Source organism: Calothrix sp. CCY 0018, from assembly GCF_963920925.1.
GTDB lineage: Bacteria > Cyanobacteriota > Cyanobacteriia > Cyanobacteriales > Nostocaceae > Rivularia.
On sequence record NZ_CAWUDI010000039.1, the window covers coordinates 1 to 57,671 of the forward strand.

At 37.8% G+C, this 57,671-nt stretch carries 43 protein-coding genes and 2 pseudogenes (1 of these 45 running past the window's edge); 15 read left to right on the forward strand and 30 right to left on the reverse strand.

All coding sequences use genetic code 11. The features are described from left to right. Positions 1–51: 51 nt before the first annotated feature. The 5 genes and pseudogenes from ACM03V_RS24770 to ACM03V_RS24790 all read left to right on the forward strand — a co-directional run. A pseudogene (locus ACM03V_RS24770) lies at positions 52–243 on the forward strand (4-Cys prefix domain-containing protein); the annotation flags it as partial. Positions 244–255: 12 nt separating this feature from the next. Next, positions 256–897, forward strand: a complete 642-nt coding sequence (locus tag ACM03V_RS24775; protein ID WP_414623521.1) for a protein kinase domain-containing protein — start codon at positions 256–258, stop codon at positions 895–897. Next, complete coding sequence (locus ACM03V_RS24780; RefSeq protein ID WP_414623464.1) at positions 854–2,785, forward strand: protein kinase domain-containing protein; 1,932 nt, start codon at positions 854–856, stop codon at positions 2,783–2,785. Before ACM03V_RS24775 ends, ACM03V_RS24780 begins: the two co-directional genes overlap by 44 nt. A 122-nt stretch (positions 2,786–2,907) precedes the next feature. Then, a pseudogene (locus ACM03V_RS24785) lies at positions 2,908–2,997 on the forward strand (hypothetical protein); the annotation flags it as partial. A gap of 12 nt (positions 2,998–3,009) precedes the next feature. Beyond that, on the forward strand, positions 3,010–3,144 hold the full coding sequence (locus ACM03V_RS24790) for a WD40 repeat domain-containing protein (protein ID WP_414623465.1): 135 nt from the start codon (positions 3,010–3,012) through the stop codon (positions 3,142–3,144). A gap of 13 nt (positions 3,145–3,157) precedes the next feature. On the opposite strand, the gene ACM03V_RS24795 is transcribed toward ACM03V_RS24790, so the two are convergent. The 4 genes from ACM03V_RS24795 to ACM03V_RS24810 form a co-directional block, all read right to left on the reverse strand. After that, positions 3,158–3,349 carry a hypothetical protein gene (locus tag ACM03V_RS24795; RefSeq protein ID WP_414623466.1) on the reverse strand — a complete coding sequence of 64 codons (192 nt, stop codon included), beginning with the start codon at positions 3,347–3,349 and terminating at the stop codon, positions 3,158–3,160. Positions 3,350–3,515: 166 nt separating this feature from the next. After that, the gene (locus ACM03V_RS24800) at positions 3,516–4,355 is read right to left on the reverse strand and encodes a tetratricopeptide repeat protein (protein ID WP_414623467.1); all 840 of its coding nucleotides are present in this window, start codon (positions 4,353–4,355) and stop codon (positions 3,516–3,518) included. 149 nt (positions 4,356–4,504) lie between these two features. Further along, on the reverse strand, positions 4,505–5,422 hold the full coding sequence (locus ACM03V_RS24805; RefSeq protein WP_414623468.1) for a ribonuclease D: 918 nt from the start codon (positions 5,420–5,422) through the stop codon (positions 4,505–4,507). Positions 5,423–5,679: 257 nt separating this feature from the next. Beyond that, positions 5,680–6,195 (reverse strand): GAF domain-containing protein, encoded by a 516-nt coding sequence (locus tag ACM03V_RS24810; protein ID WP_414623469.1) that lies wholly within the window; start codon positions 6,193–6,195, stop codon positions 5,680–5,682. Between the two features lie 276 nt (positions 6,196–6,471). On the opposite strand from ACM03V_RS24810, the gene ACM03V_RS24815 reads away from it, so the two are divergent. Continuing rightward, positions 6,472–8,586, forward strand: coding sequence for a TIGR00300 family protein (locus ACM03V_RS24815; RefSeq protein WP_414623470.1), 2,115 nt, complete (start codon positions 6,472–6,474; stop codon positions 8,584–8,586). A 302-nt stretch (positions 8,587–8,888) separates the two neighbouring features. Here ACM03V_RS24815 and ACM03V_RS24820 read toward each other — a convergent pair whose 3' ends face one another. Beyond that, positions 8,889–9,665, reverse strand: coding sequence for an FkbM family methyltransferase (locus ACM03V_RS24820; RefSeq protein WP_414623471.1), 777 nt, complete (start codon positions 9,663–9,665; stop codon positions 8,889–8,891). Positions 9,666–9,982: 317 nt separating this feature from the next. Between ACM03V_RS24820 and ACM03V_RS24825 the strand changes: the two genes are divergently transcribed. Further along, positions 9,983–10,504: a DUF2085 domain-containing protein gene (locus ACM03V_RS24825; RefSeq protein ID WP_414623472.1), complete on the forward strand. Its 522-nt coding sequence runs from the start codon at positions 9,983–9,985 to the stop codon at positions 10,502–10,504. Between the two features lie 6 nt (positions 10,505–10,510). On the opposite strand, the gene ACM03V_RS24830 is transcribed toward ACM03V_RS24825, so the two are convergent. The 3 genes from ACM03V_RS24830 to ACM03V_RS24840 all read right to left on the reverse strand — a co-directional run bounded on the left by ACM03V_RS24830 (position 10,511) and on the right by ACM03V_RS24840 (position 14,884). Next, positions 10,511–11,563 (reverse strand): glycosyltransferase, encoded by a 1,053-nt coding sequence (locus tag ACM03V_RS24830; RefSeq protein WP_414623473.1) that lies wholly within the window; start codon positions 11,561–11,563, stop codon positions 10,511–10,513. A 403-nt stretch (positions 11,564–11,966) separates the two neighbouring features. Further along, on the reverse strand, positions 11,967–13,316 hold the full coding sequence (locus tag ACM03V_RS24835) for a glycosyltransferase family 4 protein (protein ID WP_414623474.1): 1,350 nt from the start codon (positions 13,314–13,316) through the stop codon (positions 11,967–11,969). Between the two features lie 227 nt (positions 13,317–13,543). Beyond that, positions 13,544–14,884, reverse strand: coding sequence for an oligosaccharide flippase family protein (locus ACM03V_RS24840; protein WP_414623475.1), 1,341 nt, complete (start codon positions 14,882–14,884; stop codon positions 13,544–13,546). Positions 14,885–15,466: 582 nt separating this feature from the next. Here ACM03V_RS24840 and ACM03V_RS24845 point away from each other — a divergent pair. Together ACM03V_RS24845 and ACM03V_RS24850 are read left to right on the forward strand one after the other, a co-directional pair. Then, positions 15,467–16,504, forward strand: a complete 1,038-nt coding sequence (locus ACM03V_RS24845; RefSeq protein WP_414623476.1) for an NAD-dependent epimerase/dehydratase family protein — start codon at positions 15,467–15,469, stop codon at positions 16,502–16,504. Positions 16,505–16,642: 138 nt separating this feature from the next. Further along, positions 16,643–17,911 (forward strand): glycosyltransferase, encoded by a 1,269-nt coding sequence (locus ACM03V_RS24850; RefSeq protein WP_414623477.1) that lies wholly within the window; start codon positions 16,643–16,645, stop codon positions 17,909–17,911. A 10-nt stretch (positions 17,912–17,921) separates the two neighbouring features. Here the strand turns inward: ACM03V_RS24850 and ACM03V_RS24855 are convergent, their stop codons facing one another. The 9 genes from ACM03V_RS24855 to ACM03V_RS24895 all read right to left on the reverse strand — a co-directional run bounded on the left by ACM03V_RS24855 (position 17,922) and on the right by ACM03V_RS24895 (position 30,720). After that, a complete protein-coding gene (locus ACM03V_RS24855) occupies positions 17,922–19,166 on the reverse strand; it encodes a Gfo/Idh/MocA family protein (RefSeq protein WP_414623478.1) in 1,245 nt (414 codons plus the stop codon). A gap of 158 nt (positions 19,167–19,324) precedes the next feature. Next, positions 19,325–20,326 (reverse strand): glycosyltransferase family 2 protein, encoded by a 1,002-nt coding sequence (locus ACM03V_RS24860; protein ID WP_414623479.1) that lies wholly within the window; start codon positions 20,324–20,326, stop codon positions 19,325–19,327. Between the two features lie 104 nt (positions 20,327–20,430). Then, positions 20,431–20,646: a hypothetical protein gene (locus ACM03V_RS24865; protein WP_414623480.1), complete on the reverse strand. Its 216-nt coding sequence runs from the start codon at positions 20,644–20,646 to the stop codon at positions 20,431–20,433. A 5-nt stretch (positions 20,647–20,651) separates the two neighbouring features. After that, positions 20,652–21,959, reverse strand: a complete 1,308-nt coding sequence (locus ACM03V_RS24870) for an O-antigen ligase family protein (protein WP_414623481.1) — start codon at positions 21,957–21,959, stop codon at positions 20,652–20,654. 53 nt (positions 21,960–22,012) lie between these two features. Next, a complete protein-coding gene (locus ACM03V_RS24875; protein WP_414623482.1) occupies positions 22,013–23,218 on the reverse strand; it encodes a glycosyltransferase family 2 protein in 1,206 nt (401 codons plus the stop codon). A gap of 171 nt (positions 23,219–23,389) precedes the next feature. Next, the gene (locus ACM03V_RS24880; RefSeq protein ID WP_414623483.1) at positions 23,390–24,016 is read right to left on the reverse strand and encodes a serine O-acetyltransferase; all 627 of its coding nucleotides are present in this window, start codon (positions 24,014–24,016) and stop codon (positions 23,390–23,392) included. 223 nt (positions 24,017–24,239) lie between these two features. Then, positions 24,240–26,423 (reverse strand): GumC family protein, encoded by a 2,184-nt coding sequence (locus tag ACM03V_RS24885; RefSeq protein WP_414623484.1) that lies wholly within the window; start codon positions 26,421–26,423, stop codon positions 24,240–24,242. Positions 26,424–26,575: 152 nt separating this feature from the next. Beyond that, a complete protein-coding gene (locus ACM03V_RS24890; protein WP_414623522.1) occupies positions 26,576–27,343 on the reverse strand; it encodes a WecB/TagA/CpsF family glycosyltransferase in 768 nt (255 codons plus the stop codon). Between the two features lie 1,607 nt (positions 27,344–28,950). After that, on the reverse strand, positions 28,951–30,720 hold the full coding sequence (locus ACM03V_RS24895) for an N-acetylmuramoyl-L-alanine amidase (protein WP_414623485.1): 1,770 nt from the start codon (positions 30,718–30,720) through the stop codon (positions 28,951–28,953). An 88-nt stretch (positions 30,721–30,808) separates the two neighbouring features. Here ACM03V_RS24895 and ACM03V_RS24900 point away from each other — a divergent pair, with 88 nt between their 5' ends. Further along, positions 30,809–32,449, forward strand: a complete 1,641-nt coding sequence (locus ACM03V_RS24900; protein WP_414623486.1) for a CTP synthase — start codon at positions 30,809–30,811, stop codon at positions 32,447–32,449. A gap of 110 nt (positions 32,450–32,559) precedes the next feature. Further along, a complete protein-coding gene (locus ACM03V_RS24905) occupies positions 32,560–32,988 on the forward strand; it encodes a hypothetical protein (protein ID WP_414623487.1) in 429 nt (142 codons plus the stop codon). A 33-nt stretch (positions 32,989–33,021) separates the two neighbouring features. Here ACM03V_RS24905 and ACM03V_RS24910 read toward each other — a convergent pair whose 3' ends face one another. The 6 genes from ACM03V_RS24910 to ACM03V_RS24935 form a co-directional block, all read right to left on the reverse strand. Further along, complete coding sequence (locus ACM03V_RS24910) at positions 33,022–33,915, reverse strand: ROK family protein (RefSeq protein WP_414623488.1); 894 nt, start codon at positions 33,913–33,915, stop codon at positions 33,022–33,024. Positions 33,916–33,989: 74 nt separating this feature from the next. After that, positions 33,990–34,187, reverse strand: coding sequence for a hypothetical protein (locus ACM03V_RS24915; RefSeq protein WP_414623489.1), 198 nt, complete (start codon positions 34,185–34,187; stop codon positions 33,990–33,992). Positions 34,188–34,319: 132 nt separating this feature from the next. Beyond that, entirely contained in the window at positions 34,320–35,207 is an 888-nt protein-coding gene (locus ACM03V_RS24920) for an ABC transporter permease (protein ID WP_414623490.1), read from the reverse strand. Between the two features lie 254 nt (positions 35,208–35,461). Next, entirely contained in the window at positions 35,462–36,826 is a 1,365-nt protein-coding gene (gene trxB / locus ACM03V_RS24925; RefSeq protein WP_414623491.1) for a thioredoxin-disulfide reductase, read from the reverse strand. Between the two features lie 266 nt (positions 36,827–37,092). Then, entirely contained in the window at positions 37,093–37,944 is an 852-nt protein-coding gene (locus ACM03V_RS24930) for an Rpn family recombination-promoting nuclease/putative transposase (protein ID WP_414623523.1), read from the reverse strand. 229 nt (positions 37,945–38,173) lie between these two features. Beyond that, a complete protein-coding gene (locus ACM03V_RS24935) occupies positions 38,174–38,803 on the reverse strand; it encodes a Uma2 family endonuclease (protein ID WP_414623492.1) in 630 nt (209 codons plus the stop codon). Between the two features lie 512 nt (positions 38,804–39,315). Between ACM03V_RS24935 and ACM03V_RS24940 the strand changes: the two genes are divergently transcribed. Together ACM03V_RS24940 and ACM03V_RS24945 are read left to right on the forward strand one after the other, a co-directional pair. Further along, positions 39,316–39,879 carry a type IV pilin-like G/H family protein gene (locus ACM03V_RS24940; protein ID WP_414623493.1) on the forward strand — a complete coding sequence of 188 codons (564 nt, stop codon included), beginning with the start codon at positions 39,316–39,318 and terminating at the stop codon, positions 39,877–39,879. Positions 39,880–39,992: 113 nt separating this feature from the next. Next, positions 39,993–42,233, forward strand: a complete 2,241-nt coding sequence (locus ACM03V_RS24945) for an O-linked N-acetylglucosamine transferase, SPINDLY family protein (RefSeq protein ID WP_414623494.1) — start codon at positions 39,993–39,995, stop codon at positions 42,231–42,233. Positions 42,234–42,367: 134 nt separating this feature from the next. Here the strand turns inward: ACM03V_RS24945 and ACM03V_RS24950 are convergent, their stop codons facing one another. From ACM03V_RS24950 to ACM03V_RS24960, 3 genes are all read right to left on the reverse strand, one after another. Further along, positions 42,368–44,674: a tetratricopeptide repeat protein gene (locus ACM03V_RS24950; RefSeq protein ID WP_414623495.1), complete on the reverse strand. Its 2,307-nt coding sequence runs from the start codon at positions 44,672–44,674 to the stop codon at positions 42,368–42,370. Between the two features lie 18 nt (positions 44,675–44,692). After that, complete coding sequence (locus ACM03V_RS24955; protein ID WP_414623496.1) at positions 44,693–48,538, reverse strand: glycosyltransferase; 3,846 nt, start codon at positions 48,536–48,538, stop codon at positions 44,693–44,695. Positions 48,539–48,614: 76 nt separating this feature from the next. Next, positions 48,615–49,028, reverse strand: a complete 414-nt coding sequence (locus ACM03V_RS24960; RefSeq protein ID WP_414623497.1) for a tetratricopeptide repeat protein — start codon at positions 49,026–49,028, stop codon at positions 48,615–48,617. A 254-nt stretch (positions 49,029–49,282) separates the two neighbouring features. Here ACM03V_RS24960 and ACM03V_RS24965 point away from each other — a divergent pair, with 254 nt between their 5' ends. Together ACM03V_RS24965 and ACM03V_RS24970 are read left to right on the forward strand one after the other, a co-directional pair. Beyond that, positions 49,283–49,423 (forward strand): hypothetical protein, encoded by a 141-nt coding sequence (locus ACM03V_RS24965; protein WP_414623498.1) that lies wholly within the window; start codon positions 49,283–49,285, stop codon positions 49,421–49,423. Between the two features lie 1,555 nt (positions 49,424–50,978). Beyond that, positions 50,979–51,197 (forward strand): DUF4327 family protein, encoded by a 219-nt coding sequence (locus tag ACM03V_RS24970; RefSeq protein ID WP_414623499.1) that lies wholly within the window; start codon positions 50,979–50,981, stop codon positions 51,195–51,197. A gap of 391 nt (positions 51,198–51,588) precedes the next feature. On the opposite strand, the gene ACM03V_RS24975 is transcribed toward ACM03V_RS24970, so the two are convergent. From ACM03V_RS24975 to ACM03V_RS24990, 4 genes are all read right to left on the reverse strand, one after another. Further along, positions 51,589–52,830 carry a protein kinase domain-containing protein gene (locus ACM03V_RS24975; RefSeq protein WP_414623500.1) on the reverse strand — a complete coding sequence of 414 codons (1,242 nt, stop codon included), beginning with the start codon at positions 52,828–52,830 and terminating at the stop codon, positions 51,589–51,591. Positions 52,831–53,341: 511 nt separating this feature from the next. Next, the gene (locus ACM03V_RS24980; RefSeq protein WP_414623524.1) at positions 53,342–55,378 is read right to left on the reverse strand and encodes a serine/threonine phosphatase; all 2,037 of its coding nucleotides are present in this window, start codon (positions 55,376–55,378) and stop codon (positions 53,342–53,344) included. A 205-nt stretch (positions 55,379–55,583) separates the two neighbouring features. Beyond that, positions 55,584–56,768 (reverse strand): RNA-guided endonuclease InsQ/TnpB family protein, encoded by a 1,185-nt coding sequence (locus tag ACM03V_RS24985; RefSeq protein WP_414623501.1) that lies wholly within the window; start codon positions 56,766–56,768, stop codon positions 55,584–55,586. A 368-nt stretch (positions 56,769–57,136) separates the two neighbouring features. Then, positions 57,137–57,671, reverse strand: the end of a protein-coding gene (locus ACM03V_RS24990; protein WP_414623502.1) for a PAS domain S-box protein. 1,148 nt of this gene lie beyond the right edge of the window; 535 of the gene's 1,683 nt are visible here — the last part of the coding sequence; the start codon falls outside the window, past its right edge; it ends in the stop codon at positions 57,137–57,139.

The following is a 57,671-nucleotide window of genomic DNA, read 5'->3' on the forward strand; positions in this document are numbered from 1 at the left end:
TTCCCTCCCAGCTTTAAAAAGACTGGGTTTCCCACGTACCGAGATTTTCTTATGAGCTATTGCCTAAATCCCCATTGCCAAAAACCGCAAAATCAAAAGAATGCTCAAGTTTGCTCAACCTGCGAAACTCAATTGCTATTAAAACAACGCTATCGTGCCATCAAAACAATCGGGCAAGGTGGTTTTGGCAGAACTTTATTAGCTGTAGATGAAAGCAAACCTTTAAAGCCACTTTGTGTCATCAAACAATTACAGATTCTAAAACGTGCTAACGTCGGTGTAGCTAGACCAGATCGTACCCCACTATATCTCGGTTTTGTTGGGAATATTTGTAAAAAAGTGCGGAATTTTATTTTTTCGATCTGGATCTCCCTCAAACAATTTATTCTTAAAATACAAGGTACTAACAAGGCTGAAAAAGCTACTGAATTATTTGAACAGGAAGCTTTAAGATTAAATGATTTAGGCAAACACAATCAAATTCCACAATTATTAGGCTACCTAACTCAAGAAAAAAGTCAATATTTAGTACAAAAATATATTGATGGACATAATTTAGCACAAATATTAGCAAAACAAGGCACTTTTAAAGAACAGCAGATTTGGGAACTATTAAATAGTTTATTACCCGTACTCGAATTTATTCATAGTCATGACGTTATCCACAGAAATATTAAACCAGAAAATATCATCCTCAGTAAAGATGGAAAGCTATTCTTAGTAAACTTTAGTGTTGCTAATGTTGTTATGGATACGGCAATATTGAAAACGGTAACTAATATCGGTAATTCCGAATTTTTTGCACCGGAACAAAATAGAGGTAAAGCGATTTACATTAAGTGCGTAACAGCTTATGAGTTACTGTCTAAATCCGCATTGTCAAAAACCCCAAAATAAAAAAAATGATAACTTTTGCGTGACTTGCGGTACTCAATTGCTCTTAAAACAACGTTATCGCGCAATCAAACCAATTGGGCAAGGTGGTTTTGGCAGAACTTTACTGGCTGTTGATGAAAGCAAACCTCTGAAACCAGTTTGCGTTATCAAACAGTTTCTTGTGCAATCACAAGTTACTGGTAATACTCAAAAAGCTGCTGAATTATTTGAACAGGAAGCCTCAAGACTTGGTAATTTAGGCAAACATAATCAAATACCTTGTTTGTTAGATTATCTAATTCAAGAAAAACATCAATATTTAGTACAGGAATATATTGATGGATATGATTTAGCGCAAATATTAAAAGAACAAGGCACTTTTAAAGAAGCGCAGATTTGGGAATTATTAAATAGTTTATTACCCGTACTCGAATTTATTCACGCTCGTGACGTTATCCACAGAGATATTAAACCAGAAAATATTATCCGCAGTCGAGATGGAAAGCTATTTTTAGTAGACTTTGGTGCTGCAAAACTTGTTACAGGAACCGCAATATTACAAACCGGAACTAGCATTGGAACTCCGGAATTTGTTGCACCAGAACAATCGAGGGGTAAAGCTAATTACAGCAGCGATTTATATAGTTTGGGAACAACCTGTATTTATTTATTAACTAGAGTTTCCCCGTTTGAATTATTTGATGTTTACGAATATACCTGGGTATGGCGACAGTATTTAGTTGATAATCCTGTTAGCGATAAACTTGGGAATATTTTAGACAAACTTATTGAAAATGCTACAAGTCGCCGCTATCAATCGGTAACTGAAGTATTAAAAGATATTAATTTTAATAATAACCAGTTGGCAATGACATCTTTTGCAGAAAGTACTGAGAAAGAACTAGTTGCTGCTGAACGTAATCGATATTCACGTTATACAGATACTAAAAAAACCGTAAATATTTCAACTCTTAAGCAATTTAGAGATTTAAAATATAATGATTCAAATTATAGTTGGAAATGTATTGACACGCTGTATAGTTACTCTTCTCCGATAAATTCTATGGCTATTAGCCCAGATGGGAGAATTCTTGTTAGTGGCAGCGATTACTACTATCCGATAAAACTATGGAACATCAAGACTAATACATTACTTGGGACTTTTGCCTGTAACTACTCAATTAATACCGTTGCTATTAGCCCCGATGGGTTAATTATTGCCGCTGGTGATTCGGCAAACAATATCCAACTTTGGCATGTAACTTCGCTTAGTAAAATCGGTGTTCTTAAAGAATATACAAGTTTTTTGGCTGGGGTTAATTGTTTGAGTTTTAGTCCCGACAGTAAGTATCTTGCCAGTGCTGGTAGCGATGAAACAGTAAGATTGTGGAATGTAAGTACGGGAGAAGAAATTCGTACTTTCAAAGGTCATAAACAATCGGTTAGCAGTGTTTCTATCAGTCCAAATGGACAAATTCTTGCTAGCGGTAGTGCTGACAGAACAGTTATAATTTGGAATTTAAGTACAGGACAAATACTCCATAAATTACATCATTATGGTATGTTTTCCGGGGTTAATTCAGTTGCTTTTAGCCCGGATGGAAACATGATTGCTACTGGTAACGACGATGATACTATCAAGTTTTGGAAAGCAAGTACCGGAGAAGAAATTTATTCCCTTCAACATCATAACGGCGGCGTTCGGAGCGTTACTTTTAGTTTAAATGGTGAGATGATTGCTAGTAGTAGTGCACGAACTATCAAGCTATGGAATCTGAATACACAACAAGAAATATGCACTTTAACCGGACATTCAGCTAAAGTTAATTCCCTTGTTTTTAGCCCCGATGGACAAACTTTATTTAGCGGTAGCGAGGATACTACTATTAAAGTTTGGCGATGTGAATAAATTATTGTAAATATTTTCGTAATAATTTGAATAATCCGGGGAATACTTAGTATATATTTCCTCAATGATTCCTAGTATGAGCTATCCAGCTTAGGAATTTAAGTAACGGGCAACAAGTTTGTATTTTTAACGCTAATTTCTCAGGTGTTAAATGCATTACCTTTAGTCCAAATGGTGAGATTATTGCTAGTAGTAGCTATGATAACGACATCAAATTATGGAACATGAATACAGAACAAGAAATATGTACTTTAAAAGGACATTCAGCTAAAGTTAATTCCCTCGCTTTTAGCCCCAATGGGCAAACTTTATATAGCGCTAGTGACGATAAGACGATTAAAATTTGGCGATATGAATGATTTTATATACTCCTCAATCTCCCCACGAAAGCCACTCTCGCGCAGCTTTTTCCGCAGCTTCGGGAGTATAGTAAAGTTTCCTTTCACCGAAAACTTCTCCACCAGAACTTATTATTCTAAATTGCCATTCCATTACTTCAGTGTGAAAAACCAATAATGTCAGACTTTCAAAACCAACAACTAGATGAACGGTTGTTTTGTTCATAATAAGGAAATGGGAATTTGGCAAGATATTGCAATTCTTTCACTTACAGACTTTTTATACACCCCAGCACAAAAATTATCAAGTTATTTCTATACTTTGTATCAATTATCAATTACCAATTACCAATTACCAATCTTTTCCCTGATAACTGTTCATTGATAATTGATTATTGAATTTCCTTCACATTTTCCATAACCTGCTTGTATAGCTGCTGGTTATTTTGTTCTTGAAAAATCTCTGCTGCTCGCTGTAAGTCTGCTAAACCAGCATCTTTATCTCCTAACTCAACGCGAGTATTTCCTCGGTTATTATAAGCAGCACCAAAGTTGGGATTGAGGCGAATGGCTTCGTCGTAATCGGAAACCGCACCCTCTTTGTCTCCTTGAGCGGCGCGAGCATTTCCGCGATTGTTATAAGCAACTGCGTAGTTAGAATTGAGGCGAATGGCTTCCGTGTAATCCGCTATTGCTTCGTTTCTATTTCCATCTGCGGCGCGAGCATTTCCACGATTATTATATGCTTCAGCGTAATTGGGATTTAATTCAATAGCTCGATCGTAGTCTTTGATTGCACCGCTTGCATCACCTTGAGCGGCACGAGCATTACCACGATTATTGTAAGCTTGGGCATTATCGGGACTAATGCGTAATGCTTGATTATAGTCGGCGATCGCACCTTGTCTGTCTCCGGTGTCAAACTGTACCAATCCACGCCCGTTAAAAGCTTCAACGTATTCAGGATCGAGACTTAAGGCTTTTGTATATGAGGCGATCGCACCTTGAGTATCACCCTGAATGTGCTTATACTGCCCCTGAGCGTAAAATTCCTTTGCAGTGGATGGATTAGCTGCTGGGCTTGCTACAGGGCTAACTCCGATTTCAGTCACCAATACGTCTTTATCGTTGCTGCAAGAAACAGTTACAGTTGCGATAAATCCACTCAACAAGGCTACACTAAATGGTTTGGAAACTCCTGTCAAATTTTGCTTAAACAACCACTGTTTCATAATTCACTTTTTATCAATACACCCACAATTTTGACATTCCTCCACCAATAAATTCATTTTTCTTAACTTTTTATAGATAGTAGCTCCTTTCGAGCTATATTGACTATTTTTGCATGGTTCGAGAGCCAAATTTGTTTACATTTTACCTTTTATTCAACACTATCTTCTTGTTTAGAAATCAATCTAATCGTGTTAGTTTTTGATACATCTACAGCAAGTTGCTGTAGGTTATCCCCTAAGTTCTTTTGAATATCCTTAGTTAGGGTAATATCAAAATCTAAATCTATATTTTTAGTTTCAATCAACCGTACCAGTTCGGAAAATGGCACTTTAGTTGTTGTGCGTTCGTAGCTATTAAGTTTAAAATGCGGGGTTTCAGATAAATCTTGAGCCTGCATTGCCAGTTTTATCCGTTCTTGCAAATGCTCAAACTCGGATTTTAATAATTTCCACTGTTGTTCTAATTCAACATATTTTGCACCAAGCAAACTTAAATCTTCTCTTGCAGCATTAAAGTTTGTATTTTGAGTTATTTCTAACAAACGCGAATGAACTTGAGCAAGAATAATGCAGTCAAGATAAGCATATTCGATTTGTTCTTCACTTAAAGGTCGAATTCCCCAATCGCTGCTTTGTTGCTGCTTGTCAATATTTTGAAAATGACAAAGTTCTATTGCTAAAGTTTTTAATTGATAGTTAGGTAGAGGTAAAATATAGTAAGGAATTTGTTTCGCCATTTCTAAAGTACAGGTGAAATTTTTAGCTTTCTTTTTACCCAAAAACCTTAAATCGTACTTGGCATTATGAAACACTTTCTCTATAGAAGAATTTATCATGATTTGGTCTATAAACTCGGCAACAATTTCTGGTTGTTCGAGTACATCCAAAATATAGATACTTTCTCCGGTTAAATCCGTACCATCATCCAAAACTTGAATCAGCGATAGTTTAGGATTGCGAGTATCGTAATCGGCAACTTCTGTATCTAGCCAAAGAGTTTTTGTATTATTTTTAATATACTTAACAATCAGAGAACGAATTTGATCTGCGGATTTTAGGTAAGGCATTGAGCAATATTCCCTAACAAAAATTGGGCAAAAGTAACCAGGTTACAATTTCCCAACTTAACATTTTGTATGTAATTTATTTGTAGTGCCGTATCTGTTTACTCTCAGCAATTAGTATAAATTTATTTTTGATGAATCAACCTATACAAAAATTTTGGCTTTAACGAAGAATTGTAAAATAGGTAGCTAAGTATATTATTTCTTAAAATTATCTAAATACTTTTATTAACCAATGCCCAATCCCCTATTCCCAAAATCTAAGAATTACGAATCGAATCCGACTGAGCTAAATTTCTAGCTTCTTTCTCCATCATTTTTATATCTGATGGAGTCCAGAAACGAGGCGTTTGACAATGATGAGCTATTAATAAACCCCATAAACCCTTACCAGTTAAAATAGGTGTAACTAAATTAGCGCGAACCTGCAAACTACGTAAAAAATCGCGGTGACAATCAGCAATAGGTTCTGACTCGATATCCGGAATTGCTCGTATTCTTCCCTGTAAATACAATTCGGCATAACCATCATTAAAACAGTCATCGGGGCCAGTAGAACCAAGAATAGACCATTTATCCGAACTCAAAGACTCAAAAGTGACTTGCCCATCCCACTGAGAATAAAAGTGATACAAAACGACGCGATCGACATCAAATGTATCTCGCAGACGGGATGTAGTTTCCGTAATTAAACTATCCCGTTTTATTGTTTCCGTTAACCGATTAAGTAGCTTTTTTAGACCACTGTCAAAACTTGGATTAGAATTCTCTGTCACCTTTCCAATATTACAGTTGAGTAATAATTATCTTCAATAATGTTATGTTATCAACCACATTATTAAATCAGTTTTTAGCTAATATTCTTTTAATCTTAGAAATTTATCTAATAAAAGGGGAATTGGGAATAAGGCATTGGGCATTGGTAATTGATAACTCCTAACTCCTAACTCCTAACTAATTCCCCCCATCTCCCCATCTCCCCATCCCACTCCCTCCGAGGTAATAGAATAAACAAGGAACGTTGCATCTATACTCCAGATGGGTACTTACTTATGAAAACTTCTGAAATCCGCTTTTTGATGTGTGCCCCGGAACATTATGATGTCGATTATGTGATTAATCCTTGGATGGAAGGAAATATTCACAAGTCATCTCAAGAGCGTGCAGTGCAACAGTGGCAAAAACTGCATAATGTACTTAAACAACACGCAATTGTTAATTTGGTAAAACCCCATAAAGGTGTTCCCGATATGGTTTTTACCGCTAATGCTGGTTTGGTTTTGGATGATAATGTGGTTTTGAGTCGCTTTTTACATAAAGAGCGTCAAAAAGAGGAGCCTTATTTCAAAGCATGGTTTGAAGAAAATGGCTTTAATGTTTATGAATTGCCCAAAGATTTACCTTTTGAAGGTGCGGGTGATGCACTTTTAGATCGAGAAGGGCGCTGGTTATGGGCTGGTTACGGTTTTCGCTCGGAGTTAGATTCTCATCCTTATCTGGCAAAATGGTTGGATATTGAGGTATTATCTTTACGGCTAACCGACGAACGTTTTTATCATCTCGATACTTGCTTTTGCCCTTTAGCTAACGGCTATTTACTTTACTATCCCGGCGCTTTTGACTCTTATTCCAACCGCTTGATTGAAATGCGTGTCGTACCAGAAAAGCGCATTGCTATAGAAGAAGCCGATGCTGTGAATTTCGCTTGCAATACAGTGAATGTGGAAAGCATTGTGGTAATGAATAAAGCTTCCGATTCGCTGAAGAAACGTTTGGCGAAAGTTGCTTTCGAGGTGATTGAAACTCCACTAACCGAATTTTTGAAAGCGGGTGGTGCGGCAAAATGCTTAACATTGCGAGTAAACGAACCCGTATTAGAAGATGTACACGCTATTTCTCAGGTAGAAAGTAAAGTTGTCCGTATGGAAGGACATTTACTCGATTCCGGTTTGATTAACCGCGCTTTGGATTTAATTATAGACAATGGTGGAAGTTTCAAAGTCCAAAATTTCCTTTTGGGGGAACAGCGTCAAAGTACTTCTGCTGCTGAGGTGAAAGTTTCCGCACCTTCTCACGAAGTTATGGAAAGCATCGTATCTCATCTAATTGACTTGGGTGCGATGAACTTACCCGAAGACGAACGAGATGCTAAACTCGAACTCGTGATTCAAAATGGAGTCGCACCAGATGACTTTTACGTTAGTACCATTTATCCTACCGAAGTTCGCATCGATGGCGCATGGGTAAAAGTGGATGCCCAACGTATGGATGGCGCGATCGCAATTACCGAAACTCCCGAAGGTATTAATGCTCGGTGTAAAATACTCCGCGATTTACAAGCAGGAGAAAAGGTAATTGTTGACGTACAAGGTATCCGCACCATTCGCAAACCAGAATCGCGAGAAAAACGCAACACCGAAGAATTCAGCTTTATGTCATCTGGAGTTTCGAGCGAACGTCGCGTAGAATTAATTGTCGAACAAGTTGCCTGGGAATTGCGTAAAATCCGCGATACGGGCGGTAAAGTTATTGTCACGGCGGGGCCAGTTGTAATACATACTGGTGGTGCCCAACATTTATCACAGTTGGTCAGAGAAGGTTACGTACAGGCATTGCTGGGTGGAAACGCGATCGCAGTTCATGACATCGAGCAATCAATCATGGGAACATCTTTGGGTGTAGACATGAAGCGAGGTGTTTCAGTACGCGGGGGACACCGCCATCACCTCAAAGCCATCAACAGCGTTCGTCGTCACGGAAGCATTGCCAAAGCCGTACAGGCAGGAATGATTCAAAAAGGCGTGATGTACGAATGCGTAAAAAATAACATACCCTTCGCCCTTGCAGGTTCCATTCGAGATGATGGCCCCCTACCCGATACTCAAATGGATTTAATCAAAGCACAGGAAGAATACGCGGAATTACTTAAAGGAGCAGATATGATATTGATGCTCTCAACCATGCTGCATTCCATAGGAGTAGGTAACATGACACCTGCGGGAGTCAAAATGGTATGCGTCGATATCAATCCAGCCGTAGTAACAAAATTAAGCGATCGAGGTTCCGTAGAATCAGTTGGTGTAGTTACAGATGTAGGATTATTCCTCAGCTTGTTAGTACAGCAACTAGATAAATTAACAAGCCCCTATACCGTACAAGCTGGTTAATCATTTTAACTAATGTAGAGACGCGAAACCCTTGCGTTTTTTAGATCCCCCTAAATCCCCCGCTTGGGGGACTTAACCCCCCTTTTTTAAGGGGGGAAGGGGGGATAATCCGAGAATTGCCCTAAAAACGATACTTCTTAAACATCCTCTAAGAAAAAGGAAGACTTAACCCCCCTTTTTTAAGGGGGGAAGGGGGGATAATCCGAGAATTGCCCTAAAAACGATACTTCTTAAACATCCTCTAAGAAAAAAACTAACGCGCTTCCCTATTCCCTGCCGAAAGAAAATGTTGGCACGGGTACTTATTGATAAACTGCCAGAAAATTAAAAGCTTGAAATGGATATTCCATTGATTTGACAAATCGTTCGTAACTAAGTGGTTCATTTTGTGCAAGCCAGTCTTTAATTAAAAACAAAGAATAACCATGAGCATGGAAGAAGTCGTAAATCTCAGATTGAGAAACATTATGAGCTTTTAAACCAGATTGAGCGCATTCAAAAAGAATAGCTGGATGACAGCGCTTCAACGTACTCTCACCACCTTTTAGTGCTGCTAATTCACCCCCTTCTACATCAATCTTGATAAATCCTATAGATAAATCAGGTGGAACAATTTCATCTAATCTGACACAATTTATTTTGATAATCTTAACATTTTGCTTGCCATTGGTAAAACCATGAAGCTGTAATCCGCTGTAACCAGAACGATGAGACTGCAAATAAAAGTCTACTTCACCATTAATCTCACCCAAGGCAGCTTGGATTATTTCTACATTTTGAAACTTACGCTTTAACCAATTATATTTGTAGGGAATGGGTTCAATCGCAATATGTTTACCATGAGGTGAGAGTTTTTCGATCAGATTAAGTACCGAACCCAAATGAGCTCCAATATCAATGCAATTCATTGAACTATTGATAATTTTAGTCATCGCCAATTCAGATCGGGCAGACTCGACATAAAGCTCTTGTAGTTCGGGATATTTTCTACGTTTTAAACTTCTCGTAAAATCGCGCAACTTAACAGCAGGCTTTTCTAAAGGGGTGCCAATTAGCTGATGAACAAGGTATTCTTTCATTTGCATAGTTAAAGCCTAAATCTATTTTTTTATACGGTAGCAAATTAATCATTAATAAATTATTAAACTTATGGTGGTGACGATTGAATTCCGCTTAGCTTAAGTCTAAATGGCTGCTAATAAAATAGTTCGTCTGCTCCTAGTTTTATTCTATGATGCGTTGGAGTCGCAAAAATCAATGCCATAATTTATTCTTATGACATAGGCGTAAGCGCCAATCCTAATAGATAATTATAGTTATTAACTGTAGATCAAATCGAAACTCATAACTTCAAATAAAAATCTCAGAAACCACCGTTCAGAACAGCTTTCATTAAATGCAACTAACAATCCACAATAAGCAACTACAAATCAACCCCGTAAGTTTTATTGCCGATTTTCTCCTAACAGGAATGGTTATTGGGCCAATTGTCGCTCCTTTCCTGGCTGCATCTGGGTTGCCAATTTTACCAACTATTGCAAACATCATTTACTTTATGGGTCATCATGTTTGCCCGCAACCTCAGATGGGACTTGAGTTAGCACCACCCGCCCTTATGGCTGTATGTATGCGCTGTTACGGAACCGTAATGGGTTTATTTACTACTCGGTTACTGTATATTACTGATAAAGGAAAAGCTTTTTACTGGCTGCATCAATACGGTTGGAATGGTGCGGCGTTTTCAACTGTATTAATGATGGCTTATCCCTTGGAAATGGCAGCACAAATTTTGGGTTGGTGGAGTTTTCACAATTTGATAGTCGCACCGTTTGGGTTAATTACGGGTTTGGCTTGGGGATTATTCACAATGCCGATTTTACACGCTCCGCAAAAAGCGAAATCTTCCATTCAAATATAAAACTGATTAAACGTTAATCAATTGTTCCACCAAAGCGTTGACATAGACATGGTGATTGTACCGTTCATGTACCAGCCGATAACCTTTTTCAGCTAAAGCTTCTCTATGTTTAGAACTTTTTAACAGACTGTTAATTGCTTGACGTAAACCGTCAGAATCACCGGGATTTACGCCCCATACCGCTTTTGCATCGATTAATTCTTGAATAATTCCTGAAGAGCGAGTAATGATGACTGGCTTTCGACAAGCAAGCGCTTCAAACAAAGTAGATAAACCGGCTTGAAAATTGTTTTTATAAAGGATAATTGCAACAATGTCAGCATCGCTGTAAAGCTGCACTAAAGAATTCCAATCATAGTAGTCATAAGACATATTTGCAGGAATAACCTTGGGGAAAGTCTGCGAATTTACACTTTGAACTGGAGACGCAGCAGAAATTTTCACATCGACATCGAGAGATTTAGTTGCTCGTGCAAGAGTTCGATAATCCCGTTGTTCCAAACCTCCACTCACAATTAATGGACGCGATTTATGTAGTGAAGCGGGTTTTGCCATGAAGAAGGATATATCTGTAGGCTGATAAGGAAATAGACAGATGCGGTTTTCGGATAAATCTAGATAATTACGCAGAAAATCGGCTTGTTGTGGACTTGCTGTCATGAATAGATCGACACGTTTTCCGATCTCAAACAACTTCAAAGCTAAACGTCCTTGCGGTCTATTAAGATTATGGATAAATAAAACTACTTTCGGTCCCTTTTCTCTTCCTCCGCAAAGTGCAGCAATCGGTAAACCTACTTGTTCATCGGTACAAAATATTACGTCATTCTTTGTAAGAGTACTAGATACTTTATATGCTAAAGCCCAGTATTGATACAGTTCGAGAATTTTTGCAGGCACTAAATGTATTAGTGAAAAATCTTGGCTTGGTTGATTGATTTTTGCCTTTAATAGCCGACTAACGTCCAACATTGTATGGGCGGGGCATTTACCAATCTGAGCATCTCGATTGATATCTTCCAAATCAACACAAGTGCTGAGAGCTAAATGATATGCCATTATAGATTTTCTATTCTTTTCAAGAATTTATTATATCATTTTTATACTTTTGTCCGTTATTTAACAAAAAATGATTTTATACAATAAACTAATAATCATCTAAAGAAAGTCCTGTTGATATTTTACCCTGGTAGATGAATGTCCGATGTTAAATATATTTGAAAAACTTTCTTTTATTCAAAAGAAAGTCTTGTATTAATCAAAAATATTTGGTTCTTTAGTACTTGGTATGCTAAGCAGCATACAAAAAATACTGAAACCTTTGCTAGACAATCATTTAAACAGCTATTAACCAGATTTTAACACTCTTTTTTCTCCTGTTCCCTGTTGCCTATTGCCTGTACCGCTTTTTTCGACTATTTCATTAGCATCCCTTTGTACGGAAGAACCAAATATTAGAAAATTACTTAGTAATATTTTGATGCAATTCTACTACTCGATTGTTTTGGTTATTAGTATCAAGTTTTTGCTGAGGATTTAATGTTTCGTAAAAAATCTCAATAATTCTATCTACTTTAGAATCCCAATCAAAGTAGTTGGTACGTACTCGTTTGGGACCAGCTTCTCCCATTTGACGACGCAATTCGGGTGACTCAGCAAGTTTAATCATTGCTTCTGAAAATCCATTCACAAAAGCTTCTATAGAAGTTGGTTCTACCCAAATACCGCAATCGGGATGTAGAGTATTTGCAGGGCCAGCCCATTTTGTTGCAATGACAGGTAATCCTAAAGCCATCGCTTCTAAAACTGCATTACCACCAGCTTCACGTAAGGAAGGCATTACAAATACATCGCATTCGCAAAGCAATTTAGATGCTTGTTCGCGTTTGATCCAGCCGTGAAAATTAACGTTATTTTCTAAACCTAAATCGGCAACTTTATTTTCTAAATCTTGCTGTAATTCTCCGTCTCCAACTAACTCTAAAATACCGTTTGTTTTTTCAGCAACTTCTTTAAAAGCATCAATTAAAAACTGAATTCCTTTCCAGTCAACAAAACGACCTAAATAAACGAAACGAACTGGTTTTGAGGAATTAATCTCTTGGGTTTCTCTTGGTTGCCAAATATCTAAATCAACTCCACACTCAATGACTTGATAAATTTTCCCCTTACATCCAGTTGGTAAAGCTTTTTTAGTGAGAGAATTAGCGACAATTAATGTTTCCGCTTTTAATTTACCCGGTACAATTCTATGTAAGATGTTAGAAAATAACCTTCCTAAAGTTATCGATACAGTAGCAAATTTAGAATCCATATAGCGAAAAGCTGGAGGGAAATCAACGCCACCTGCCAAAGGACCTAGTACTACTGGTACGCCCAAATTGTACATAAAATTTAGTCCTTTAGGGCTAATTGGTGAAGGCTGAAATACAATGTCAACATCTTGGTTTTTAATCAGTTCTTTTACAATTTTTTTAGCTTTGATTTGAGTAATCCAATGCACCATTTGCAAAAATATTAAGTCTTCAATTCTATAGTGAAATAATTTGCCGAGCCGCCAAATAAGTTTTTGTAACCAATTGTCTTTAATGAAATAAAAATTATTAAAATCTTCGTCGTTAGGAAACTCTAACCGAAGTTCGTCTTTAACCCTTTCGTGACAAACTATCTGAGCTTCAACTCCACGTTCTTGAAATAGATGAAAGTAATAAAGGTTTTTGCCAGATTCACCACCCATACGGCGAGATACATTTTCTGCGACTAATACTACTCGCAGTGGTTTTCGCTTGTTTTGTAATTGTGCCATTGTCATAATGTATTACCTTTAAATAAACTGACAAATGCGTGCTTTTATCGCAATAAATTAGATAATGCTTAGTTTAAATTTTAATGATTTTTTTTTAGATGGAGTTTAACCTATATTAAGAATTAATACTTAAGTAAATCGCCATCAAAAAATATACCTATGTAACAATAATGCTTTTAAGCCTCATTTCCTTATTTCTACTGCCCTACGGGTTGCGCCACTTGCTTATACAGTTAAGTATTTATTTGAATAGGGAATCCAAAACCCAAAGAATATCTGATATATAAAAACAACGCCAAGATTGCTAAATAAAGGATGGTTGTTTGAATATCTTGGGCAATACAAGAAAGTTTTTCCTGCCAAAGTCCATATAAATTGACAAAGTATAAAGGTAAATCGCTAATGGCTATGACGATTATTGCGCCAATTAAACCAAAGCTATAGTAAGCTAAAGGTAATCCTAACCCAATCATCACAAACCGAGCTAAATTACTCTGAGCTAAATACAAAGGTTTGCCAATTGCTAATAAAGCAGGACTAATTGTATAAAATAACAAGGAAAACCAAATACCAGCCGATAGAATCGGCATCATCCATGTTGCTTGGGTATATCTTTCATCGTAAAGCGTACCGATAACTAAATCGCCTACAGTTACTAAAGTTGCTAACACTACAGCACAACCTATTAGTAAGAATCTACGCTGACTAATAATTTTGGCTCTAAGGGTTTCTCGGGGAAGTTCGGTTTGATTAGAAATCGTAGGAAAAATGACTTTATAGCTAAGTTGTTTGATAACTTGACGGGGTAAATTAGCCAAGGTATAAGCTATTGTATAAACCCCTAACATTTGGAAAGAAAGTAACTTAGCCAAAATTAAGCGATCGCTTTGTTCGGATGCAAACATTAAGGCTGATGACATAAACATCCATTTACCAAAAGAGAGAATCTCTTTAACTGCATCCTTATCCCAAGCAAAACGATTTCGATATCCGGGTATTAAAAAATGGCTCCCGAACATTTTATATATAGCCCCAATTGCAACTCCAAATGCTAAAGCCCAAATACTCGGACTAAACCAAGCCCAGGCTATTAAGCATACTAAAGTAAATACCTGTACGCTCAATTCAAATAAAGTTGATTTACCTAAATCCATCCGACGCATTAAGGTTAAAATACTAACCGAACTAAACCCATCGAACACCGAAGATAAACCGACAATTGGTATCAACCAAAGCAAACGTTCTTCTTCGTAAAATGAAGCAACTGGCAATGTCAAAATCAGACAAAACAACCAAATTATCCAACCACGAATTATTTGTAACGTCCAAGCAGTATTTAAAAAAGCTGTCTCATCCCCACGTTTGCTATTAACAATACTTTGAGAAATACCGATATCAGAAAATAACTCTATACCTATTCTCAACGTATTGACAACAGCCATCAAACCAAAAAATTCTGGAACTAATAAGCGAGTCAAAATCAAATTGCCACCGAAGCGAACAACCTGACTCATTCCATAACCTGCAATCGTCCAGATTGCACCCTGGTAAGCACGCTTTTTTAATGATGTCATAAATGTATAAAATACCCGTGCAAATCTAATGAATGAAGCTGAATTATTTAACCAAGGTAGTCAATGTCGCATTTTTATTGTTGCCATTCAGGCAATATCGCGAATCAAATTTTACTTTCTTCATACAACCATCGAATTAAAGCTTCTAACTAATGCGAAAAATAGTCAAGGAAACACTACTCTAATTTTTATATAAATAAAACTGAAACCACTAATCTATTGATTATTAGGGTTAATATATCGGCATCAAAATACAACGGTTACATATAGCGATAAATTATTAACAATTTTACTCAAAATCTATGCAAGCAATTATGTATTTATTCACTCTGAGCTACTTAACTATATTTACATAATCTTTAAACATTTGAAACAATCATATAATATTTTTTCAAAGTAAAATCAATCATTATACTTAGATTATAAATTTTTGATGTATTAAAAAAGGTTTTTTCAAAGTTATTGTAAAGATTCTTGCTAATTAGACACAGTTATAGCTGTAATTATGGATGAATTAATCGAAAAGCCATTGATCAAATTAAGTCGTAAAGTCAAGTTGGGGAAGGAAGAGGCTGTTAAAATATGAAATTACTGATTACAGGAGCATCTGGTTTCTTAGGAAAATATGTAGTTGCCGAAGCATTACGATGCGGGTATCAAGTACGTGCGGCAATAAGACATACTAGCAATGAAAAACGTCTATCTTGGCGCAATTCTGATAATTTAGAATTAATACGCATAAATTTAACCCAATCGGTTGGATTTGAAGATGCTTTAAAAGATATAGATGCTGTAGTGCATTTAGCCGCAGCCAAACAGGGTAACTACGACACGCAGTATGCAAATACCGTTATCGCTACCGAAAATTTATTAAGAGCAATGCTAGAGTTAAATGTCAAGCGGTTAGTAGCCATAAGTACGTTTAGCGTCTTCGATTACTTGCATATACCCAATGGCGGAATTATCAATGAAGATTCACCCATTGAAAGTCAGCCTTTAGATAGAGACGTTTATGCCCAAACCAAACTGATTCAAGAAAGTCTGTTTCGAGATTTTGAACAGAAAAATCGGGGAGAAGTCACTATTCTCCGTCCGGGGATAGTTTACGGAAGAAACAATTTATGGAATGCTCATTTAGGCGTAAATCTAAAAAACCGTTTGTGGATTCGCATCGGTGGAAACGCTCAGCTTCCCCTTACTTATGTAGAAAATTGTGCGACAGCAATAGTTAACGCTTGTGTCAGGTTTGAAGCGATCGGTAAGACTTTGAATATTGTCGATAATGATTTACCTTCCTCAAAAGTTTATGCCGATAAAATTATAAAACTTTTACCGCGTCAGCCTTCCACAATTGGCATAGATTGGACTGCAATGCGCTTGTTATCTCGTAGCGCTTGGTTATTTAACAACGTATTGCTGTTCGGAAAAATGAAACTACCCGGTATCTTAGTACCAGCAAAATTAGAAGCCCGCTTCAAACCATTTCGCTACAGCAATGAAAACGCCCAGCAAATATTAGATTGGCAACCCTTATACTCTTTAGATCAAGCTTTAAAACGTAGCTGTAGCGATGTGGATTTACTTTCAGATGCAGCGAATAAGACGGGTGTTGCATCTTAGTGAGAGATGGGGAGATGGGGTGATGGGGAGATGGGGAAGGTTAAAGAATTAACTCCTAACTCCTCACTCTTTCAATCTAAAATCTAAAACAAAAGCATCCGTTGTCAAAATCTAAAATCTAAAATCCAAAATTCCGATATGCGTATTGCTTATTTAACCGGAGAATACCCCAGAGCTACAGATACTTTTATTCAACGTGAAGTTGCCGCTCTTCGACTACAAGGTGCTGAAATACACACATTTTCCGTGCGTCCGACTGGCGAAGAACATATGGTAGGAGAAGAACAAAAACAAGAACGAAATCAAACTTTTTATATTCTTCCTCCAAAACCTGTTAAATTAGCGCGTTCGCATTTTAATTTATTTATAGGTTCGCCAAAAAGATATTTTCAGGCACTTAAATTAGCGTGGTCAACTAGAATACATGGATTGCGCGGAAATCTCTATCAATTATTCTATTTTTTAGAAGCTGGTATTCTCGCTCAAGAAATCAAACAAAGAAAAATCCCGCATTTACACAACCATTTCGGAGATTCTAGCTGTAGCGTTGCGATGTTAGCAGCAGAGTTAGGAGGTTTTAGTTATAGCTTCACCTTACACGGTCCGTATATTTTCTTTCAGCCGTATCATTGGAGACTAGATGAAAAAATAAACAGAGCCTTATTTATAAGTTGTATTAGTAACTATTGTCGCAGTCAGGGAATGATATTTTCATCCATAGAAAAATGGAACAAAATGCATATAGTTCACTGCGGTATCGACCCGGCATTATTTAAACTTGTATCTCACCAAGGACAAGGGAAACGGTTGATATATATCGCTAGACTAACTGTTGTTAAAGGTTTACCGATACTTTTAGAAAGTTTAGTTTCTTTAAAACAACACCATCCAGATGTGATTTTAACAGTAATTGGTGACGGTAGCGATCGCACTTATTTAGAGCAAATGACTGCCGATTTAGGTTTGAGTGACAATGTAAAATTTGTAGGCTATAAATCACAAGCAGAAGTACGTAAATACTTTGAAGAAGCGGATGTATTTGTTTCATCCAGCTTTGCCGAAGGAGTACCTGTAGTTTTAATGGAAGCAATGGCAGCAGGAGTACCTGTAGTTGCCCCACAAATTGCCGGAATCAGCGAATTAGTAGAAGATGGCGTTAGCGGTTATATAGTACCTCCTGGCGACACAGTTTCGTTAACCCAAAGCATCGAAAAACTACTCAACGATGCCGAATTAAGAACTAAATTCGGTACCGCAGGAAGAAACAAAGTAGAGAAAGAATTTAATATAAATCTCGAAGCTGAAAAACTCTATCAAGTCATGAGTAAAGCAATAAACAATGAACAATTATCAGTTAACAATGAACAATTAGCAATAAATGATGAACAATTGATAACTGATAACTGATAATTGTCTTCTACTTAGCCCAATCCATAGGCTCCATAGGTTCAAAAGAAGTTGTCATCCTATAGGCAGAACCCGTTTCTAAGGAGTTTTGGATTGCTAAAACAAGTTCGTTATTATGCAGGGAAAATTTTGATGAGAGTCTACAAGGACGGTTTTCTATGATTGCATCAGCCATTTCTGCAACACCCCGACAGAAATCCATTTGCTGTGCCCCTCTATATCCAAATTTAGGCGCTTTCTTGACTAAAGGATAGTTTTGCTTCCAAATACCTTCGAGTCTTTTACGTCCTATAGTAATACTTCGCCGAATATAAACGGGTGTTCCATAATACCAGCAATCTTCAATGCCAAGGATACCGCCATCGCCAATAATTTTTAAAGAATGGTCGTGAGGAGCAACGATACTACAGGTTAATCTGGCAACTACACCAGAAGCAAATTTAATACAAGCTACTGAAAAATCTGGAGCATCGACATCCAAGGCTATATTAGTATGTTTATCTGGAACTACACAGGATGAAAAAGCAGAAACAGTCTCCGCAGGACCAAAGAAAGCAGTAAGCCAGTTTACATAGTAGCCTGCGTGTTCTAACGTACAGCCGACTTCAAATTCATCTTTGTAAGGCCAAGGCGTACCGGATTCGCTCAACCACTTTTCATAGGGCATTTGATGGACTAACCCATCATCCATTTCGGCATAGACTAAGCGGACTTTTCCGACTTTATCTTCTCGCAATGCTTTCCATACCGTTTGTGCGGTTTCGCTTAACAAGCTGCATGGTGCCGAGGAAAGGTACAAACCCTTCGATGAAGCAATATCTACAAGCTCAGACGCTTGAGTCATTTCCATCGCAAAAGGTTTTTCAGAATAAACGTGTTTACCAGCTTGCAAACAAGCTTTAGAAACCTCGTAATGACTGCGGGGGTTAGTTAAATTTAATACTATATCGACCGTATTATCCTCAAGAATATCGGCGAGGGAATCATAAACGCGATCGACATTATGATATTCGGCGAACTTCAAGGCGCGATCGCCAATTTTATCCATTACCCCCACAAGTTTTAATTGCGGATGCATCTCCGTAGTTTTCAGGTAATAATCAGCAACAAAACCGCAACCAACAATAGCAATAGATTTGTAGGATAAATTATTTTTCTTACCATTTCGGTTAGCTGAAGATGTTGAATCTTTAAAAAATAATAAATCTGGCTTTCTAACTAAGTTAGAAATCTTAAACACATTTTTTAGCAGCATAGACTTTTTTTTCTTTTCTTTTTTCTGACTAAATACTATTTACTGTTTTGTTCCGGTTTGATTCTCGATCCTGATAGGCAACAGGTAACAAAGGGTGGGAGAAAACGGAATGTTTTTCACTACTTGCTACTTAATCCTTAACTCCTAACTCCCAACTCCTAACTAACTGACGCACTTTTATATTCGACAATGGTGCGCTTCTTTCCTAATAATCGAGATAGATGAAACTTAATCTGACCTATAAGTCCGGGAAATTTATCTAACACACAAAACAAACTATAGAGCAATGCATCTGAGGAAGTAATTTCTTTTGTTTTTACATATTTATAAACGCGAAAGAATAATAAACTATAAGCTAAGAAAAGCAGGATTATACTTATCCCCTTAGTTACCCAGGCGCTAGCAATTGCTAAAAATGGTAATATTAAACCCCAAACCCAAATTCTGCGACTTTCTCTCACCCAGTGCTTTTCCGGAGGTCGTCCGTGCATAAAAGCACCTTCAGCATAAGCATGACCGTTACGAATCGAACGCTTCCACCACTGTTTAAGATGCATAATTTGGGCATCGTGTAAAGTCATTTCAGCATCTATACGCATAATTTTGCCGCCAGCTTGACGCAACCGCACGCATAATTCCGGTTCTTCTCCAGCAATTAAAGTAGGATTAAACCCTCCAACCTGCTTCAAAGCAGAAACACGCATCATCGCATCACCACCGCAAGCTTTAGCTTCACCCACAGGAGTATCCCATTCGATATCGCATAAGCGATTGTAAATAGAGTTTGCAGGAAATTCTTCGCGTCTTCTACCGCAAACTACGACAACTTCGGGTTCAGCATTCAATATAGTGGTTGCTTTTTCTAACCATCCCTTTGCTACTAAACAGTCTCCATCAACAAATTGAACGAAATCAACTTTGTGTTCCACTTCTAATAGATATTCAAAACCCGCATTTCTCGCACGGGCAGCAGTAAAAGGAACCGATAAATCTAGCTCAACAACATTTACACCCAAGCTTATAGCTAATTCTACACTTCCATCGGTAGAACCAGAATCAACATAAACAACGGTTTTGCTTTCACCAATTACTGATAATAAACACTCTTTGAGACGTTTTCCTTCATTTCTTCCGATTACAACTACCCCAATTGAATTCATCGAAATTCTCTCCTGCAATCTATTTATTAAATCAATTTAAAGAATAATTGAAAAGGATTATAAGTTAAAGACAGCGATCGTACCGTCTCTGTGTTATTTAAAAATCAAGTGTCAGCTTTCCAAGGTTTGTAAGCAGCGTAAGACTTTTCTAGTAATAATTTTCGTTCTATATAAAACTTGCTATCGGGAAACAGTTCGCGCATCCGATTTCTTGAAAGCACTCTTGTACCCCTAACCATCTCCGTCCAAACTGGTAATTCCTTCTCCCATGATTTTTGTAAGTTATGCCGATCTAAATAGTTGCTATTTACCTGAAACAAAATAGCTAATACCTATAGTGACTATATTTACGCTTTGATTTTGCACTTTTGAAGGCTTTATCCGGAGTTTTATTAGGAAAATGTTTTGGCACTATCTGGGGAACAGAAAGAACAGTCGCCACGAATAAAACCCAATAAATGTTAGCCAAACGCAAGAGATAACTTTCCATAATGTTATTCATACCCAGGAACAAAAGAAAAGCGAGCGGCCAAATTTCTTCAGGACTTTTTGCAGCATAAGCTCTTTTCAATGCTTTAATGAAAGCGTTGATAAAACAAAATAAAAATAATCCTAAGCCGATTAAACCCACATCCAGGGCAAAGTCGAGATAGCCATTATGACCGTGAGGTGCAACAAATCGATGTGAAAGGGTACCGCCAACAATTGCCGGATACCCTGTACCTGGTGCCCAAAATGCTCCACGACCATAACCTAGAAAGGGCTTGTCCGTAATAAACTTAATTATCATATCCCACATTAGCGTTCTTCCTGTTAGAGTCGGGTCTTTTCCCATACTTCCTAAAAGTGCTGTCCAGTTAGTTAAAACAAAAGTCCCAACAATTCCTACAACTAATACTGTTAAGTCTAAGTAGATAACAGATATTTTTCCTTGCCAGCGAAAAGCGCGATAAAAAATCAACATTACAGCCAGCAAAAAACAAACAACAATTGCTGTTTTAGAAGTAGAAAGTACGATTACCGATAAAGGCAAACAAAGCCCCAACCATTTTAAAAATTTTCTTTTAGGATTATCTACAGGTAGCAGAAAAAATGCTAACGAACCAATTAGCATCATGCTACCTAAAGTATTTTTATAATCGTAAATTCCTTTCCAAGAGCCGGGATGATCGGCTCCGTGTTTACCAATCGAAGGAAATCCCAAAGCGAAAATTAAACTAAATACAGAGCCTATACCAAAAGTCCAAGCAACTAATCTTACCTGTTCTTTTAAGCTATAGCGCGAAGCAAAATACAGTGCGAATGTAGTCATTTGCCATACTTCGCGTCCCCCAAGAAGAGTGTAACTTGGTAAATTCGACCAAATGTACGATAGCAAAATTAATGCTACTAATATCCATAGCACTAAATCTCTGGAAGCTACCGCTAAAGTGTTTCTCCACCGAAGTAAAAGTAAAACAGTTGAACCGAACCAAATCAAATATCTAATTAAAGTAACAATATATGTGGGAATCAGTCCTGGAGTTGGTGGAATCGAACCTTGATTTCCTCCTAACAATAGTCCTCCAGTAAAAAAGGTTAAAGCTAAAACACTAAAAATTTTTTCGACTGGTTCTATATTTTTTAAATTCATTTTTATTAGCTAGACAATAGAGGGAGAAGAATTATAAAAATGATTTGGGGGTTTTAAACATTTGCAGAATCTCGTTTAGTCCGAACCCATGTTTTCTGACGTTTAACCAAAAACTGGAAATAAAGCGGAATTTTCCACAAAATATAAAAAGGAATTGACAACATCTGTAAAAAAGGTAAATCGGAACGTCCGAATTTAGCCCAAGCAAATAATATCGCTAGCAAAAGTAAGCTTCCCGCTAAACTTAAAACAATGGCTGGAGTCCATATTCCTAATAAGAATCCCGTCACAAATGAAAAAGTTGTTGCTCCCAACCAAGCAATTACAAGTAAAGATAATGGCGGTATGCACAAATCTAAAGCACTGACAAATAAATCGAATCGTTTTTGTTTCAGCGCTGCTTTTAATAACAGGGGAACGTAAGTTAATAAAGTTTCTAAATGTCCATGCTCCCATCTCGTTCTTTGTCCTTTAGCCGCTTGCATCTCTTGCGGTAAATATCCAGTCACATTTGACTGAGGGCAAAACATCGGTGGATAACCAGCTATGCTCAAATCGAAACCCAACTTCATATCTTCAACAATATGGCTGTTTGCTATATCTACTGAATTAATTACTTTCCAAGGAAAAGCCATTCCCGTTCCAGTTAATAAACAAGCTTGTCCTAATCGACTTAACCCATAAGGACGAACCAAATTTTTCACCTTGAACGCAAATGCTGATACCGATGCTTTAGGGCTAGAATTGTTGGATTTCGCCATTAAATAAGTCGCTTGTACCGGCCTAACCGCAGACGCTGCTTTATAGATTAATTGCTCGATCGCACCTTGAGAAACCTTACAGTCTGCATCAACAAAAACTACTACATCGGGTGGTTCGGACTTGAGATAATTCAAGCCATAATCGAGAGCATAACCTTTACCTCTAAGATTGGGTTCGCGACGCTCGATAACTTGAACTCCATTAGAGCGAGCAATTTCTGCGGTTGCATCGGTACAATTATCCGCAACCACTACTATATTCTGCGAATTATTTAACTTTGCTTTTAAATCATTTAGCGTCGAATCAATCACAACTTCTTCGTTGTGAGCGGGAATTAAAATTTTGAATTTGATTTTTTTAGCTTGCTCTGACTGCTTGCTCGTACCTTTGGTAACAGGTAACAGTCCAGCAATAGTTTCAATAAAAAGTATGCTGCATATAATCAATAATCCACCAGCAATAACTAATAAAATACTATTAAGGCACCCAGTTATCATTATTTAGATCCTCCGACTTTTTTTACTTTCCAATCATTTGAGTTCGAGTAGCTGATTTATGAGACTTGACAAAAGTGAGAATAAGCGCAGGTATAGCCATTGTGGTTAAATTGCTAAATTTTTATTCACCTTTTTAAGCAACAGATTTTTATCTCAGGATTTTGATTAGTTCTAAGGATTAACTGAGTCTTTTCCCGTGAAGCCGTTTTGTAATTGAGCAGATACTTGACTAAATTTTTCAGAATTAATAATAGACGCGGGTATACCCACTGCGGTTGTTCCTGCGGGTACATCCTTTAAAACAACAGCATTGGCTCCAATATTTGCTCCATCTCCAATTGAAACGTCGCCAAAAATTTTCGCTCCCGCTCCTACATTTATCCTTTTCCCCAACTTCGGGGCATCAAAAGGACGCTCTAAATAGCGATTTCCTAAAGTTACACCCTGACGAATAATCGAATCATCGCCAATCGTACAGTATCCATGAACTACAATCCCACTTTGATGTTCAATAACTACCCGTCGCCCTAATTTAACCGTGTATGGTATTTCAATTCCGTAAGTATTACGCACCTTATGATACATCATTTTATACAAAAGACTCAAGGGCGATCGTAAAAGTTTGGGCTTAATTTTCATCCGCCAAACTCCAAAGCGATGAACTGCAACGGCTCTAAATCCCGGTCTTGTCCAATCTCTTCCGTGAGCAATCCAGTCTTCCTTTAACTGCTCCCACAAACTCAAATCATTAGTTAGCGCGGTTTGCTTATTTGTTATTTCGTCTAGGTGCGCATTCATAGTTCAATTTCAATTATTGATCGGGTATTAGTGGTACGTTTCATTAGTTTTAAGAAGCTTCGTAGTCAGGAAAGGGCGATCCATCCTTTACTACAATCTCATCAAGATTAATCAAACAGACCAGTTTTTGCACCACATTAATTTTGATAGACGGCTCATAGATCCGTAGTTGAGAAGCTACAATTTACTTTACCTTTAACTGCGCTCCTGCTAACTCCTAAATCTAAGAAGAACGCACCTTCGCATCAACTCTTTCAACGCTAGATTCTGATTGAGTGTTGGAATAAAAATAATTATTCGGCTCGTACTTGACATTTACACCATTAGCAACAATTCCTAAAACATTTGCTTCAGACCTTTCCAGCAAAGAGTGAGCAGCACTAGCGCTCGCTGAATTCACTAATCCTGGTCTAACCACAACCAAGGCTCCATCTACCATTTGCGATAACACGGCCGCGTCTGGGGTTCCAACTAAAGCAGGAGCATCAAAAATTATACAATCATATTTTTCAGAGAGCATTTCGATAAAGTTGGTCATACGTTCTGAATCGATTAACGCTAAAGGATTAGGAGGCATCACCCCTGCTGTTAATACAGATAAATTATTAGTTATTTTTTGTACTGCATTCTCAAAATCGTTTTCGCCAACCATCACGTTACTTAAACCGATAGAGTTAATTAAACCCCATATATGATGCTGGGATGGGTTGTACATATCTGCATCAACCAATAGTACCCGTCGCCCTACCTGAGCAGTTACTGCGGCTAAATTAGCCGCGACTTCGGTTTTACCTTCTTGAGCGACAGAACTCGTTATGGCAATTGAGCGAATTTTTTTATCTAAGCTAATAAACTTTAAATTAGCCTGAAGCATTTGATAAGCTTCGTGAATCACAGTGCGCGGAGATGTTGCAACTATCACCCTTTGGGAGGCATTGCTGGAATATTCTTCAGAAGTAACTGTATTATCACTAACTTCAAATTTGGGAATAAAACCCAAAACAGTATATCCAAATAATGCCTCTGCTTCTTTAACCGTCTTCAGTCTTCTATCAATTAGATCGACAAAGAATGCAGCCGCTACACCAAGTAGTAAGCCTGCGAATACACCACCTGCGGTAATCCCCATTTTCTTTTTCGCTGCTGTGGGGCTTGGATAAACGTCAGCATATTCGATGATCCGAGCGTTACCTACAGTTTGATTTTCTGCAACTCTAATCTCCTGCAACCTCGTACTCAAGTTTTCTAAGCTTGCTCGTGCTACATCTACCTGACGCTCTCGCTCTTTTAGCTGTTTTTCCAAATTTGGTAGAATATCAGCCCTTTCTTTGAATAAATTTCTTTGTTTTTCTAAAGCTACTATTTTTTGTCCTACACCTAAGCGTTGGGCCTGTATTTCTATCAACTCGGCAGTCAAGTCTTGCTTGATTCTCCCCATCTGCAATTTACTGGGTGCAATAAAGGGCTGATAGCCTAAAACTTCTCCAGTTCTTTGTGTTAATAAAGCTTTTAAGGCTGTCTCTTTCTGTTTTAAATCAATTATTTCTGGATGTGATTCGGTATATCTAGTAACTAATGTTGCTAAATCTGATTGAACTTTTTGTAACTGTTGTAATACCTCTTGCACTGCTGGAACTTGAGAAGAAGTAATATCTACAGCCAAATTTTCAGGTAATTTTAATTGACTGCGTAATTCAGTTTCCCTTGCCTGCATATCTGCTAATTCAGAACGAGCTAGACTTAATTCATCATTTAACTTGTTTATTGTTGAAACTGTACCGGATGTTTCCTGTTGCAAATCAATAATTTGATTTTTAGATTTAAACCGACGCAAGTTTTCCGCTTTTTGTTCTAAGATTCTTAGCGCGTCCGGAATTTGATTTTGAATAAACCTACCTGCTGTTCTCGCTTCTAAACGGTTAATGCCAATATTATTTTGTATAAAAGATTTCATTGCCTGATTGACTATTTTTTTTGCCAATTCAGGTTTTTCCGAAGCATAAGTTATTTTTAATACATCAGTACCCAAAACTGAACTTGCTTGAAGGTTAATCGATCCCGGACTCAAAGGTTCGCCGTTTTCGGTTTTTAAATCAAGAGCATCAATTACTTGTTCTTTAAGCGATGTTGATTCAACTAATAAAGCTTGAGTATCCAAAGGATTAAACTCGCGTTTTAAAGCTTCTAAATCGCCTATTTTTTCTCCTGCTCCTGTTAAAGATGATGTACGATTCGATTGAAACAGTAGTTTTCCACTAGCTTCGTAAGCAGATTCTTGAACTGACACCGCAAACAGAGCTAAACCAGCAAACGTTGCAAAAACTCCAGTTGCTACCAGCCAACGACGTTTTAAAACTAACAGATATTTCTGTAAATCTATCTCTTCTGGATAGTTGTGATTTTCCATAGTTCGTAATAATCGCGTATGTTTACTTTTATAAATAGCACAAAAATATTTTGATAAATACTAACTCTTATTACTTGATGTACTTTTAAGAGAAGTACAAACTATTTCGACATTCTCTTAAAACTTCTAACACCAAACAGAATAGTTGTACTTCAATTGCGTTTGACTTTTGACCAAGGATTTTTATATATTTTAAGCCGTTGCTTGAATATTAAATAAATGAATGGAAGTGCATCTAGAATATATCTTTTCCAAAGCCGCTTCGGTTCGCACCAAAGTCTATATAGCCACTCCAAACCAACTTCGCTCATCCATTTAGGACAACGTTTAATATGTCCTGCCTCAAAGTCAATCGTTGCACCGATCGCCAAGAATATCTTGACAGAGCGTAAATATTTTCTATGTTTTGCAACCCACATTTCTTGTTTGGGAGCGCCTACTCCAATTGCTAAAACTGTTGCATTAGAGGAATTTATTAGTCTCAGAATTTTTTCACATTCTTCTTGATCTTTTTCAAAGCCAAAGGGAGGTGAGTAAGTATCAATAATTATATTTCTACCCACCTTAAAATTGATATTTCTTCGAGCAATTTCAGCAATTCCGTCTTCGGCACCCAACAAAAATATTTTTATACTTCGATCGTTTCTATAATAAGTATAAAACGCTGGGAACAAATCAGAACCCGAAATTTTCTCAATAATGGGCGTTCCTAAAAAACGAGATACATACATCAGTATTTTACTGTCGCAAACTCTGTATTCTGCTTCTTGATAAACTCCATAAAAATCGGAATCTCGCTGCAATTTCATCAGGTGGTCCACGTTAGGGGTAACAACAAGACCACCACCTTGCAACTTATCTAATAAGTCGCTCATCGCGACGTTGTTAATGTTTACGTTCAGCAACTGCACCTGTGTCATTACCTGCATCCAAACAGCACTACTACGTTTAAAATAAAGTGTCTATCAATGACTAGCCAGGGGAGGTCAATAATTAAGGAAACTCAAATCAGACTATAGAATAAGCCAAGAGCCACCCTTGTAATCTGAGTATTTTTTTTCATACGTTTCTATACGCCGATAAGCCGTACTCCTCTACAAAACGACCTATGGCATTAATCAACTTACAGCCCCCTCGAGTGACATAATCCCTGCTTATCTTTCAAGCAAGGCTAAAGCTATCTGTGAGCGTCAAGCAATATCTTACCAAAGCGGTATCTAATGCAATTCCATTTCCATGTTCCATTTTATACGTAAATATGTACAAGTGTCTTAGACTACATATGCGTAATAAATGTTTGAGTTTTTCAGTAGATACGCCGTGGCAATATTACATAGCTTTTATCGATCTAGAGTTTTAAGGATTGATCGTACTACCGTACTTTGAGGTGCGGTATTATAACTGCCTTAAAATCTTCGTCTAACACTCATCCAAAAGCATTTAAATCAAAAGCATTTTTTTGAAATAATTTAAATCGAGGCAAATTATAACGGTTTATTTGTATTTCTTCATTTTTCTGCTCACAAACTTTAATATAACTTTAATTGGAATAATTTAAACCAATTATTGTAAAGTTAATGTGTAGAAGCCATGCTCTATAGTAAAGAAATTGTAAAGCTACCGTGAAAACTCGTAAAAAAGATCGGTATTCGGAAATAATAAGGATCGCTTTTAAGGCATCCCATCGTAATTTCCCCTATATTTAAGTTAAATTCACATCGGTATGCTCCTGGCTGAATATACAAGCTCAGCACCGTTAAATTGCATAAATCAAGTAAAAATGCTATGGGCTACCGATAATTATTAGAAACTCTTCCTAATAAAAAATTATCAAGTTATATTGATTTCTAATAACTATAGGATTATTAATTTGAGGAATTTCTCTTTCTACTGATTACTTTCTCATATCGCGATCGCAATACATAGTAATCAAGAGCAATCAAAAAAAACAATCATAAGAAAATCTCGGTAGTTTGGAAACTCACGCTTTTTAAAGCGCTCGTGGAAAAACGCCGCGTGTGGTTTTAACCACCGTTGCCGTTTTTCTTTTTTTTATGGATGGTTAGTCCGCAGAATGGTTATGTTAGCCTCGACAAAATTTAGGAGCAGCACGTCCGGGAAACACTGGCTTAACTCAGGTACATCTGTTTAATCCCCCGGTTACAGAGCTTGGAACTGGCGAGCATCCCAAGGTGTGTTCTTAAACTTTCTCCTAAATGTAGTAGCCACTCTTTGTGGGTACTTAGTCTGGTCAGCTTTCTGAACGAATACTCGCTCAGACCCCGTATTGGCTGAGTTACTGACAATAAACCTGTAGCGCCGATAAAATTACTTATATAAATTTACCCTTTGCACAAGCTAAGTAAATCCACCCATAGTTAGACATATTTGGATAAATCTAAATCCACAGGATCATTTTACTTAGTTGTCAACGGTTAGAAAAACTTAGTATGGGCTTTAATCTCATTCTCACGAACAAAGTAAAAGCCCACACCTCAAAAAAATACTGCAATCAACTTCCTTGTTTTCAATTACTTTTCAACCACTTGACAATACCATCAGCAAGAGTTCCCGCTAACTTTTTCTGCTGCTTGGGATTGCTCACCCATTCAAACTCTTCGGGGTTGCTCATGAAACCCAACTCTAACAATAATGAAGGTGCTGCTTCGGGACGAGTTAGCGCTAAGTTATTCCAAAATACGCCATAAGAAGGTCTATCTAGTTTTTCAACTAAATAGTTATGTAGATATACCGCCAAACTATGAGCTTGAGGATGGTACCAAAACATTCCTACGCCCTTGGTATTTTCCGCATCGCCGAAATCGGGAAGAGCATTGTAATGAACCGACAGCGCTAAGGTAGGTTCTTCTTGGGCAATTATCTTTTGGCGATCCTCCAAAGATACAAATTTATCAACTTCGCGCGTCATCACCACCGTAGCCCCTTTTTCGACCAATTCTTCCCGTAAGAGCTTGGATACAGTTAAATTTACATCTTTTTCTGGTAAACCTGTTGGCCCGGTAGCTCCCGATTCTTCACCACCATGCCCAGGATCTATTAAAATCTTGATTCCAGATAAAGGTTTGCGTCTGCTGCGAGGTAACTCGGGAGGATGTCGCAGCTTTAACTTTAAAGTCGTGCCTTCATATCCCAACTTGTATCCCCACTGTTGATTTTTCTTCAAATTAAAAATATATTGCACCGCAGTTGAATTTCCTCCTGGGGATGGAGGTATTTGCTGCCAATCCAGGCGCGATACAAATGGGTTGTCATTAAATGGAATAGTGTCCGTTTGGGCAGTAGTATTGTGCAGCGTCAAAGTAAATTTGTCCGACTCCTGCTTGACGGTTACGGGAACGGGAGTTTGCAAAGGAAAACTGACCAAAGTTGCATCTTTGGATTGGCTCGAAGCAACGCTGCGAATAATCGTACTGGGAACAATGGCGTTGGCTAAAGCAACAGTTTCCGAACTTTTAATCCAAGCTCCATAGTCCAAACGCAACCACTCACCAGTCTTTCCCGTTACAGCCGAACGGGTACCCCTGGGTAATGGGGTTAGTCTAGAATAATTAGTAGAGGGACCGGTGCGAGCCACACCAAACTCAGCATTTACTTCCACAACCGGCAAATTGCTTGGTTCTAAAACGGTAATTTTTCCAGGGGCTTTTTGAGTTATTGTTTCGCCTTTAAGCGTTAGTTGATATTCTGGTATTGCTTGCATCGTAGCTTCTACTGTGGTACAGCCAGAATATTTGCTGTTTGTAGCATTTTGAGGTTGATTGGTTCCTGTTAAAGCCGCTAAGTTACTAGGTAACTGTGCCTGCGGTGGTTGTAGCAAAAGAGGAACCCGTTTATTTTCACCCAAATTCACGGATACTGTAGCGCTTAGAGGTGCGATCGCGCTAAAACAAATAAGTTCTCCTGGAAGTCGAGCAATATCAACTTCTGGACTTAGAGAATCTTTCGTAAAGGCTAACCCTTGGGGCACGCTCAAAGAGTTATCGGTTCTGGTAACAATAATCTGAATTTCTTGGTCTTTATGGCGTATTGTAAATGTGTTCTCTCCTATTTGTAGGGGAAAGCTGGGTGCAAAATGACCGGATTCGGATCTTTTGATTGGCTTACCATTTATTAGAACTTGTCCGGTTGGTGGAGCCGTACCGATGAAAAAGATTTTATCTGAGGTTGTTTTGTGGTTTGTCGGGGGATAAACCACTTTCAAGGGTTGTTCTTGTGCCCAAGCTAAGTTGGGAGTTGCGACTGAAGCTAATACTACTAATCCTAAAAGTGGTTTCACGTCTGTGGTTTACAACAAAAATCTCAACATTTACTCTGGCACAAGACGGGATGTAATTTTTATAAGTTGCTTGAAACTGAAAAATTGTATGACGAAGTTCGTATTTGTTACTGGTGGCGTAGTTTCTAGTATCGGTAAAGGAATTGTAGCAGCTAGTCTGGGACGATTGCTAAAATCGCGTGATTATTCGGTATCGATTCTTAAACTAGACCCATATATTAATGTTGACCCAGGAACCATGAGTCCTTTTCAACATGGTGAAGTTTTCGTTACTCATGATGGCGCTGAAACCGATTTAGATTTGGGACATTACGAACGTTTTACCGACACTTCTATGTCCCGTCTCAACAGCGTTACAACTGGTTCGATTTACCAATCGGTGATTAACCGAGAGCGGCGCGGCGACTATAACGGCGGTACCGTACAGGTAATTCCCCATATTACCAACGAAATTAAAGATCGCATTACTCGCGTTGCTCAAAATACTAATCCCGACGTAGTAATCACTGAAATTGGCGGAACGGTAGGCGATATTGAATCTCTACCATTTTTAGAAGCAATTCGTCAGTTTCGTAAAGAAGTAGGACGGCAAAACGTGCTGTATATGCACGTAACATTGATACCGTGGATTGCTTCTGCTGGAGAAATGAAAACCAAACCGACCCAGCATTCAGTTAAAGAATTAAGGTCTATTGGCATTCAACCAGATATACTGGTTTGTCGATGCGACCGTCAACTACCAGAAGGAATAAAAGAAAAACTTTCGGCATTTTGCGACGTGCCAGTTGAATGCGTAATTCCTTGTATCGACGCTAAAAGTATTTACGAAGTACCGTTGATTTTAGAGCAAGAAGGATTGGCTACTCAAACGCTTTCCTTGCTGCAAATGACAAAGCAGCCACCAGATTTACAGCAGTGGCAGACTTTAGTCAAACGGATGTACAATCCTCAGCATCGCATAGAAATAGCCATAGTAGGTAAATATGTCCAGTTAAGCGATGCTTATATTTCGGTAGTCGAAGCACTTCGTCACGCGGCGATCGCTACTCGCGGAGAACTACACATACGCTGGATAAATTCGGAAGAATTAGAAAGCGAACCACCAGAAATGCACCTCAAGGGAGTAGATGCGATCGTCGTACCTGGAGGTTTTGGTTCTCGTGGAGTGGATGGAAAAATAGCCGCGATCAAATACGCTCGCGAACGGCAAATACCATTCCTCGGTTTATGTTTGGGAATGCAATGCTGCGTGATTGAATGGGCAAGAAACGTCGCCAAACTCAAAAATGCTCACAGCGCCGAATTTGACGAAAACAGCGTTAATCCAGTTATTAACCTGCTGCCAGAACAACAGGATGTCGTTGATTTGGGTGGCACAATGCGCTTGGGTGTATATCCCTGCCATATTGTCCCCAATACTCTTGCCTTTAAGCTATACCGTGAAGATATTACCTACGAAAGACACCGCCATCGTTATGAATTCAATAACGCTTACCGGAAATTGTTCTTAGAATCTGGCTATTTAATTGGCGGAACTTCCCCCGACGGAAAATTAGTAGAAATGGTTGAACTACCCGAACATCCCTTCTTTATTGCTTGTCAATTTCATCCAGAATTCTTATCGCGTCCCAACGGATCGCATCCTCTATTTCAAGGTTTAGTAGAAGCAGCTATTACTTATTCGTGCGAACGTGATGGGTTAATAGCACCCGCCGCTCAAGTGTTGTGATTCCAGAGTATTTACTCACAACGGCAAGGCGGTGAAGGCTTTATACTCTGAAACAGGAGTGTTGCTAAAAATGTGTCGTCTAAATTCCAGGAAGGTAAAGAGGAGAAACTGTGGCGTATTGGGTAAAAATCTACTACGAAAAAAAAGAATATGTAGTTGATTTTGAGCGCGTCACAGCTTTCTGCTGCGAACCAAACGGTCGGGTGACATTTTGGCTGCCAAATAGTGCCATACCTATCGTGATTATCCCCCGCAACAACCAAGAAGACTACCAAAAAATCTTGGAATACATTCAAAGAGTCAACAATTCGGAACCAGAAGATACTTACTGGGTAAGAATCTTTTACGAAAGAAACGAATACGTCATCAACCTCAAATGTATTTCATCATTTTGTCATGAAAAAAACGGTAGGATAACCTTTTGGTTGCCCGACAGCAGCATACCTATAATTATCAACCCGGCAAGCAATCCCGAATCTTACGATAAAGTCCTAAATTACATTCATCAAACAACGGGATACACGTTGTCTGAGAGTTAGTTGTTAGTTGTTAGTTTTTTTCACTACTATCTACTATCCACTAACAAATTTTTCAATCGCCAACTTCGCAGCCCCCAACATCCCCGCATCGTTACCCAATTCCGCCGCGATTATTTGCAAATAATCGCGGGATGTGGGCATTACTCGCCGTTCAATTTCTGCTTTCATTGATGGTAGAAAAAACTCAAAACTCGCACTAATTCCGCCTCCAATTACAACCGCTTCAGGCGTTAGTACGTAAATTAAACTTGTGATTCCAGTTCCTAAGTCCCTACCATATTGTTGCCAAAACTTCAATGCCTCCTCATCCCCAGTTTTGGCTAAAGCTCCTAATTCCGCCGGTTCTTTACCAGTACGGCGACGAATTGCGATTACCGAAGTATGCTGTTCTAAAGAACCTTGATTGCCGCTTTTACATTGCGGGCCGTCGGGAATTAAACTAATTAAACCTAATTCTCCAGCCGATCCAAATCTTCCCGTAAACAACTTACCATCAATAAAAATTGCTCCACCAACACCAGTTCCTAAAGTTAATAAAATAAAATTTTGATAATAACGGCCAGCACCCAACCAAGCTTCTCCTAAACCGGCGCAGTTTGCATCATTTTCAATAATTGTGGGTTTACCGATTTTCGCTTCCAAAATATCTGCTAAAAAAACATTCCGCCATTGAGGAAGATTAATCGCAATTTTGGCAATGCGTCCTTTCTCATCCGCAGGCCCCGGAGTTCCAACACCGATCGCAACAGCATTTCCTTGTGGATCGACTTTAGCAACTGCATCAACAATAGCCGCCACTACCGCTTCCGGCGTTGCTGGTTGGGGAGTATGCACAGTTAACGAATTTAAACAAGAACCATCAGACGTAAATCGTCCTAATTTTATTGCCGTTCCTCCCAAATCAATACCAATTACTTGAGTTAGCACTTTTTTCAGTTAACAGTGAGCAGTGAGCAGTGAGCAGTAACCAGTTATCAGTAAGACTGAAATTTAATCCGCGATTATGGAGAAATTAACAAGTTTATTGGTTCATCAAGGTGGACTTTTTGCAACTGCAAATCGGCAACTTTAGTCGAATCAAAACTATGTTGTGCCTGTAAAACCGTTACGGGTGCCCCTTGTAAAATAGCACTCAGAGACACAAACAACATAAAACCACCAGCAGCAGCAGCAATCAACGAAATTTTATCTTTTACCATAATTTTTAATGTTGGGAGCAGAAAGCAGGGAGGGGGGAGAGGGGGAGAGGGGGAGAGGGGGAGATAAGGGGAAATATTTATTCTCAACTCCTAACTCCGCGCCTCCTAACTCTTCATCCTCAATCCAAAATCCTATTGTCGTTTCCTTAAACGCGGATTGACAAACTCATTCAACCCTTCACCAAGTAGTGATAACCCTACTACCATTGTTGTCATGGCTAATCCGGGGAAAAGTGTAGTCCACCAAATGCCTGTAGGTAAAGCAGCTAAAGCTTGTTTCAAATCGTGTCCCCATTCTGGTACTTCTTCGGGAAGCCCCAATCCTAAAAAGCCTAAACCACCTAATACTAAGATGGCATCGGCGGCGTTTAAGGTGAATAATACGGGTACGCTTTGAATTACGTTCAAAAATAAATATCGCGAAAGTACCTGCCAAGTATTAGCACCAATTGCTTGTGCTGCTTCTACAAAAACTTCTGTCTTAACACTTACTGTATGATTGCGAACAACTCGGTAATATTGCGGAACGTAGGCAATACTAATTGCCAGCGCCGCATTTATAATTCCACGCCCTACAACAAATGCCAGCGTCACCGAAAGCAGCAAACCGGGTAAGGTATAAATGCTATCCATAATAAACAGCAAAACCTTATCCAAGCGACCGCCAATATAGCCGCTCAACATACCCAAAGGCACGCCAACCAGCATACTTAATGCAGTAGCTAATAAAACCACCTGTAATGCAGCTTGAGCGCCAAAAACAGTACGAGAAAAGATATCATAGCCCAAACGACTCGTACCAAACCAGTATTTTAATGAAGGTGGTGTATGAATCGGATTATCGAGAAACTCGGTTGGATCTTGCAGCAAACCCAAAGCTTGAAGTAAGGGAGAAAATAATGCCAGAAAAACAAACACCAAAGTAATGGCTAACCCAACCAACATTAATTGTTGAGAAAGAGTAGGCTTTTTTTTGATGAAAGGCAAAAATCTCGGCAAGAAACCTTTAGCAACGGTCATAGGTTAATTTATAAGTTATGAGTAATGAGTTTTAGGTTATAAGAGTCACTTTGTCAACTCAAAACTCAAAAATTAATATTTTATATTACATACCTGCCGACCATTTTTACAGGTGAAATGGTTCCCGGCAAAGATATAAATACACAATTTGAAGGTGGGCATGGGGCATTAGAAGATAAATAAAATAGGGAGCAAGATGCTCCCACTCCAAATATTGTCTTAACTCCTAACTCCGAAATCCCAATCCAAATTTCCTAAAGAGTGCTTTCAAGCAATTCGCGATACTGACTCTTCTGCTTCACTCCTTTGAGTTCTTGCAATAATTCTTTATCTTTGAATATTTGTACTGTAGGTGTTCCGGTTACGTTTGCTTGTTGGGCAATTTCTCTATCTTTGTCAATGTCGATTTCTACGAAGTGAATTTTACCGTCAAATTCATCCACTACTTTATTTAATATCGGCTTGAGCGTATGGCAAGGGCCGCAACCGGGAGAAACGTACTTTACCATTAATGGGCGATCGCCATCGTGAAATATTTTTCTGAGAGCGTAACCACCTATATGACGGGTATTGTTAATATCAAAATCATCTTCGGTATCGGCAGCAGTTTTTTCTTCTTCTTGGGGTTTTAGTTCGTTGTTTTCCGGATTTTGACTAAATTCTTGCAGCAATCCTTGAGCGGATAACCAACGCTCGGCTAACATCGCTCCCATACAGCCAGAACCCGCTGCGGTGATGGCTTGACGAAATTCATGGTCTTGTACGTCACCAACGGCATATACACCTTCTATGCTGGTTTCTACTGAGTTGGTGGTAACAACGTAACCAACATCATCTAGTTCTAACTGTCCTTTAAATAATGATGTGTTGGGAGTATGTCCGATCGCGTAGAATAATCCTTTAGCTGCTAAATTACTTTCTTCGCCGGTTTCGTTATTACGGACTTTAATACCCTGCATATGATTTTCGTCACCGAATATATCTACAGCTTCGGTATTCCAATGCACTTTAATTTTGGGATTATTTAAAACCCGGTCTTGCATAGCTTTACTGGCTCGCATTGTATCGCTACGAACTAGTAAATTCACCGTATCGCCGTATTTAGTTAAATAAATAGCTTCTTCCGCAGCCGAATCACCAGCACCAATTACAGCTAATTCAGCACCGTGAAAAATCGGAGTAGCACCGTCACAAATCGCACAGGCTGAAATTCCACGACTCCAAAATGTATGCTCGCTGGGTAAACCCAAACGCTTCGCCGTAGCTCCGGTTGCAATTACAATAGTATTAGTTTTAACTTCCCGCTCGGAAGAACGCACGGTAAACGGACGCTGACTCAAATCGACCGAAATCACATCCTCAGTATACAGTTCAGCCCCCCAACGTTCTGCTTGTGCCTTCATCTTATCCATCAATTCCGGGCCAGTAACACCTGCGGGGAAACCGGGGAAATTCTCCACTTCAGTAGTTGTCATCAACTGTCCGCCGGGTAATCCTCCAGCTTCAAACCCTTCAAAAACAACGGGTTTGAGATTCGCACGCCCCGCATAAATAGCAGCAGTATAGCCAGCAGGGCCAGAACCGATAATTACTAAATTTTCTACAGTTGGATTTGTCATATTTGTCATAATATTTTTAAACAAACTCATAACCACTACGCTTAATTTAGCATAGTTTGTAGGTTGTTCGCAATTTTTGTACCCGCACAATAGAATTGTGGGGCTATACAAACAAAGCCCACCTGCGTGGGCTATCTATATCTTGTAGGGTGTGTTACAGCGCGAAACGATTGGATTTTTATAGATATGATTGATAATGCTGTAACGCACCATCGAATTTAGGGAGCCTAAAAAGTTAATTACCCGCTTGTTGTCAGCAAACGAGTTTATTGTTGAGTATTTTTTCTTACCGTTTCTATGTCTAGCTTTAAACGTTCGGCAACTTGCTCAACAGTTAACCCTAAATCTAATAAGATTGGAATCATCTCCAGTTTTTGATTAAGAATACCTTGCTCAATACCTTCTTCTTTGGCTTCCTGGTAAACTCTACTTTTTTTCAAAGAATCTAAATTCAACATTGCTTCAATTTCCTCCAAGCTCAAACTCGAAAATTTGTCAATTACCACCGCTTTAATAAATTCTAAAACTCTTTCCTCTAAAGTGGCATCGGTTAACTCTTGTTGAGCTTGACTGATTAACTGTCTGGCAAGCTCTCCGGTTTTTTCTTGGCTTTTATTCTCGACGATTAAACGCATTACTCCCACTGAGAGCGATGTTTCCTGAGTTTTCGCTAGTTCATCGAGATAAAAGCGACGTAGGTGTGGTAACAAGAAATTTAAGTATCTAGGGAAATTTCCTTCATTACTTTTTGCGTTGTAAATAACGATGGCATACCATTCTTCATTTGGCGGTTGATATTGAGTCAGATAAAGAATGATTTCGGCAGCAAGTTGATTGTAGAAATTATCATCTTTATAAGAATGAGCTTCTAAAAAATAAATTGGTTCCGATGGGTAATTTTCCGGAGTTAAAAGCAAGCCATCTAAACGAAAACCCCTCTGCTTAATTTCCGGTGCTAGAAACTTATAAATATTTGGATCTTTTTCTGGTTGCCCAATTAATTCAAAGAATAATTCGGGGATTTCTTTGAATATTTCATAGAAAAGTGCATGACTGCCGATGCACTTTTTGCTGTTTTTTATTATTGTAGGGTGTGTTACAGCGGGAAACGATTGGATTTTTATAGATATGCTTGATGCAGGCTGTAACGCACCATCGAATAAAGTTAAAAATTACCATAAATCCCTCTCCCCCAGCCCCTCTCCCAAGCTTGGGAGAGGGGTGTTTTAACCCGCTGCCACGGCGGGTTTTGTTTGTGTAGCTAAGCCAGTGCGTTGGGCGGGTTCCCCGACTTGAAGCAACTGGCGTGCGGTTTCAACCGCCGGGTAAAACGTAAAATTACCCTTCTCAAACCTGCCCTCTCACCCAAGCCCGAAAAGCGCGAGTTGTCGCCATCTCACCATTGATTCGAGTTTCTTGAATAAACCGAGGAATTTCCTTTACAGATACCTGAGCAAAAGTAGGGCTTTGTTCAACTTCTATATATTGCCCATCATTAAGTATATAAATTCGTAAAACGCTGCCGTTAAACCGCCAAAATTCGGGAATGCCAATTGCAGCGTAAATTTTAAACTTGTCTACTTTCGGTTTGGAATATTCTACTTCTAGTACCAAATCTGGCGGTGGATCGATGTTTAGGTCTATTTTTTCCTTATTTCTAACCCGGTATTCGTTTTGTATGTAATAGCTGCTATCTGGCTCTCCACCTCGTTCCAAGTCATCTCGCGTCAAAGTTAAAGAGCCAGAACGTTTGTACTCTTTATTGACTTCTTCACACAACGCAACAACAAAACCTTCGATAACGCGATTTGAGTTTTCGTGTGGCATATCTGGAGCCATGATTTCTAATACTCCATTTTCGTAGGCTAATCTGGTATTTCTTGAGCTTCCCATATCCGCCAGCATTGCTTTAAACGTTTGCCAGCTAATGTTCTCAAGTAAAGTTCTGGTTTCTGCTGGTGTTGATATTGCCACCATGTTGGAATACCTCGCTTAAATTGGTTGTTTCTTTGGGGCTTTGACTTTCTTAAGGATTACATAATTGCCGTGGGTGGATTGGAAGCAACTTTATAGACCAATACGGTTCAGTTAAGCTTGAAAATCAAAACTAGCATAGGTTGGGTTGAGGAACGAAGCCCAACATTATTAAGACTTTGTTGGGTTATGCCTTACGGCACGCTACGCTAACACTATCGTTCAACCCAACCTACAATTCTCCTCTAACTGAACCGTATTGCTTCATAGACATGAAAACAGCGTAATAAAACAAACACATTAGGGCTGTTATTGCTCATTGCCTGTTCCCTATTCCCCGTTCCTTGTTCTCTATATTCCTTAAAAGCCTTGTGAAACCTGCCACATAGAAGTTAACTAATAACTGTTTCCCAATTTTTCAAAAAAACTTTTTTCCAAAATGATAATTCCTTGAGTCGAAGTGGGTAAGTTACACCTAGAACTCGATAACCCATCCCCACTTAAAGGAAACACTAATGAAAACCGAACTTAAAGCAAAGTTTTTACAAAACATCCTCCGCAAGAAAAAAGAAAACGAAGGTTTTACCTTAATTGAATTGTTGGTTGTAATTATTATTATCGGTATTTTGTCTGCTATTGCTTTACCTTCTTTCTTAAACCAAGCAACTAAAGCTAGACAAAGTGAAGCTAAGAATTATGTTGGTTCTATGAACCGAGCGCAACAAGCATTTTACTTAGAGAATAATAATGCATTTACAACTTCTGTTGTAACATTAGCACTAGGCATTAAAACGACTACTGATAATTTTAAATACACCATAGACGCTGTAGCGACTACAGGTTCAGTTGTAACAAATAAAGGTAGTGCGCTTAAAAAAGCGTTAAAGTCATACGCTGGCGTTACCTATACTGCTAGCCAAACAGTGGACGGTGTTACTGACGCAATCACTCTTGCTGTTATGTGTGAAAGTGCGAAGCCAGCAACCACTGATATTGCTACTGGTATTGCAATCAGCAATGGTACTACTAATGGTGCTTGTCCTAATGATGTCAACGGTGAGATGAGAACAATTAAGTAATCCCTCTGCGAGTAGTTACATTAACGAAAATTACAATAAATTCAGATTCAATATTCGACTGGAGTGGGTAGTCAAAACTACTCACTCTCTTTAATTTAAATTGAGTGTGTGCAATGATTTCTAATTCCGCTTTGACTAAATCTACTGAAAATTTGCATCAGAAGGCATATCAATGTCTTATGCAAGGTGAGTATTATCAAGCAGCTAGTCTGTACGAATATGCAATAGAAGTACAACCAAATATCAAGTATAACTACTGGTATTTGGGGTTGACACTGCTTTTACAGGGCAAAGAAGTAGAAGCACAAACAACTTGGGCACTGGCAATAATGGAAGGAGAAGCAGAGCAAGTTGAATTGTGGAGTTGCGAACTAGTAAAGATTATAGAAGCTGAAGCACAAAGATGTTTGGCACAGGAGGATTATTCTACAACCTATTTATTACGGCAACATATACGCGAAATTCAACCATTAGATATTAATAATTTATTACACTTAATTCAAATTGCTATCAAGCAAGAAACATTTACTGGAGATGACTTAGCTGATTGGGAAATAATTGAACTTCTGAAGTCATATAGATCGGAAGAACTAAGTATCAACCTATTAATGGAAGTGCTAGAGCAAATTTTAAACTACGATCCGCTACATTCATTACCGTTAGAATTTGCTAAAGCTTGCTTACCCTATTTAGGTCATTTATATAAATTCTTTGCTATCGTACTGGTAGCTGCAATAGATACTTCCTACTCAGTGAAAAGACCATCGCAAGGAGTGAAATTAGCAGAGATATGTCTACAGATAGATGATGAAAATCTTGAGCTATTAAGACATTTAACTGCTTTTTATCAAAATTCTGGTAATTATGCCAAAGCAATAGAAACAGCGAACAAGTGTTACTTGTTATTAGAAAATAAAACCCTAGCAGATAGAGCTTATGGTAATCACTTGCTCTTAAAAACCTTTATCAATGCAGGTTCATACTGGGAAGAAGCGGAAGAAATTTTAAAACGTCAAGAAAATCTCTTACCTTCACTTATTGAGCAACAACCAATCTTGGATGATAGCGCGGAAATTTCACGAACGCTTCTTTCGACATTCTTTTTCCCGTATTTTCAAGATAATCCTCAAATATTTCGTAAAATACAAAATAAATTGGCGGCTTTGTGTCAGCGGAATTTACAAAATTATGCTGAGGAAGAAGCACAATGGTATCAGCAAAAGTGTAAGCGATCGCAGCATATTAATAAATCCACTAAACCCTTGAGAGTTGGCTACATCTCCCATTGCTTTAGACAACATTCAGTGGGTTGGTTAGCAAGATGGTTGTTTGAAAATCATAATCGTGAGAGCTTTCAATTCTATGGTTATTTTGTAGGTTCTCAAAACCAAGAAGATCCATTACAAGAATGGTATACCAGACAATTTGAAACCGCCCACAAAATAGGTACAGAAACCCGAGATATTACCGAACAAATTTATCAAGACGAAATTGATATCCTAATTGATTTAGATAGTCTCACCTTGGATATTACTTGTGAGGTAATGGCATTAAAACCGGCGAAAATTCAAGCTACTTGGCTAGGCTGGGATGCATCAGGAATTCCAGCAATTGATTACTTTATTGCTGACCCTTATGTATTACCACAGAATGCTGATGATTACTATTCAGAGAAAATTTGGCGTTTACCTCAAACTTATATTGCCGTAGATGGTTTTGAAGTAGGTGTACCTACTTTACGCCGCGAACATCTCAATATTCCCGATGATGCTATAGTTTATCTTACCGCCCAAAGCGGTTCTAAGCGACATCCCGATACAATACGGCTACAAATGAGAATTTTAAAGGCTGTACCAAATAGCTATTTATTAATTAAGGGATTAGCACAAGAAGAAACAATTCAAAGCTTTTTTAATCAAATTGCACTTGAGGAAGGAGTGGATACCAATCAACTACGATTTCTTCCTATGGTTCCTTCAGAAGCAATACATCGTGCAAATTTGGGAATAGCTGATGTTGTACTAGATACTTATCCTTATAACGGTGCAACTACAACTTTAGAAACTCTATGGATGGGAATTCCTTTAGTTACAAAAGTAGGCGAACAATTTGCGGCACGTAACAGCTACACTATGATGATGAATACTGGTGTGAAAGAGGGTATTTCTTGGAGTGAAGAAGAATATATCGAGTGGGGTATTTGTTTGGGTAAAGACGAAGCACTACGACAAAAAATTAGTTGGCAATTACAGCAATCTCGGAAATCTGCTCCTTTATGGAATGCGAAACAATTTACTCGCGAGATGGAGAAGGCTTATGAACAAATGTGGCAGATTTATATTAGCGGTAAATAGCCAAAATGCCTCAACTATGGAACAGTAATATAAATAAACATAAGTTGTCTCTACAAACATAAAAAATTAAGCCCACCGTTAAAGTAGGCTTAATTTTGTTTAGGTTATATTTGTATTTTACAGGTTTTTATTAATTAAGTTTCTCGTAGAACACGCTTATAAAATTCTTCAAGAGCTTCCACACAAGTTTGATCATCATAGAGATAAGAATGACGCTCTATCATCTTTTGAACAATACTACTTTTCCACTGTTGGTTCATTCCTAATTTGACAGCAATCTCAATATATTCGTCTTCAGTTTTAGCAATTGTTTCTGTAACTCCCAACATTTGCAAGATACCGTAAGAATGACGACCGCGCATAAATTCACCAGGACAGGTAACAATAGGTAAATTACAGGCAATTGCTTCTAATGTTGTATTGCCACCAGACCAGCTAAATGTATCTAAAAAGATATCTGAGAGCTGATTAAGATTGCAATAATCATTCCAACCGATTCGCGGAGATATAACACAATAATCTTCACTGTTCAAGTTCAACTTAGCAAAAGCATTTTGCAGACGTTTGCGGAATATATCAGTGATGTGAACGCTGTCATGAGATATAAAAACAAATTGCGCTTGAGGCACTCTCTGGGCAATTTCTGCAAAAATATAGTCATACTGCGGCAAATATTTAAACAAAGATTGACACGATAGATAAACTACGGATTCATCTTTTAATCCAAACTCGGAACGCGGTTTTTTCAGTTCGGGAATAACTGGTTTTGCGTAAGAAACTCCAATATTCGGTAAGCAAATTAATTTTTCAGAATAGTGTTCTTGGGCATTTTCTGGTTCCATTAATTCGCAAGAAAGAAAATAATCTACAGTGGGTATACCAGAAGTAATTGGATGTCCCCAACTGGTACACTGTACTGGAGCAAGTCGCAATCCTGCTATTTTGGTCATTTCTGGATACATACCGATATCTAATATTACTAGGATATCTAGCTTGTCAGAAATTATTTGTTTGCAAATGCCCTCAAAATCTTCTGGAATATGATGAAAATGATTGCTGTATAGGTGAAATTGTTGAGTGAGATAATCAATATTTCTATCTAACTGGTAGCAGTAAGTTTCAAACTCTTGATAATTATGATTTTTAATCCAGCCAAGCATTAATTTACCGACAGTATGCGCTCGCAGACAGTTAGAAACATAACCAACACGAATTTTTCTATTTTGAGTTGGAAATGTTGTAGATAGTGGCTTTACCCGTTCAGGATAATTAGCAGCCATTACCTGATGAACAAACTGACCGTACTCTTTTTGTAGTTCAATATCATTCTTACCTTGATATTGAAGATAAAAATTTGTGCGATAACCTACTCCTTCCAAAGCACTTTTCTGAGCTTCAGGAGTATCTAAAGATGTTTGCTGAGTTAATGCTTGTAAACTTTTTATAAACTGCTGTCTATAAAATTCAATTTCTTCTTCTTTTTCATAAACAATAGGCAGTAATCGCTGTTCTTCCAGCTTAAAAGATAAAACATTTGGTTTTAATTTGTATGCATACTGAACAACTGAAATAGCTTCTTTTATTCTTCCTTGGAATTGTAATGTACCTATGATATGAAAATACAATAAACTTGAATGAGGATGAATTTTTAATCCTTCTTGATAAATTTTTATAGCTTGGTCGCATTCATTTAAAGATTTATAGCATTCGGCAAAAGCAACATATAAAAATTCATCGCTAGTTTTATTCTCTAAAGACTTTTGATATTGTTCGATAGCTTCTTGATATTTTCCTTGCCTGTAAAAAGAATATCCATAATATTGTGCTGCTTCCGCATGATCGTTTTTAGCTTCAAATGCGACTCCTAAATTATAGAGAATATTTGGGTCGCGATGTTTTAATTGCAAAGCTTGTTCGTAAGCTGCTATTGCGTCATCTACTTTTTCCTGTTCTAATAACACATTTCCCAAGTTAAGGTAACTACCAAAATGCTTTGGTTTTGCTGCAATAGCTTTTCTATATATAGATTCAGCTTGTTGTAAATCTCCAATTTCTCCAAAAATATTGCCTAACTGGTTGTAGGCATCAATCCATTGAGAATCAAGTTGTATTGCTCGTTGATAAGCCTGAATTGCTTTATAAATAGCACCAAGTTTTTCTAGTACTAAACCTACAGTATAGTGTCCTAAAGCATTTGAAGAGTCAATTTCTAATGAATTCAAAATAGCTTCAAGTGCTTCTGAATAGCGTTTGGTTGTGTAGTATAGAGTACCAATATTTAACCAAGCATTTGCATGACTATTATCGAACTTTAATACTTCTTTAAATTTGTGTTCGGCAGCAGTTAACTGTTTATTATGATATAGACCCACTGCTTCTTTATGTAGCTTTTCTACTATTTCTATATCTGATATTTCGTTGCTTAATTGTTGGTAGTACATAATGTCAAAATATTAAATTTAGATAATACTTAGTTGATGAAAGCTGTTTAATTCGCTAATATTCAATTTTTCGGCTTTAACCGCTATAAGTTGTTCTTTATTTTCACATTCCAAAACAATCCTAGCTTTAACACGAGGTAACAAAGCTTCCCACTGCATTTCACCCAACTGCGACACCAGAGAAATTTCTAAACCTTCACTTATATCTAAATCTTGCATCAAAAGATTCATGCTTACAGCAGATAGCAACATTTCAGCATAATCACCATCACTGTTACTGACATCAATCAATAAAGTCATGTCTTGACTATCGGCATGAGCCGCTAAAGTGCCAATAACTTTTTCCAACTCACCTCCAAGAATTTCTTCTGGTTGCGTCCAATCGGGGAAAATAATTAAATTAATTTCTCTGAGATTTAAAACCGCAATTGTAGTGTTAATTAACACTGAAGTTACACTTTTTGCTGTTGATGACCAAGAAAACTTTTTCGCTTGTTCAATTCCTCTATTAATTAATAATTGACGAATACCAGGTTTTTGCACTTCACAAAGAGCATTTGCTAATCCTTCCGCATCACTATCATTAATATAAATTGCTGCATCTCCAGCCACTTCGGGAATCGAAGCATTAGCACAGGTAATTACCGGGCAACCACAAGCCATTGCTTCAAGGATAGGTAAACCAAAACCTTCATATTTAGAGGGATAAACCAGCGCGATCGCACCACTATAAGTTATTGCTAACTCTTCATCGCTGAGTTGCAACATATGTACCGTACTACCATACGTATAAGTTCTCCATTCAGGTGCTAAAACACCACCGCTTCCGGTACAAATAATATCAAATCCGTTCCGACTGGCGAGTTGAACAAATGCTTTAAAGAACAAAGCACTATTCTTATAACCACCTGAAGCACCAACTATAAGAAAATAAGGTTTTGTAATTCCGTATTTGGTTTTAAAAACATTAACTTCTTCTAGTTGCCCTGGATGAAAAGTATTATTAACTCCTAACGGAGCTACAGCAATAGAATCGGAATTGAGATCGGGGAAACACTTAACTAAATCTCGCGCTGTATTTTCAGAAACAGCAATGTATGCTGAAGCGTGCTGAATTCCATAATGTTTTTCTCGCCACATGGGATTATTTAAATCCCATCCCATTAGTTCTGGAATCATGTCATGTGCCATGAAAACAGAAGGCGTTGTAATCGGTGTTGTGTAGTAAGAAGAAATAAATAAATCGGCACCTTCTTCGTCACATACTTGCTGAAGCATTTCACGGTCGGTATCGGTATTGTTATAGTCATATTGGGGTATTTGACGATATCTAATACCAGCAATTTTAGGAGCAGTACCGGCTCTATCTAAAACAATAATATGTTTTGCAAAATCATTTGTAGACCATTCTTCTAATAGCGATTTCCAAACACGAGCAATTCCCGTTTCGTAGAGTTGGAAAAATACACCGTCAATTAATATTATCGGAACTGGTTTGTTAAAAATGGCAACTTTTTTATCTATTTCTTCCGGTTGTAAGAATCGCCAATTATCAGAATTATGTTCTGGTTGAGCAATGGGTACTATACCGTATGATTTAACTTTATCTACAGTTGTGTCATCGCCAACCCATGCAAAATAATCGCGCAATAAAACAGGAAATTTAGTTTGTTGCTGCAAATTAGTCCATTGAGAAACAGCACCTTTATAACCGTAATATTCTTCTTTAAATTTGAGTTGCTCTTTTGTAGTGTAAGCAAAATGCTGAAAAATTAAACCTCGTTCTTCTGTCTCAGAATGTGTAAATGGATTTATACTAGCCACATCAATCCATTGACCATTGGACAATTGTTTTTGTAATTTTGGAGGTTCATGAGCTACCCATACAGCCCCAGGTTTAAATCTCCAAGTTCTTAACCATTCTTGTTGAGGATTTTGAGCATAACAATTACGAGTACTAATTACCAAGTCTTCTCCAACAAAATACCAGCACCAATAAAAAGCAGCGGTTTTATGAGGATTGTCAACAAACATTTGTCTTGCACTGCATAACTGTTTAACAGTCCACAACTCATCAGCGTCTATTTGCCAAAGAAGACATTCTTCTTGAATGTTAAATAATGGTTCATTAACCATCTCGCGTTTTCCTTCCCAAAAAACACCTTCGGGCTTGCGATAAATTGTAATATTGTCAGGATAAAGTTGCGCTAGCTCGTCTATATATTCGCTAGTTCCATCAATACTACGTCCTAAAGAGTGAATTTCATCCGCAATACATCCACCTTGCGGAACACTCCAAGACGTATCATGTTTTAAGTCTGCTACACCTTCAACAATATGCCAATGCCAGTTAAAAGGTAGTTGTTGAAATACATTAATATGGTAACGAATAAATGGTTGACCATTTAGAACTATTGTGAAAAAATGAATTGGTAAATTTGATGAATCGGGTTTTCTGTTTATAAAGATTTTCTCAGAATCATCTATTCTCCTAAAAATAGAGAATCCATTACGAACTGAAGAGTTTTGTACTACTAATTCATAATTGATATCTGAAAGTAATTCACGATGATTTTTATAATTTTTAAAAGTATTTATATCATCCAAACAAATAAATTTTGCTCCATATACTTGATCTAATTCAGCAATACCTGTAAATTCGGAGCCATCAATTAAAACTAAATCAAATAACTCAATATTATTTTCTCGCTTGATTTTTTTTATCCCATCATTAGTTACACCAGAATTTATAATATACTCTATATCTTGCTCTAACCAGCCTAATACTTGTTCTAGAGGATATAATTTTAAATTACTTTGGGTGTTATTGTAAAAATCAATAACTTCTTTTTTGTTTGGAAATGCTTCTAAAGATATTGATGAAACATTATAGCATTTCACAAAATCATCGTTATTATATCTCTTTGCTAATTCTGCAAATCTAGTTTTTGAAACTTCCATGCAGAATAATTTTGGACTATGAGCATTTTCCCGAAGTCCCGTTACAAATGCTTCAGTACTTCCTCCTCCAGAAGATGAACCAATTTCTAATACATTTTTAATATTTTCTTTGCTTACTATTTGTTGAATAGCATAGTAGAAACTATCATTTTTTATTTCAGGTGGAATTACAAGATTAAGTTCTGAATTTTTAATTTTACTATTTAGCAGATTCTCTAGTAATCTTATTATAGAAGGTGATAATTCTTCATACTTCCATTCTTTCGTTTCTAATTTTTGTTTATCAGGTAAATAATAATGACGACCTCCATCACGCGGGTCTAAGCGAGAATATTTACGAACTTTTTGTTTGCGCTTTTCTTCATTGTTGATAAATAAATCTAAATGATAAATACCTAATTCAGGTAAGCATTTTCCTTGATCGTTTAAATTCTGAATACTTTCATGAATTTGCCCAGTATATAAAATATTACTATTGTATTTAAACAACCTTCTTTGTAAATCAGGATAATGTGGCTTACTGATAATATATTTATTTAAGCTTAAAGGAGCAATCCATTTCCTCGGTAGCCAAAAATTATCGACTGTTAGTTTGCTTTTTCCTGACTTAATATCTTGGATAAAATTTAGAGTTTGAGTACTAATAAATTCATCCGAATCAAGAACAAAAATCCATTCATTTTGAACGTACTTTAAATACACATTCCTTTGGTCAGAGTGATTTCCAGTCCATTTTGAATGTATTACTTGCGCTCCATAACTTAAAGCAATGTCACAAGTAGAGTCATTACTACCACCATCAACTATTATAAGCTGATCGTAAATATAGCCTAAAGATTCTAACGCAATTGCTAATGTTTTTTCTGCATTTTGTACCATCATACAGACTGAAATACTTGACATAATTGAGATTAATTCCTTTAATTTAATTCGCAAAGAACAATTTATATTTTGTGCAGGGTTTCAAGAATAAACAAAATTATTTAGTAGTTTCCTGATTTGTATTCTTTCCCAATTCCTTCTTCAAATTCTCCAAACCCAACTCATAATCCTTCCTTTCAGGATTCAGCTTCACCAACTTTTCCAAAGTTTCAATAGCACCTGGAATATCGTCCAACTGTAACCGCACTTGCAATAAACCGTCCAGCGCAACTTGATTATTTGGTTCTCGTTGTAACACCAACTCAAAACCTTTTTCCTGCTGTTTTAAAGTTGATTCCACAGATACAGCTTGCGGCGCACTATCTTCTCGAAAAACTTCTTGCATAGCAGGAATTGCTGCCATGACGGTAGAACCGAAAAAAGATATTATCGAGATTAAAATTACTAACTTTTGCCGCTTTTTAGCTTTCTCGCGGTTTTTAACTACGTATTCTTCCTTAGAACCATCCATGTTTTAGTAGTAGTTGTGGTAAATACTGAGTTTAATCAACTCTTTCAGTTCTCAGGATACCCAGCACCTTAGCAAAACTATCACTTCAGCTATATTTTTTTATTGCAATAACTTTAAATAGATAACTCACACAAAGGCTACTACCAATCTTTGTACCCCGCCTTATGTGGTTGACGACTACTCACTACTGGTACATTTAATTAAATCTGATGGGTTTGTATCGCAGCTCGCCAGGAAATGTAATTAAGAGTCGAATGGCACTAAGAAAAACTCAAAGCTTTACCCTGACTCGCTCCCAGGCTCCGCCTGGGAACGCACATCTGGAGGCAGAGCCTCCAGGAATGGGTTCCCTGCCCGGAGGCTGGGAAGCAGTCAGAGCAAGGGCTGCATCTTAACAAGCGTGCCATTCAATTAAGAGTCTAATAGCAAAAGTCCGATGAATCTTACATCTTGCACCATTTTCAACACCACGTTGGAATAAATTCCCAGGCTCAAAAACAAAGTCTGATAAATCAGACTGGGTATGACTTTTAGTGCGTTTTAACGTACTTTGTATATTAGCCTTGGAATTTATTCCGAGGCGGGAATTTGGGCTTAACAACAATGGTGCAAGATATTAGATTTATAGGACTTACGATATTGTTGTCACAATACCCGGTTGGTGCGTGACACAGACGGGCCTTGTTACTACGTTCAAATTAACTTTAAGTGTCACACACTCTACAAGAAAACAGGGCTTTGCATAAGTGCTGAAATAGAGAATTTACACCTGTATGTCCCATTAACGTTTGATCGGTTCGTAGTAGCGCTTTACAGGCTCCAGATTCCGGAATATGAGGCGCTGAAGCGCTACTACGAACCTTTAGAATTAAATCGGCAATACTTGTAGTATTTGTTCTAGCCCACGCCGGTGGGCTTCGCAATATTAGCCCCAGGCTTATAGCCTGCGGGCTTTCTGTTTTTAAATAAAAATCAAAACCACACTACACCAAATCTTCTCAAAAAGATTCGTAAAACTTACCCAAAGATAACAGAATATATTTCGTAAGGTAGACATATTTGCATACCTACTTTAAATCAAAACTGAAACGCGATCGCAATAGATGAAATTTAACTTCTTACTACAGGAAACATAACAGTGAGATTATTTATTGAATTCTAGAAATAGAACATAATTCCCCTTACAAAGGAGCGATGTAAAGATTTTTTTCCTAAATTCAACAAGTTTAATCAAATACAGTAATCTTACCCATCCTCGTTTAAATTTTTATCCAAACTAAAATAAGCCACGATTATCCTATGAATAAAAATTTGATAAATTAATCTGACTGATAAACTATTTATAATTCCATAATCTCGAACAAACATACATAATACCTTGAATCGACTTCTTGGCTTTGGCTACAACTCATCTTCTGTTACCTCTGAGACACTGCCAGGGCAAAGCAATTATTAAGAAAATATTAAAATAATCTTTAGATAGTATAAAAATCTGGATGTTTGCGATAATGTAAGTAACGATTAATAGAAAACAGCGAATATTTGTAGCTCGCTATTCTATATCACCATTGTGCAAAATCGTATAGCGAATTTCCGAATTTCCTGCTTTATATCGGAATTGTCATGATTTGTGCATATTGTGCTGAATTAAGCATTTGAAGATCGTAAATTTATCAGATTGCTCTAAAGCTACAAAGTTGCTGACAAATTAACTTGTTTGGTAAATAAGCAATTGTAAATTTTGCTGAGTTCCAAAGTTTATTAGTGGTGATTACCGAACAAAACCGAAATTAACAGTAACCATGTAGAATTAGTTATGCTATATTCAAGAATAGTGAGACTTGCTTTGCGTGCATTACCGAACTCTACGCAGAGACTATTAATTGCAAAACGGAAAGCATTTTTGCGCCCAGCATTTACCCAAATTTTTATTAGATTTTAATTGAGGTTATGACTCAACAAGTAATTCACCCAATGGTGAAATTGCAACGCAATGTTCAATCGCTCGTAAATTCTCAGATCATTAAGCCTACTGATAGCATCTGGAAAATTGCTTTACTTTATGGCGACGAATGGCAGCACTGGAAACGCGAACTGGTTGATTTCGGATTTACTATGCAAGACCCCGTTAAGGAGTTACTTGCAGTAGAGGGATGGGATGAAGAATAATTGAATTTCACGCTAATTTTATCAGGATGTATGTGTAGTAAACGGTAAATCAAATATCCCCTCCGGGAGACGCGATCGCCTATGTCCTAAGTTTCTTCGGGACGACCTTCGGTACGGACACGCTTTGCTAACAGAGACGCTCCGAAGACCGCTTAACACCGCACGCTCAACGGCATCTAATGGTGGACGCGCGTATCGCCCTCCGGGCGACGCAAGCAATAGCTTACTGACTCGTTAGAGTAAGGCTAACGTGGCTGGATAATTAAAATCTGCTTGCTTAAGCAGGTTCTAAATCTGTATTCGCGCAAGTGTACTTTGCCCCTGTCGCAGCGTACATTTGGCAGGTCAAAATTAATTCTCGCTTCATCCTACCTTTTTTAATTAACCAACGTCATACGCTCAGCAGGCAGGCTGCTAACGAGAAAGCAACTTCTTTCGCGGTTTGATATCTATCTCGTGGTAAAGGTTCTGTAACTTTGTCTATCAGTTCTTTTAACTTAGGGGTAATAGTAGGAACCTTCGCGACATCAAACCGAAAGCTTCGTCCTTGTTGACGATAAAACTTAAATGGGTTTTCACCTGTTAGTAGAAAGATTAAAGTTGGCCCAATAGCGTATAAGTCTGACTGAGTTAATGGCTGTCCTCGTTCTTGTTCGGGGGCACAATATCCTTCTGCACCGATACGAGTCCCTGGTGCAGTACCAATTTCTTTGACAGCCCCGAAATCCAGTACAACTATACGATTATTGGAATTTCGCACCATCAGATTAGCCGGTTTGATATCGCGATGAATCAACGGTGGATTTTGACCATGCAGATAATCAAGAATCTCACAGGTTTGCATCATCCATTCTATGGCTTGATTTACTGCTATAGGTCCTTTGCGATAAACAAGTTTTTCTAAATCTTGGCCGTGGATTAATTCCATTGCCAAATATTTTTTCTTGTCTTCTATGAAAAAGTCGTAATACTTGGGGATTCCAGGATGATTGAGTAATCCTAAAGTATGCGCTTCTCGTTGAAACAATTCTCGTGCTTTAGCGATTTTTGCCATATCGGCATTCATTTGTTTAAGCACTAATAGCTTCGGATGGCTAGTAGTTACGCCCCCCGAATCCCAAGCTAAATAGGTAGTGCCCATGCCTCCCTGCCCTAACGTTTTCAACACCTGATAATGGCGAATTGTCAACTGTATCGAGAGGGGTTTACCGCAATAAATGCAAAACAAGTTATCGGGTGAATTCCCTTCATGGGTGCAACTTTCCGATGCAGCCACAGAAATTTTTGCAGATGTTAGCTGAGTCGGATGCAGTTCGAGTTTTAAAAATTCTAGTTGCAAAATCGGGCCACCGCGAGCCAATTGCAGAAAACAATTACCAGGTAACGCAGCCTGAGTTACTAAAACCCCATCCATAAAAGTACCGTTAGTACCTTTACTAACAATTTCCCAGGAATCAACCTTTTTCTTAGAATTTGTTTTTCTCAGTTCTAAATGATATCGGGAAACTAAATTACTATCCAAAACAATATCATTATCTGCTGCTCGCCCCACTCGAATCACCGAGGATTCATCAAAGCGCCAATTTTCTAACGGTGTTTTGTTTTGCGCTTCTAGTAGGGTTAGAGTAATCACTATACTTAGGAACTATAAATAATGAAGGATAAAATCATCAAGTATGAGAGCGGTTTTTAAATCCATATTCCCCGCATACTGATCTTAATATTCGGCTAATTAACTGTTTATTTACTCATAGGACTTAATAGCGCCCCCCTTGTCAAGGGGGGTTGGGGGGATCTTAATGTCTAGAACACCATACTTTCCATTATTGCTGCGTAAGTCCTGTTATTTTAATATTCGGCTAATTAACTGTTTATTTACTGGCTGAAAAATCAGCTTTAACGTAATTTAAGAATAATTATCTAAAAATCTGCTGATTAATGTGTCTATCGAAACATTCAAATTTGATTGTAACAATATTTATGCTCGATTATCCGGAAAGATATTTTTTATCGCAACGTACATATTTGTTGGAAGGGAACGGGCAATAGGGAACGGGGAACAGTAAATATTAGTAAAAATGGTCAAGTTTTCAAGCTTTTGACTGGAAAATAACATTAAGCTTAATAAAAGATTAATTTTTCTCCTATTCCCCACTCCCTTTTAACGTTTGACTTTCTAAATTTGGACGTACCTTTGCTCGCAAAAGTACGGTGGTAATATTGTCATGACCGTTATACTTGTTTGCTAGATCGATTAAATCTCTTACACCTTTTTCTAAGTTAGCTTCCGAGCTAATTAAATTGAGTAAATTACTCCGCCAGTGTTTTTCTAATAAATCATTATCCGATAAACCATCAGAAGTTAGAACAAACAGCGCATCTTCACTAATTTCTAAGAACTGTACCTCTGGAGTGATAAAGTTATTATCTCTAGGCCCCAAAGCTTGCGTTAGCTGATAAGCATCTGGGCGAGAATAAGCTACGCTCGGCTCAACTCCACGAGAAATTTCCCTTTGCCCTACTTCATGATCTACAGTAATTTGTTCCAAACCTCTTTTACGAGTAACTCGATAAAGACGGCTATCACCCACATGAGCCACCGCTACGCGAGTATCCTGGATCAAAACTACCACTAAAGTAGTACCCATACGACCTACACCAGAACGAGCATCCTGCTGATTGATATCGTGAATAGCTTTATTTGCTTGAAAAACCCCTTCACGAATAACTGCTTCATTCGGAAGCCCGTCAGATTTCCAATTTTCTTTAAAATACTGCCGTAAAGTACTTACCGCCAACTCGCTAGCTATTTCACCACCTGCGTGCCCACCCATTCCATCGCAAAGAATATACAAACCCTTTGCTCCTGCAACTTTACTTTTAGGCAATTCGACTTTATTAACTTTTGTTTCGATGCCAAAATAGTCTTCATTGCGATCGCGTTGTTTGCCGACATCAGTAAGCCCAGCATTTTCTAAGCTAGCTAGCTGCATTGGTAAGACTACCGTAGGTGTGTCGTCAATTTTTGTTGGACTTTGCTCCAATTGATCTAACTGCAAAACTGTAGCACTTGAAACTTCCGCCTTAGAAGCAACAATTAAGTTATCTGTTGAATTATCTGTGAAAATATCTTGCGGACTATCTTCATTTTGATTCGACTCACCTTGCAACTCCTTAGAAATTAACTGCAATCGCGATCGCAATTCTTCAGATGTTGCAATTTTACCGCTATCTAAATTCTCCAAAAGTTCTAATAATAAACCAAATTGAGTCCGTTGAGATTTTCTAAATAATGCCTGCCAAGTTTTCCCTAAAGCTTTAACTGTTTGTGTATCTTCTTCAGAGTCAACAACTGATTTTTTACGTATATCTGGGTACAAGCGTTGTAAAGCCAGAGACTGATCTTCGTCAATTCGTAAATTATTTAATTCTAAAAGACTTTGACGGCAATTGAAGGGTTCTAACACATCCCACAACTGAGTCATTTGAGAAAAATAATGTATAATTTGCAACGATGTAGTTGCATCATTCTGCCATAGTTCTAATAAATAAAACCAATCCGAACGGTCTTCAATTAGAATGACCTGCATATTCGAGCTTTGCCATGCATCATGAATAGCAGGAATCCCTAAATTACAGTGTGGTTGTAAAGCGATATAAGTTTTAGCGAGACTAGGAATCTTATCTTCACCTGCCGAGTTACTTGTAGATTGCTTTAATTGAGGATTTGCCAACATCGCATCTATTAGCGACACTTGATAAGGCTGGCAATCGAGAACTTTTACGCAGGCTTCAGCTTTAACGGTATTTTCAAAAAAAGTTGGTAGCGATTCGAGCATTTTATACCGCCCTTCAGAATCTAAATAACAACCTGCTTCAAATAAATTAGGAGTTTCTTGAGAAAGATTAGTAGTATTATCTTTATTGTTTTGCTGTAATTTATCTGGCTTATCGACTTTCTCTTCTTCATTTTCTGTTTCAACAGCCGAATCACCTTCTTTAATGGCGATCGCCAGCCAAATTTCGTCACAAGCTGTATCACAGCTATGACATTTTACTGCATCTAGAGGAATATAGGCTCCGCACTGCTGACATTCCTTTTCAGTTAAGGAAGCCCCGCAGTGTTGGCAAAACTTGTTGCTGTTAGGGTTTTCAAAATTGCACTGAGGGCAAATCAGCATTGTATCCGCGTCCTTAATTCCCGCTAAGAAGGTGCTAGCCATTAAAATTAGTTATTACTGGTAGTTTAGCCTCTGCTTGCTGCATAGCAATAAAATATTTATGCTTTTTCTAGAAAATAGATATGACTATTTTAATTGTGACGTATATTATCTCTAACTGTGACGTACCCACACCCATCTGAGTACAGAGCCGGGTGCAGGCTTCTCAGGGACTCGTCATTGACGACATAAACTGAGCTTTCAAGGCGTGCGTCCCACGCGCTTTGATGTTTATTGCTGCGTTCAAATCTCTACATAAACTAGTATGACACACCGGACAATTATGTATTCTTTGCGACAGCGATTTTTTTACTTTATGACCACAGCTAGAACATTCTTGACTTGTGCTGTTTGGATTTACAGCTATTACTCGAAGTCCAGCATTTTCGGCTTTGAATTCGAGAATATTTCTAAACTGACTCCAACCAGCATCATGAATCGACTTTGCCAAACGTGTTCTAGCGAGTCCTTTTATATTCAACTTCTCTACAGCAATTACATCATATTTAGATAGTAAAATTTTAGCTGTTTTGAAGTGAAAATCTTTTCTAGCATCGGCTACTTTTTTATGCTTAATACCTACTTTTTGAATTGCCTTTTTTCGTCGATTAGAACCCTTTTTTCTACGTGATACTTTACGTTGCGCTGATTTTAATTTACGTTCAGCTTTTCGTAAATGTTTTGGTGCAGCAATACGGGTATTATCAGAAGCTACGTAAAAAGCAATCAAACCTACATCAATGCCAACAATATTATCAGCATTGAAGTCTGGTTTTATAGTGGGGACTGTCTTATCATCAAGGCTCAAAGTTACGTAATACCCGTTCGCTTTCTTGGTAACTGAGACCGTTTTTATAACAAACCCGTCTGGAATAGGGCGATGAACAATTACTTTTACATCACCAATTTTCGACAACGTAATTTTATTTCCTACAAAATGATGTTGTTTGAATTGAGGATAAGTAAAAGTTTTATATTGCCCTACTCCCTTAAATCTAGGTCTTCCAGCTTTTTTACCGTTACTATCGCCAGCTAACCATTTATCAAAAGCAATCTCGACTCTTTTTGGTACTTCTTGTAACACTTGAGAGTGAATATTTTTATACCAAGGACGGTCAATTTTTAATTGCTTTAATGATGCTTGTTGACTAAAACGATTTGGCTTTTCTGATAATTCTGGTAAGTGGCAAATAAGTAAGCATCTATCAATAGAACAACGGTTACGTTCATACCAATTAAACCGTTGAGCAAGTTGATAATTATATTGACAACGCAACATATCTAGAGTGTTGTCTATAATCTCTCGTTGTTCTTTATTCGGTTTTAATCGATATTGGTAAGAAGTTCTCATTGATAAAACCTTGTATTCAATCTATTGATACGTTAACATAAATGTACAGTCATAGACTAGTCATTATGGAAAAAAATAAAAGATTTAGTATCCGTTTGAGTCTACGAAGGTTAACCAAATTAAGAGAGTATTCAATCGCAGTGGATAAATCAATGACATCGCTTGTAGAAGATTGGATAGACTCGCTGGACTCCAAACCCGGTTCGTAATTCATCCCTACACCTCCTATGCTAGGTAGGTGTGGGACTTCTTACGATTGAAAGTTAAAACGCTGAAACACCTATTTGACAAAGACTCTCAGCAAAATCATTGCAACAATAATTAATCCAGTTTTCTTTCTCTGTTCCCAACTCCCAACTCCCAACTCCCTACTCCCTTTCAACAGGTAATTCAACAGAAAAACAAGTACGATTACAACCGCTTTCAACCTGAATTACCCCTCCCAAATGGTTCGTAAGCTTTTGCACCAATGCTAAACCCAAGCCCGTACCACCTTGTTTCCAAGGATCGTTGCTGGGAATCCGATAAAACTTATCAAAAATACGCGGTAATTCAGCACAAGGAATTTCCACTCCAGTATTTATTACTTGAAGCTGAATATTATCGGATTTCATTTTAACCTCAACAATTATTTGCTCATCAAGCGGACTAAATTTACAAGCATTAGTCAGCAACTCTACCAAAATTCGTTCTAAACTAAATGGATCGCAAACCATAGCCGGTAAATTCGGCTCTATCGCTAAAATTAACTTTTGCTTGCAGCAGTTACGGTTGCGTGCATTGAATAACTCAACTACTCGCTTCAACCAATGGTTAACCTCAATTTTTTCTAAAACTAATGGTTTTGTACTAGTATCAAGTCGCTGTAAATCGAGAAAATTATTAATCAAGCTAATTTCTCGT

Excerpts from the sequence above, each read along its gene's own strand:
- ACM03V_RS24970 (WP_414623499.1), top strand. The coding sequence starts at position 50,979 with ATGACTCAACAAGTAATTCACCCAATGGTGAAATTGCAACGCAATGTT.
- ACM03V_RS24880 (WP_414623483.1), bottom strand. The coding sequence starts at position 24,016 with ATGAATGCGCACCTAGACGAAATAACAAATAAGCAAACCGCGCTAACT.
- ACM03V_RS24855 (WP_414623478.1), bottom strand. The coding sequence starts at position 19,166 with ATGCTGCTAAAAAATGTGTTTAAGATTTCTAACTTAGTTAGAAAGCCA.
- ACM03V_RS24850 (WP_414623477.1), top strand. The coding sequence starts at position 16,643 with ATGCGTATTGCTTATTTAACCGGAGAATACCCCAGAGCTACAGATACT.
- ACM03V_RS24965 (WP_414623498.1), top strand. The coding sequence starts at position 49,283 with ATGGCACTAAGAAAAACTCAAAGCTTTACCCTGACTCGCTCCCAGGCT.
- trxB (WP_414623491.1), bottom strand. The coding sequence starts at position 36,826 with ATGACAAATCCAACTGTAGAAAATTTAGTAATTATCGGTTCTGGCCCT.
- ACM03V_RS24945 (WP_414623494.1), top strand. The coding sequence starts at position 39,993 with ATGATTTCTAATTCCGCTTTGACTAAATCTACTGAAAATTTGCATCAG.
- ACM03V_RS24805 (WP_414623468.1), bottom strand. The coding sequence starts at position 5,422 with ATGCCTTACCTAAAATCCGCAGATCAAATTCGTTCTCTGATTGTTAAG.
- ACM03V_RS24875 (WP_414623482.1), bottom strand. The coding sequence starts at position 23,218 with ATGATAACTGGGTGCCTTAATAGTATTTTATTAGTTATTGCTGGTGGA.
- ACM03V_RS24955 (WP_414623496.1), bottom strand. The coding sequence starts at position 48,538 with ATGTCAAGTATTTCAGTCTGTATGATGGTACAAAATGCAGAAAAAACA.
- ACM03V_RS24885 (WP_414623484.1), bottom strand. The coding sequence starts at position 26,423 with ATGGAAAATCACAACTATCCAGAAGAGATAGATTTACAGAAATATCTG.
- ACM03V_RS24815 (WP_414623470.1), top strand. The coding sequence starts at position 6,472 with ATGAAAACTTCTGAAATCCGCTTTTTGATGTGTGCCCCGGAACATTAT.
- ACM03V_RS24835 (WP_414623474.1), bottom strand. The coding sequence starts at position 13,316 with ATGACAATGGCACAATTACAAAACAAGCGAAAACCACTGCGAGTAGTA.
- ACM03V_RS24890 (WP_414623522.1), bottom strand. The coding sequence starts at position 27,343 with ATGACACAGGTGCAGTTGCTGAACGTAAACATTAACAACGTCGCGATG.
- ACM03V_RS24845 (WP_414623476.1), top strand. The coding sequence starts at position 15,467 with ATGAAATTACTGATTACAGGAGCATCTGGTTTCTTAGGAAAATATGTA.
- ACM03V_RS24790 (WP_414623465.1), top strand. The coding sequence starts at position 3,010 with ATGAATACAGAACAAGAAATATGTACTTTAAAAGGACATTCAGCTAAA.
- ACM03V_RS24950 (WP_414623495.1), bottom strand. The coding sequence starts at position 44,674 with ATGTACTACCAACAATTAAGCAACGAAATATCAGATATAGAAATAGTA.
- ACM03V_RS24985 (WP_414623501.1), bottom strand. The coding sequence starts at position 56,768 with ATGAGAACTTCTTACCAATATCGATTAAAACCGAATAAAGAACAACGA.
- ACM03V_RS24920 (WP_414623490.1), bottom strand. The coding sequence starts at position 35,207 with ATGACCGTTGCTAAAGGTTTCTTGCCGAGATTTTTGCCTTTCATCAAA.
- ACM03V_RS24870 (WP_414623481.1), bottom strand. The coding sequence starts at position 21,959 with ATGAATTTAAAAAATATAGAACCAGTCGAAAAAATTTTTAGTGTTTTA.
- ACM03V_RS24840 (WP_414623475.1), bottom strand. The coding sequence starts at position 14,884 with ATGACATCATTAAAAAAGCGTGCTTACCAGGGTGCAATCTGGACGATT.
- ACM03V_RS24800 (WP_414623467.1), bottom strand. The coding sequence starts at position 4,355 with ATGAAACAGTGGTTGTTTAAGCAAAATTTGACAGGAGTTTCCAAACCA.
- ACM03V_RS24940 (WP_414623493.1), top strand. The coding sequence starts at position 39,316 with ATGAAAACCGAACTTAAAGCAAAGTTTTTACAAAACATCCTCCGCAAG.
- ACM03V_RS24860 (WP_414623479.1), bottom strand. The coding sequence starts at position 20,326 with ATGAATTCAATTGGGGTAGTTGTAATCGGAAGAAATGAAGGAAAACGT.
- ACM03V_RS24795 (WP_414623466.1), bottom strand. The coding sequence starts at position 3,349 with ATGAACAAAACAACCGTTCATCTAGTTGTTGGTTTTGAAAGTCTGACA.
- ACM03V_RS24935 (WP_414623492.1), bottom strand. The coding sequence starts at position 38,803 with ATGGTGGCAATATCAACACCAGCAGAAACCAGAACTTTACTTGAGAAC.
- ACM03V_RS24900 (WP_414623486.1), top strand. The coding sequence starts at position 30,809 with ATGACGAAGTTCGTATTTGTTACTGGTGGCGTAGTTTCTAGTATCGGT.
- ACM03V_RS24915 (WP_414623489.1), bottom strand. The coding sequence starts at position 34,187 with ATGGTAAAAGATAAAATTTCGTTGATTGCTGCTGCTGCTGGTGGTTTT.
- ACM03V_RS24980 (WP_414623524.1), bottom strand. The coding sequence starts at position 55,378 with ATGCTGATTTGCCCTCAGTGCAATTTTGAAAACCCTAACAGCAACAAG.
- ACM03V_RS24780 (WP_414623464.1), top strand. The coding sequence starts at position 854 with ATGAGTTACTGTCTAAATCCGCATTGTCAAAAACCCCAAAATAAAAAA.
- ACM03V_RS24825 (WP_414623472.1), top strand. The coding sequence starts at position 9,983 with ATGCAACTAACAATCCACAATAAGCAACTACAAATCAACCCCGTAAGT.
- ACM03V_RS24820 (WP_414623471.1), bottom strand. The coding sequence starts at position 9,665 with ATGAAAGAATACCTTGTTCATCAGCTAATTGGCACCCCTTTAGAAAAG.
- ACM03V_RS24830 (WP_414623473.1), bottom strand. The coding sequence starts at position 11,563 with ATGGCATATCATTTAGCTCTCAGCACTTGTGTTGATTTGGAAGATATC.
- ACM03V_RS24960 (WP_414623497.1), bottom strand. The coding sequence starts at position 49,028 with ATGGATGGTTCTAAGGAAGAATACGTAGTTAAAAACCGCGAGAAAGCT.